Genomic DNA, 56101 nt, shown 5'->3' on the forward strand with positions numbered 1-56101 from the left:
CTGAACGGTTTGGTCATGTAGTCGTCCGCGCCCGCGTCCAGCGCACGGATCTTGTCCTCGGAGCCGCTGCGGGCGGAGAGCACGAGCACCGGTACCCCCGGACGCGCGGCCTCCTACTCGATCCGGGGCGAGCCGCGACGGCGTACCAGCCGCCGTGCCGGCAGCATGACCGCCGACATGCCGGCCAGACAGACCACGCCGAGGATGGCGGCGCAGACGGCGGTGGAGACCGACAGCGCGGGCAGTCCCGTCACCGCGAGCGCGAAGGTCAACAGGGTCAGGGCCGCCACCAGCGTGCCGACGATCGTGCCCGTCCCGAGGACGAGCAGTGTCTCCAGCCGCAGCATGGACAGGACCTGGCGGCGCGTCGCTCCGATCAGGCGGAGCAGGGCCAGCTCGCGCCGGCGGGACGCGGTGGCGACGGCCAGCGTGGTCACCACGCCGATCAGGGTGAACAGGGCGATGGCCGCGACCGCCATCAGGCCCGGAAGACCCTGGCTGCGCGCCTGCCCCGTCAGCGACGCGCCGTACTCGGACGCGGATGTGGCGTGCACCCCGGGGAGGCGTTCGGTCACCGGCCGGAGGTCGGCGTCCCCGCTCACCAGCAGGTAGTCGTCATGACCGCCGTCCGTGACGTGCGCGGCGACCAGGTCGTGCGGCAGCAGGACGTCGCCGAAGCCCATCCCGCGGTCGTAGACGGCGACGACCCGGGGGTGGATCACCGTGCCGTCGCCGAGCCAGAGGGACATGGTCTCGCCGAGGTCGTCGCTGTCGCCGATGTTCGAGCTGACCGCGACGGTGTCGTCGCCGCGCAGTGCGGCCAGCGAACCCGAGGTGACGCCCGGATCCAGGTTCGACAGAGCGCCCTTGAGGCCCTGCGCGGGCAGTGACTGGAGCTGGTCGCCGACCGACTTGACGACGGTGGTGCGCTTGACGGCCGTCACCGCGTCCGCCCCGGGCGTCCTGCGCACTTCCTCGTACGCCGCGCTCGGCACGCCCGGACCGTCCGCGACGAGCACGTGGTCCGCGAGCAGGCCGGCGGCCGACTGCATGCGGGTGGCGTTGACGGCCGTGGTCTGGACGAAGAGCTGGCCGGCACCGAAGGAGAGCGCCAGCGCGATCGGTGTGATCACCGACGCCAGCCGGACGGCGGCGACGGAGGCCGTCTCCGCGGCGAGTCGGCCCGGCACCGGGAAGAGCAGTCGCAGCGGGGGGCTCAGGACGCGGATGCCGGCCCGCGCGATCCAGGGCCCCAGGAGCGCGGCGGCCCAGATCAGCGTGAGCGCCAGTCCGCCCATGGCCGCCCTGGCGATCTGCCCGCCGAAGGCGAGCGCCGTGGAGGCCGCGCCCAGCCCGACAGCCAGGAAGAAGAGCCCGGTGACCATCCGCCAGCGCGGCAGCCGCGCCGGCTCCGTCGCCGCCTCGCCCAGGGCCTCGACCGGCCGGACGCGGGAGACGCGCCGGGCCGCGAGCCAGGCGGAGCCGACCGCGGTGAGCACGGTGAGCAGCATGGCTCCGGCGACGGGCAGCGGACCCAGCACGAGCGCCAGCTCCCGCGGGAGGACACCGTGATCGGCCATGAAGCGGTACAGGACGGCCCCGAGCCCAAGCGATCCCAGGCCGCCGAGGAGCGCGGCGGGCACGGCGACCTTCAGGGTGCCGCGGACGATCAGCCGCCGCACCTGCCGGGGGGTGGCACCGATGGCGCGCATCACCGCGAGTTCGCGGGTCCGGTCCCGTACGGAGATGTCCAGCAGCCCGGTCAGGATCAGCAGCACGACCAGCAAGGCGATGCCGCCGATGGACGCGCTCACCCCGATGAGGTCGAGCCGCGCCGCCGCCACGCCCGGGTTCTCGACGTCTCCGCGGGCGGCCCCCGTCGCGACCAGCAGCCCGGGGGCCGCCGCCGAGAGCTCCTCGGGGGACGTGCTCCCGTCGCCGAGGACCACCAGCGCGTCGGCGCGGCCGGGATGGCCGGCGAGCGTCCGCGCCGTCCGGTCGTCGAACCACACGCTCGCGCGGCCGGCGCCGTCCGCCCCCTCTCCACCCGACACCAGGCCGCTGACCCGGTACGGCTCCGGTGCCCGGCCGCCCGCCTGGAGGCGAACGGTCTCCCCGACCGTCGTGCCGCTCCCGGCCGCCATCGCCACCTCGTGCGGTGCCCGCGGGGCATGCCCCGACCGCAGTGCGACCGGTCCGAGCGCGGTCGACTCCCATCCGTGACCGGTGAGTACGGTGCCGTCGGCGGCGACGACGGGGACGGACACATCCGCGACGACCCGTACGACTCCCCGTACCTCCTCCAGCCGTTCGGCCGGGGCGATCGACACCCGTGCGCGTTCCAGCAGCGGTCTGACCTCCGTACGCTCGGACTCACCGGAGTCCACGGTCTTCTCGACCCGCTGGCTCGCGGCGACGACGGCCACGGCCGGGGCATAGCGGTCGACCGCCCCGTGCGCCCGCAGCGCCGATTCGAGGAGGACACCGAACGCGCCCGTCAGCGCGGCGGCGAAGAGCAGCGCCGCCGCCACGCCTGCGGCGATCCCGCGCCTCACAGCGAGTCCCAGCGGGCCAGGACGGCTTCCGCGGACGGAGCGGTCAGTTCGTCGACGATCCGGCCCCCTCCGAGGAAGACGACGCTGTCGGCCCACGCGGCCGCCACCGGGTCATGGGTGACGAGGACGACGGTCCGTCCCATCTCGTCGACCGCCTCCCGCAGCAGCTTCAGGACGTGCCCGGCCGACCTGGGGTCGAGCGCGGCCGTCGGCTCGTCCGCGAAGACGATCTCGGGGCGCGTCACCAGTGCCCTGGCGACCGCCACGCGCTGCTGCTGGCCACCCGACAGCCGCGCGGGAAGGTGCCCGAGCCGGCCCTCCATCCCGACCCGGTGGACGATCTCCGTCAGCCACTGCCGGTCGGCCTTCCGGCCGCCGAGGGACAGCGGGAGGGTGATGTTCCGCTCGACGTTCATCGACGGCATCAGGTTGTAGCCCTGGAAGACGAAACCGATCCGCTCGCGGCGCAGCCGGGTCAGCTCGGCCTCGCGCAGCCCGCCCATGTCCACGCCGCCCAGCCGGACCGATCCGTTCGTCGGCCGGTCGAGGCCGGACGCGCAGTGCAGGAACGTGCTCTTGCCCGAGCCGGACGGGCCCATGATCGCGGTGAAGCTGCCGGTACGGAACCCCCAGCTCACCTGCTCCAGCGCGGTCACCTCGCCGTACGACTTGGAAACCTGGTCCAGGGACACGGCGTACGGTGTCTCCCCGCTCGTCGTCTTCCGTCGCATGATGTGGCCCTTCGATGCCCTCGGTCGGTCAAGATCAGGCTTCGAAACTAGGCTCGGGAGCGGGCAGGCCGGCAGCGGTCACGCCCCCGCTCCGCAGGTGTAGCCCGCTCCACCATCACGGTGGAGCGGGGTAGGTATGACAAGGAATCAACCGTGACGTACCGTCGTGATCCATGGACCTGAAGGCACGCGCACGCCACAGCCTGCGTTCCACGTGGTATCTCCTCGGCGGCCTCACGACCGCGCTGCCGTCCCTGGCCGGCTACGTGCTGTTGCCGCTCGTCTGCCTCACACTGATCGTCGCGCCGGTGCTGCCGTGGGCGATCCGCCCCCTGCGGGCCCTCGCCGACGTCGAGCGCCGACGCGCGGAACACCGCGTCGGCCGTCCGGTGCGACGCGCGTACCCCGCACTCCAGGGCAGCGCCCGCCGGCAGACCCTGCAGCTGCTGCGATCCCCCGGGACCGGCAAGGACGTGGCGTGGATGCTGGTCCACGGCATGGTCGGCCTGATCCTGCCCGTCCTCGTCCTCGGCGTCCTGTTCAGCCTCCTGCTGACCCTCTCGATCCCGATCTGGTGGTGGACCGTCCCCAGCGGCACCCTCACCCTCCTCGCCGCCCCCCTGACGACCTGGCTGCAGGCGATCGTCCTGTCGGCGGTCTGCGTCTGGATCTTCACTCTCCTCTTCCTCTGGCTGGCCCCGGCCGCGGCGCGGCTGGAGACCCGCATCGCGGAAATGCTGTTGGGGAACTGGACCGGAGCCGGACGCCGGATCGAGGAGCTGACCGCCTCACGGGCCGGGGCGCTCCAGGCACACGAAGCGGAACTCCGCAGGATCGAAAGGGACTTGCACGACGGCACCCAGGCGCAGCTCGTCGCGGTCGCCATGCGGCTCGGCCTCGCCGACCGCAAGTTCGACAAGGACCCCGCGAGCGCCAGGAAACTCGTACTCGACGCGAGGACGACCGTGGACGAGGCACTCGTGCAGCTGCGTACGGTGATCCGCGGCATCCACCCGCCGATCCTCTCCGACCGCGGGCTGAACGGCGCCATCCGGTCCCTCGCCGCGGGACGTACGATCCCGGTCGCCCTCGACCTGCCCGACCCCGCCCGCCGGCCGCCGGCCGCCGTCGAGGCCGCTGCCTACTTCGTCGTCGCCGAGGCCCTCACCAACATCGCCCGGCACAGCGAAGCGCGGGAGGCGCGGGTCTCCCTCCGGTACGAGCGGACGGGGCTGCGCGTCCTCGTCCAGGACGACGGGCGCGGCGGCGCGGTGCAGGGGTCCGGCACGGGAAGCGGACTCGCAGGGGTGTGCCAGCGCGTCGCCGCCCTGGACGGTACGACGAGGATCGACAGCCCTGTCGGTCTCGGAACGACGATTGAGGTGGTACTGCCGTGCGGATCGTGATCGCGGAGGACAACGTCCTTCTCCGCGAGGGCCTGATTCTGTTGCTGGAGGACGTCGGCCACGAGATCGTCGCCGTCGTGGGGAGCGGGCCCGAGGTGGTGCCCACACTGCTCGAACACCGGCCCGACGCGGCCGTGCTCGACGTACGGCTGCCCCCCGGATTCCGCGACGAGGGCCTCCGAGCGGCCATCGAGGCCCGCAGGCTGATGCCGGGCCTGCCCATCCTGGTCCTGTCCCAGTACGTCGAGGAGAGCTACGCCGCCGAACTGCTGGGCCAGGGCGCCTCCGGCGTCGGCTACCTGCTCAAGGACCGGGTCTCCCACATCGAGGAGTTCCAGCAGGCCCTGGAGCGGGTCGCCGCCGGGGGCACCGCGCTCGACCCCGACGTGGTCTCCCAGCTCATGACCCGTCGCGACCCCCTGAACGCGCTGTCCCCGCGCGAACGCGAGGTCCTCAGCCTCATGGCCCAGGGCCTCGACAACCCGACGATCGCGACCACCCTGTTCATCACCGAGCGGTCGGTCAGCAAGCACATCGGCAACATCCTCGCCAAGCTGAACCTGCCCCCGAGCGACAGCGGCCACCGCCGGGTCCTGGCCGTCCTCGCCTACCTGAAGGCATGACCCCCTCACGGGCCGTGACGGCGGTCGCCGCCCCCACCCCGCGGGTGTAGCTGGCTACACCCGCGGTTCGGGAGCAGGACCCGATGTGCCGGTATGGGGCCGGCGGCGAGAGTGGATGACGTAAGCGACCCGCTCTCGCCGCCCCGCAGAGGGACGTCGGGGACACACCCAGGAGGAACCCCCCATGAGGCCCGCACTCTGGCTGCTGCTCGCCCTCTCCACCGCCGCCGCGGTCTACGTCAGCACCTTCGCCGACTACACCGGCTCCACCCGGGTCATGGCCTCGGTGGGCTCGGGCGTCGTCTTCGTCGGCTCGATACTCGGCCTGTGGCTGACGAGCAGCAAGGAGTGACCTGCGCTAACGGGTGACGAATGACGAGGCTGTCCGGCACGATCCGGACAGCCTCTTCTGTTTTCTTCGCCCCGCGTGCCGTGGGCATGCGGACCGCCGACGGCCGCCCCGAGGCGGCCTTGGTGACGTTGCGGGATGTGTGAACCCCGCACCTGTGCGGCCGCGCGGCGGAGAACACCTCGGCGAGTGCCGACCGAACGGCGGTGCCGAGGCGCTGCTCCGCCGCCGGGACGAAGTCCCCGGGCGACCCCCTACCGGCGCCCGCCTTGGTCCGCGAGGCTTCTCACGCCACCGGTCCCAGCCCATGATGGCGGAATGGCCATCGGCGAGGATCTCCTCTGGGACGCGGCGGACAAGGGAACGCGAACCCGCGCACGGCTACGGCGCTTGGCGGTCACGGCCGGCTGTGCCGGCCTGTTCGTCCTGGTGCTGTGGGCGTACTCCGACAGCACATGGGCGGCCTGCGCGGCCGCTGCCTACGTGCTCGCGGAGATCTCGTACCGGGTGTGGGACCGGCGGCGCCTGGTCGAAGTGCAGATCGTCACCGGAGACGCCGACAGCCGTGTCACGCTCCGGCTGCGGCAGGCCGATGGACGGACCACCGAACACGACCCCCACCACGTCACCCGGGTGCTCATCATCCACGACAACGTCGTCCACTCAGCGAAACTGCGCCTGCGCCTGCGCGGCAAGCGCGTCCTCCGCGGACGCCCGGGCCGTCCCCCGTCCCTCACCACATGGCGCAGTGCCTGCCCCACAGCCCACGTCCGGGAGAGAGGCGCCTGGTGGGGCATGCCCGGGATCCCCGACTAGGGGGTGTTTCGAAAGTCCTGTGCGGTGCCCGCGGTGTCCGGTGCGTGCCCTCGGCGTGCCGGACGAAGGCCCTCGTAGCGCGGGACTTCCGAAACACCCCCTAGGACCGCACGGTGCCGAAGGGTCGAGGCAGCCACTCGTCGAGGACCTCGTCGGGCCTCTTGGCCGGGACGAGTTCCAAGGGGGCGGGTGCGGTGCTCCGTCGCCCCTGTAGTCCCCCTGCAGTACACGGTTTCCGGCGCTCTTCCAGCCGAGGCGCTTGGGGAGCGGACGGTCGCCGGCGTCCGCCTGCCGGGGCGGAGGCGGAGCGGGAGCCTTGGCCGTCGCCCATTTCATCTGCCGTACATGGAAACGGAGTTACCGCTCCCCTACTGTCGTCGCCATGGCAGCAGGCTTCTTCACCTCGCGCCGCCACGTCGACCAGGGACGTGTGGCGAGCGCCCTGTGTCCGGTCCTCTCGGCGCGCTGACCGCGCCCTCTCTCCCCCACGGGATCCCCTCTGGCGTCTTGCCTGACTCCCGTCGTTTCCCCTTCTCTCCGCACCGCGGGCCGGCGGATCGTCGCGTCGTCCGTCTGTTCGCCGTGCCCCCTTGCGCAAAGGCATCCAGGAGGAATGGACATCATGAGCGAGAACCGACGTCCGCCGGTGAGCCGCAGAGGCTTCCTCGGCGGCGCCGCCGCCGTGGCGGCCGCGACCGCCGTACCCGGCCTGGCCCAGATCGGCGGCGCCGCCCCCGCCGCTGCCGCCGCCCGGCCGAACATCCTGCTGATCGTCACCGACGACCAGCCCAAGCAGACCGAGTGGGCCCTGCCCAAGACCGTCGCCTGGCTCGCCGACCAAGGCGTTCGCTTCACCCACGGACACGTCACCACCCCGCTGTGCGCGCCCTCTCGCTCCAGCGTCTTCTCCGGACGTCACGCCCACCACCACGGCGTGCGCAACAACAAGGCCTCGCACGCCCTGGACCAGAGCACCACGGTGCAGAAGTACCTCCACCAGGCGGGCTACCGCACCGGGCTGTTCGGCAAGTACCTCAACTCCTGGGCCCTGGAGGACAACCCGCCGCACTTCGAGGAGTTCGCCCTCCTCCAGCCCGGATACGTCGACGCCCGGTGGAACGTCGACGGCACCGTCCAGACGATCAACGGCTACACCACCACCGTCATCAAGAACCGCACGCTGAAGTTCCTCGACAAGGCCGCCACCGACACCAGGCCCTGGTTCGCCTACGTCACGCCCTACGCCTCCCACGGCCCGCGCACCCCCGAGGCGAAGTACGCCGACACCGTGGTCCCGGACTGGAACGGCCGCCCCTCCGTCCCCGAGAGCGACCGCAGCGACAAGCCGGGCTACATCAAGAACGCCACCGGCACCCTCGCCGACGGCCGGGCCATCCGCGCCGAGCAGCTGCGCACCCTGCTCTCCGTCGACGACGCGGTGCAGGCCTTCAAGGACAAGCTCCAGGCGCTCGGCCAGCTCGACAACACCCTCGTCGTCTACATCGGGGACAACGGCTTCAGCTGGGCGGACCACGGCTGGACCGCCAAGTCGGTGCCCTACCGGCCCGCGCACGAGGTGCCGTTCTACCTCTCCTGGCCCGCCGGCGGGCTGGGCGCGGGCACCGTGGACGACCGCATCGTGGCGAACATCGACATCGCACCGACCCTCCTCGATGCGGCGGGCATCACCCCGAGCGCCCCGCAGGACGGCAGGTCCCTGCTCAGCGGGTACAGCCGCGACCACCTCCTGGTGGAGTGGTGGAAGCAGGGCACCGGTGCCGGCGGCGCGCCCACCTGGTCGTCGTACGTCGCCAAGGACAAGCAGTACACGGAGTACTACGACCTGACGACCGACGCGAACGGCACGGTGACAGGCACCGGCCAGGTGACGTTCCGCGAGTACTACGACCTGGCGAACGACCCCCACCAGCTCGTCAACAAGCTGTACCAGGCCACGCCGGCCCAGGAACAGGCCCTCGGCGTCCCCGCCCTGGCCGCGCAGCTCGCCGCCGACCGCGTGGCCTGAGCCGCGTCACGACCGCCGTCGGCCGGCGCCCGTACTGCGCGGCACGGGCGCCGGCCGCCCCTCGTTCCCACGGAGCCCTCATGCCCGAATGCTGCACGCCCGGTCACGCCCACGCCCGGGTGCCGGTCCTCGCCCCGCCCCTCCCTTCGCCGCCACCCTCCCGAGTGGCCCGGCAGTTGCTCGCCCTGCCCGGCGGGCACTTCCTCATGGGCACCGACGATCCGGAGGGCTTCCCCGCGGATGCCGAGGGGCCGGTCCGCGACGTCGTCCTCGCACCCTTCCGGATCGCGGCGACGACCGTGACGAACGTCCAGTTCGCCACCTTCGCCAAGACCACCGGGTACGTCACCGACGCGGAGCGCTTCGGGTTCTCCTTCGTCTTCGGAGCCTTCCTCCGAGAGGAGGTGGCCGCCGTGTCCCCTTCCGTGGCGGCCGTCCCCTGGTGGCGGACGGTGGAGGGAGCCGACTGGCGGCATCCCGAGGGGCCCGGCTCCCACGTCACCGACCGGCAGAACCACCCCGTCGTCCACGTGTCCTGGCACGACGCCCAGGCCTACTGCGCATGGTCCGGCACCCGGCTGCCCACCGAGGCCGAATGGGAGTACGCGGCCCGCGGCGGCCTGGAACAGCGCCGCTACCCGTGGGGCGACGAACTCACGCCCGGCGGGCGCCACATGTGCAACATCTGGCAGGGCGACTTCCCGGGCCTCAACATCCTCGACGACGGCTACGCGGGCACGGCCCCCGTGAAGTCGTTCCGCCCCAACGGCTTCGGCCTCCACAACACGGTCGGCAACGTCTGGGAATGGTGCGCGGACGCCTTCACTCCCGGCGATGAGACCTCCCGGGCGATGCGCGGCGGCTCCTACCTGTGCCACGACTCCTACTGCAACCGCTACCGGGTGGCCGCCCGCAGCTCCAACACGCCCGACAGCTCGACCGGCAACATCGGCTTCCGCGTGGCTGCCGACGCCACCTGAGCCCGCGGTGTCCTCTGGCGACGGTCGGCATCGCACGCAGGTGGCCTGGGGCGAATCCTCGTCACCCACAGCGTGGCCGATGAGTTTCCTGCTCAGGATCGGTCCAAGCTTGTGGCACCTGAGGAAAGGACACCGCCATGTCGGAACTTCTCGTCGACTTCATCACCTCCCTCGACGGCTATGCATCGGGAGTGGGATGGCCCGGGTTCTGGGGCCTCGAGGGCCCGGAGTACCTTGCGTGGCTCGGCGAGCAGCCCGAGGCCACCTACCTGATGGGTGCGAACACCTACCGTCTGATGTCGGGCTTCGCCGCCGGCGAGGTCCCCAGCGGTCAGGAAGATTTCAGGCCTGAGGAAGAGGCGTCCGTCGACGCGCTCACGCGGGCTCCCAAGGTGGTGTTCTCCTCCTCCCTCGACGAGCCGCTGACGTGGGCCAACTCCACGCTCGTCCGCGACGACGCCGTCGAGACGGTCCGTGCCATGAAGTCGACCGGTTCAGGGCTCCTCACCACGATCGGCAGCCTCAGCCTGTGCCGGTCCCTGCTGCGTGCCGGACTCGTCGACCGCTTCCGGGTCGGGATGTTCCCGGTGATCACCGGGGCCACCGGCGAGGAACGCATCTACGACGGCTATCCGGACGTCGCCCTCGAAATGATCGAGCACCGAACCTTCGACCGGGGCATCCAGCTGGTCGAGTACAAGCCCCGCGTGCTCGAACACCCGCCGCTCGGCGTCCCTGCCTGACGTCGTCCCACCACCGCCGGTCTGGAGGCCACCGGCATGCCGCTCGCCGTCGCCCTGGCGTCGGCGGTCGTCGGGACGGTCTGTACTCCCTTCGGGGGACCATCGCGGGTGGCGCACGCGTCGAGACGTCGACGAGGCGCGACACTCGGCGGGTGCTCAGCAGCCTCCGCGACCGCGCGCTCCCCGAACACCAGCGAAGGACACTGGAGGAGCTGGAGGAGGATCTGGACCTGTCGGCCGGGGACAGCCGCGCGAAGCAGTCGGCGTTCTGGTCCATGCTGTTCCTGTCGACTGTCATCGCGGCCGGCGGAGTGCTGACGGACTCCACCGCCACCGTGATCGGCGCGATGATCATCGCCCCGCTGTCCACACCGATCATGGGAATCGCCCTCGGCGCCGTGCAACGCCGACGGTCGACGGCGGCCGTGTTCGTCGTCGCGGGCGGGCTGCTGGTCGTGGCGCTCGGAGCCCTGTTCTCGCTGGTGCTGCCCGCCTCGTACGACCTGCTGTCCAACAGCCAGATCTCCAGCCGTACCTCGCCCGGCCTGATGGACCTGGTGGCTGCGCTCGCCACCGGTTTCGCAGGGGCCCTGGCGCTCTCCCGCCGGGACGTCGCCGCGGTCCTGCCCGGAGTGGCGATCGCCATCTCGCTGGTACCGCCGCTGGTGGTGACCGGCGTCTGCCTCGGGCAGGCCGCGTGGTGGCTGGCCCTGGGATCGTCCGTCCTGTTCGTGTCGAACCTGCTGGCCCTCGTGTTCGCCGGCATGGTGGTGTTCGGCGGCCTTGGCTACGCGACGGCCGACCGCCGACAGCAGACGGGCGGCGCGCGCAGGACCTACCTGGCGCTCGGCCTGCTGTTCGGAGCGGTGGGCCTGCTGCTGGCGGCGAACACCGCGGCCACCGTTCTCGTGCAGCTGTGGACCACACGGGCCACGAACAGCGCCACGCGGTGGCTGGCAGCATCGCCCGGGGCGTCCGTCGTCAACGTCAGTGCGCAGTCGCGGACCCTTTACATCCAGGTCCGTACGCCAAGCGATCTGCCGCCGGTCGAGACGCTTCTCGCCGATCTCCAGGGTCAGATCCCCGACGGAGTGCCCGTCGTGGTCGTCACCAACGAAGGACGCCAGGTCCAGGCCGGACGCGTCGGAGACTGACGGGCCGTCCGGGGTCATGGCCGGGAAAGCCCGGCGGCGCATCACCCGAGTGAGACCGAACTAGATCGTCTACAACGAAACCATCTGCTACGGTCTCCTTGTCGACGCCTCAGTCCCCGCCCCCACACCATCGAGCGTTCGAAAGGCTGACCGCCATGAGCCAGTCCATCACCACCGAGACCGCGCCCGGCACCACCCAGAACGACGGCCCGGCCCCCCGAGCCCTCACCGACCAGGAGCTCTCCGAGCTTTTGAGCCAGCAGCAGTTCGGCGTACTCGCGAGCGTCAGGAGGACCGGCCACCCGCACCTGTCGACCGTCCTCTACGACTGGAACGCCGAGGAACGCGTCCTGCGGATCTCCTCCACCGCTGACCGACTCAAGGTCCGCCAGTTGCGCCGCGATCCGCACACCTCACTACACGTCAGCGGCCCGGACATCTGGTCGTTCGCCGTGGCGGAGGGAGAGGCGGAGATAGTGGACCCGGCCGACGGGAGGGCCCCCGGCGAGCACTCGCTGCCCGACCGGCGCGTGACGATCCTGGTCCGGGTCTCGCGTCTGTACGGCACCGCCTTGGACGTCCCCGCCCAGAACTGAGGAACCCGCGCCGAGGTGGAGCACCTCGATCCAGCACCACCCGCGGACGAAGCCCATCGGCACCGGTGGCCGCGCTGAGGCCTCAGCAGCCAGGGGGAAGGAGTCCCGCGACGAGACCCACGCGGGCGAGACGACCGTACAGGCGAAGCCGAAGACGACCGTGGCCATCGGTGGGCAGGCCCGGTCCTGCTGCTGCGGGCGGGGCCTGTCGGCCCCGCCCGCGTGTCGTCACCACAAGTGGCGTACTCCGTAGATGATGCTGCCGGCGAGGCTCAGACCGGAGCCGTAGGCGAGGCCGCGCAGGAAGTGGTCGAACGCGGCGCGGCACTGGAGCCGGACGTACTCACCGACCTGGCCGTAGCCAGTCTCGGCCGGCCTCCCGAGCGGCATGTCGGTCCTCCTGATGAAGGCCATCGCGGCCTTCCCGCTGCGGTCGATGTGCAGCGTTCGAGTGCGCCGAGGGAGCACGACGAGCCGGGGTATGCCTCCGGGCGCGGCTTCCGCCCCCCTCCCTTCGATCGCGGCCGACGAGGGCGTGGTCAGTATCCGACTGCTGACGGCGGTACTCATGCCTTCGACAACCGGACTCGGCAACCGGGCGGCACTGGCACTGACCTGAGTTCACCCTTGGTGACGGTCTCCTTCCCCGGCAGGAGGGAAGTTGCTCGTCCGTCCGGGGCGGAACGCATCCGCCCGATCCGGCCGCGGGCCCGAGGCGAACTTCGCTCGGTCCGTCTTGTGATCAGCGTGCATGCGCATCGGGTTCGCGGGCACAAGGACCTGGAGCGGAGGACATGGCCGCTCCTTCAGGGCCCGCGGCCTCCCCCGTCCGTAGGGCCCGGGCACGGTGGGGACCGGCCCGCGCCCGTGGACGGCGCGGGCCGGTCATCGCGCGTCTGCCGGCGGGGGCGTCTCACTCGGCGGTGGACCCAGGCCGTGAAGTCGTCGGAGAGTCCTGGCGGGTTGGCCGCCGCGGTGCGGCGCGCGGTTCCCTCGTAGTACTCCGGCTCGTGGAGAACCACGGGCACCGGCCTGCCCATGGCGCCCTCGATGACACCGTCGTCATGGAGGTCACGGGCGAGGTGGACGCAGGCCCGGTGGAACTGGGCCCCGATCAGCGCCGCGGTCGGCCCCACGATCGTCATCCACTCCTCGGGGCACGTGGGCTCGTCGTACCAGAGTCCGAGCTCGCTGATCCACTGCCGGCGTGCTGCGGCTCCGTCGGGGTCTCGGGTGAGGTCACCGATCACCGTGAGCTCGTTCTGGAGCCAGAAGGCGTGGTTCCACCGGGCTTCCGCTGCGTCGGAAGCGTCCGCGGTGGCGCGGCGGAGCTGCGTCCGGGTGTTGTACCCGATGGCCAGCGTGGGCTGTCGCGGATCGCCCCTCTCGTTGTCCATGAGGAACGAGAGGACATAGATGTCCTCAGCCTCGTCGGACCGGATCGAGCTGATCGCCCGCTCGGCGAGGGCCCGGAGATGGCCTGGGAAGGTCACGGTGTCGGAGCCTTTCGAGTGCGGTGGCCGGCCTGTGCCGCCGAGTCGCCGGCACGGAATGCCCACCTTCTCCGTCCGTACGGATACATGGTCCGGTCATCGGAGTGGGCGGTCCTGCACCGTCAGCCGAGCGGGCGCTCCAGGAACTTCGCCGGAGCCAGTTCGAGGAACCCGGCCGTCACGGTCGCCAGCCGTACGTCCTCGGGTCCGGCGGATTCGTCCACCAGGGTACGGAAGGTCAGTTCCAGGGCCCGGTCGCCTTCCCGCACGAGGAGGGTGGTGATCCGGGCCTGCTGCCCGGCGGGCCCCGCAAGCATGGTGCGCATCAGCGCTTCGTCCCCGTACCTCGGCTCCACCGCGAGCGGTTCGCTTGGGTCCCCCGCCGGATCCAGCACCTGGACGGTGATCTTCTGGCCACTGATGTCCATGGTCCAGGCGTCGCACTCCGCGTACACCCGTCGCATGTCGGCCATCCAGGCAGCCGCCGCCCCCGCCGGCCGCTCCGAGACGCCCAGGTCGACGACGATCGAGGAGTCGGCGTTCACGAAGGAGGTCCTCACCTCCCTCGCCGCCTTGTCGCAGAACGCCTGGTTCAGCAGGCCCGTGAGCTCCGGGGTGGCAGCGGTCATCGGCGGCGGGTCCTCGTCGGACGAGGGCGACTCAAGCTCGGTGAAGTCGCCGAGGCCCGTGCCGGCCAGGTCCGCCTCCGAGGCCAGCAGCCGCTCAAGGTCCACAAGTCCGGAGGCAGAATTCACGGCGTTCTCCTTTGCGGGCTGACGTGTCAGCCGTTCTTCCCGTCGGACAGAACACTGCCGGGCGCTCCCCTCGACAGCTATCCGCTTTCGACGGCCGTAGGGGCGCGTTTCCGGATGGCGCAGAGTCCGACAGTGTCGGTTCAGCTGAAGCGGTGGGCGTTTCGCAGCGTTTGCGAGGGCGTCTCCCCATAGGCTTCCCGGTAATGCCCGGTGAACCTGCCCAGGTGCGTGAATCCCCACCGCAGGGCCACATCGGTGACGTTGCCCGGCGCCCGTCCTTCGGCTATGGCCACCAGGTCGCGGCGCACATGGGTCAGCCGAACGCTGCGCAGATAGGCCAGTGGAGTGGTGTTCAGATGCTTCCGGAAGCCCTCTCTCAGTCGTGAGACGCTCACACCGGCCGCCCGCGCCATGTCACCCGGCGATATCGGCTCCTGGGCATGTGCGGCACAGAAGTCCCTGGCCCTGCGTACGGCAGGGGGCATGGCGACGCCCCCGCGGCCGCCCACAGCATCGCTGAACGCGTGGGACTGCAGATCCAGCAGGCCGTCCACCAGGAGGTTCTCGAAGTGCCCCAGCGCCAGGGGTGAACGGGCAGCCAATCCGGAATCCACGAACTCGGCGAACTGTCCCGCCAGCCCCAACCACACCCGTACCAGGTCCGTCCTCTCGTCCAGAACGGGTTCGAACGACAGCGGTCTGTCCGGCAGCTCGCCGAGCCTGACGGCGACGGCCGCGTCGGCAACCTGCCGCGGAATGAGCAGGATGCGGTTGAGGGTCTCCCGGCTCCAGCGCATCGACATGGTCTGACCAGGTCCCGCGATGGTGCGAGTGGAGGAGAGCGTCTTTCCGTCCAGGGTGACGACACCATCGCCGGCGAGGGGGATGTTGACGGTGTAGAAATCGAGGGGCTCTGCGGGCGTGACGGTGATCTCAGCGCCGTACCCGAGCTCGTAGAGCGCCACCGCTCCTTCGTGTGCGCACTCGAAACGGCCTTCGAGCCGCGCATCGTTGAGGACGTTCAGGCGGTGTGGCGCGAACCGCGTACTGACCAGCTCGTGCAACTCCTCGACATCGCTGCCGCGAAAGAGAACCTCCCGTCCCCGCCCCCCGCAACCAGTCGGCTCATCGTCCGCACCAGCACTTCTGCCGGACACCTGCATCTCCCCACGTCAGCAAGCCTTTTCACGCCGATCCTGGCATGCGCCAGGTGGACTCGTGCAACGCGCACGCGGGCGCGCGTGCCTCTCGGCGTGACCGCGTTCGCGGAGGGCGGGTGACCCGAAGCAGGTCCGCCGGCCTTACTACGCTGACCGCATGTCTCTTCTCTCTGAACTGACCGGGTACATAGAGCGGGGTTTGGACCAGGACCTGGCGCGGTGGTTCCCGGATGCGCCACCGGTCTCGATGCCCACCCCTCCCCGCCCGGTCGATCCGTTCCTCGCCCGGCTCCCGCGCGACGCCGCGACGGCGCTGGCCGCCTTCGACCGCAAGGTCCGCTCCGGGACGATGAGGCAGTGCCTCGACGTCTACGAGTGGACGTACGGATTCGACTTCGCGACCAACGACTGCACGGTCCTCGACAGCGACTACGCCACGGAACTCGGCGACGACGACGTCTGGTCCCTCGGAGCCGACGGTGGGGGCAACCTGTACGTGATGCGGACCGACGGGCGGGTCGCGGTGTGGTTCCACGAAGAGCAAGTCCTCGAAGACGGAACGGACTTCGACAACCTTGACGTGTTCGTGTGGTCGGCGGTGAGGTATCGGGCGGTCCGCGCGGGCGTCCTCGACCTCGCCGCCGTGGAGGCCGACTTCCGCTCTCTCGCCCAGCCGGGGGTCCTGGCTCCCGAGATCGGACTTCTCGCCTCGATGTCCTGAGAGAACCTCCGGACGCTGCTCGCCGTGGAGGCGGACGGCGGTGTGGTGGACACCGCAGCCGCCAACACGCTCAACGTGCTGGGGGTGCCGGCTGCCGACCTCGTCGGCGCGCACGTCACCCGGGTTCTGACCGTGGAGGACTGGGCGGAGGCCTGCCGGAGCGTCGGGGAGGACGGCGAGGCCTGTGCGCTGCAGGTGGAGGCGGGGCTCCAGGACGGGCGACGTGCCTTCGATCTGTCCGTACACCGGTCCGGATCACCGATCGTGCTGGAGTTCGAGCCGCGGGAGGCGGGGCAGGAGTTCCGCTTCTCCGGCTTCTACCAGGGGATCCGGCGCGCCCTGGCCCGCCTGCGGTCGACAGTCGACGTCGTGGACAGTTGCACGAGCCGGTCCCATGCGCCCCACGACCAGAGCGTCCGAATGCCGCGCCCCGGTATCCGTCGACGTACCCCCACAGCACCTGGACACCCACCACACCTGGCAGGAAGCGGTTCCCCCCCCCCCCCGGATCTCGCCGCCATGCGCAAGCGTTGCCGGACCACTCGTCCGTCCGCCTCTGTCGTCATGGAGGGGTGGCCGACCAGCCCATCGAAACGCGACCGCTCACCGTGCAGTCGTGCTGGGCTGTCCGTCCCCCACCGCCTTCGCCCGGTCTCGTACCTCCTTCGGGGTGAGGTACTGGTCCGTGTATTCGAAGTCGCGCAGCGTCCCCTGTTTGTACGTCTGGAAGCCGGTACGGACGAAATCGTCGCCGGCCACGGCGTTCAGGAGCCAGTTCGTCATCACCCGGGTCTTCGCGGCGCCGGTGGGCAGAGCCGCCCAGTGGTAGCCGCGGGCGACGGCTTGGGCCGGCATCCCGCGCAGGTCGATGCCGAGCGGGCGCGAGACGCCGTCGCGGCCGCCGAGGTCCACGACCAGACCGAGGTCCTTGTGGACGTATCGACGCAAGGGTGTCCCCCGCAGCGTGGCGACCACGTTGTCGGCCGCGACTCGGCCTTGGCGCGCGGCGTGCTGAGCGGTCGGAGGACACACCGCACCGTCCCTGCTGTCGGAGAGGTCGGGCACGGCTGCCGCGTCACCCAGCGCGAACAGGCCGTCCGCCCCCGGTACCCGCAAGTCAGCGGCGACGACGAGCCGACCGCCCTTGGCCGTCTCGGCGTCCAGCGTGGCGACGAGCGGGCTCGCGGCGACACCGGCCGTCCAGATGAGCGTGCGGCAGGGCAGGACCCGGCCGTCGGTGAGGGTGACGGCCTCGGCGTCCGCCTTGGCCACCGAGCTGCCGAGCGAGACCTCGATGCCGCGGCGGCGCAGCACCTCGAGGGCGGCTTGGCCCAGCCGGTCCCCGAGTTCGGGCATCAGCTTCGGGGCCACGTCCACCAGGTGCCAGCTGATCTCGCGGCGGTCCAGGCGGGGGTACCGGGTGACGGCGTTGGCGGTGAGCCGCTCCAGGGAGGCAGCCGTCTCGGTTCCGGCGTAGCCGCCGCCCACCACGACGAAGCCGAGGCGGGATGCCCGTTCCGGCGAGCCGGGTGGGGCAGCGTCGGCCAGGTCGAGCTGAGCGATCACGTGGTCGCGCAGATGAGCCGCCTCGGCCAGTGTCTTCATCCCGCGTCCGTGTTCCGACAGGCCGGGGATGTCGAACGTGCGCGTCACGCTGCCCGGCGCGAGCACCAGGTGGTCGTACGGCTGATCCACCGTCTCCCCGGTGATCTTCCGGATGACGCAGACCTTGGCCGCGGTGTCGATGCCCACGGCCCCACCGGGCACGATCCGGGTCCGGTGGCGGCTGCTGCGGCGCAACGACACCGCGACGGACTGGGGGGTGAGCACCCCGGAGGCCACCTGCGGCAGCAAGGGCAGGTACAGCTGATAGGAGGACGGGGTGACCAGCAAGATCTCCGCCTCCCCGGGTGACAGCGTCCGCTCCAGCCGGCGTACGCAGGCGACGCCCGCGAAACCCGCGCCGACGACCAGGATCCTCGGTCGCACCATGATGTCCGTCCCTTCTCGCGCGTACGAGTCCCCGTACGCCTTCCCCAGGAGCCGCGCCATGCACAAGGAATGCGGTGGGGACGGCTCCAGCGGGCTTGGACGGGACTGAAGGGGCAGCTTCGTCGTGCCTGGAGTGATCCTGCGCGTCCTCAACGCCACGGACGACGTCGAACACGGGCGAGGCTGCCGCAGCGATCAGGTACAGGGTCCGCGTGTCCACGCGGCGAGCCGGCCCGGAACTCACTCTCCTGCGCCAGAGTTCGGGCCTTCCCGCTCGCCACGATGTATCCGGAGTTGTCTAGGACGGTGTGGCCCCGCTGCGACGGCGTCGTCTGGCCCCAGCTGAGCAACGGATTGGAGTGGCCCCACCTTGGGCGTGAAGACGGCAACGCCCCTCCTGGACAAGCTGTCTGACCACCTTGATACAACCTCGTCATGACGTACCGATTCACCGCTCGCGTCGCCACCACGGAGATCGATCCTGACGGCTACTTCACCGAGGCCGCCCTCGCGGAGGGCGAGGACGGCAGCGGCTTCATCCTGATGTTCATGGCAGGCGAGGAAGAGCCCGACGACCAGGAGGTCGCGCTGGGAATGGACACGCACTGCCTGGTCACCGCTGGCCAGGGGACCGCTTACGGATGTGTGCGCGAAGCCGTCCTGGAGGGCAACGTCCTCCGCATCTCGCTGGACCCCGAGGCACTGGAGAGCCTTCGGTTGGGCGAGGGCGAGATCGAGGCTGTCATCGAGGCGCCGGCCGAGGACGTCACCCGGTTCCGCGAGGTCCTCGCGGAGGTGCTCACCTACGGGCGGCCGGACGCCGTGCCCACGCGGCTGGCAGTCTGACGAGAGGGGTGGGGCCAGCCCAAACCGTTGCTCCCCGACACTGCTTGAGTCGATCACCCGCATAGCCCAAAAGTGGGGCCTCGTCCACCGGGCACTGACCGCGGGCATCCCCGCGCCCCGCATCGCGCGCCTGACCGGCCTCGACCCGCCCGCGCCCCGTTCCTGGCCGCGAGCGCCGCGTCATCGGGAGGCCGGGCGGCTCGCCGGCTCCGGGGTGTCCGTCACGATTTCGGGCTCCAGGCCTTCGACGGGGGTGGTGCGGGAGCGGCCGATGTCGCCGCGCCACGCCTCGAAGGCGAGCGTGGTCGCGGTCACCACGGCCAGTCCCAGCAGCCAGCCCCCGACCACGTCGCTGACCCAGTGCACCCCCAGTGCGACGCGCGTGTAGCCCACGCCGAGTACCGCCACCGCCGCCAGGAGCCAGGGCAGCGGCCGCCAGGGGCGCGGGACCAGGGGGAGCAGGACCAGCAGCAGGACGGCGCAGGACGTGGTGGCCGTCATGGCGTGCCCGGAGGGGAAGGAGAAGCCGGGCGCGTGGGCGACGGGATCCGGCAGGTGCGGTCGGGCTCGCTCGACGGCGTTCTTGACCAGCAGCCCCACCAGCCCGCTGGTCGTCGCGGTGACGGCCGCCCAGGCGGCGAGACGGAACGCTCGCCGCCGCAGGAGCCACACCACGACCCCTGCCACCAGGAGCCGCATCGTCAGCGGCCCCCAGGCGACGTGCGTGAGGAAGTCGAGGAGTCGTACCCAGGTCGGACTGCCGAGTGCGGAGCGGTGCAGCCGCTCCGCCACGTCCTGGTCGAAGCGGTAGAGCGGGGCCCAGCGCGACTCCACCAGCACCAGGGCCAAGGAGAACGGGACGGCCGCCAGGGCGGTGAGCGACGCGCCCACCACCAGCCGGGTCCCGAACCTCGTGTCGGGTCCGCCGTGCCCGCTCGCCAGCCGTCCGAGGCGTCGCCGCCAGGTCCGGGTGGAACGCTCAGTCATGGTCGGTGCGGTTCCTTTCCGTCGGGGAGGTTCTTGAGGGCCGGTGCAGATCAGACCCCCGGGTCCTTCGTGATCGGCGTCGCCACCCCCGCCCGTACGGCCTCCAGCTGGGCGGCGAAGGACAGGCCGAGGAACAGCGCGAGCGAGGTGAGGTACGACCACAACAGCAGGGCCACGAACGCGCTCAGCGGCCCGTACACGGTGGTGAAGGAGCCTGCGGAGCCGACGTACAGGCTCAGCGCCCACGTCGCTCCCAGCCACAGCAGCAGATGGACCGAGGCTCCGAAGGCGAGCCAGGTGTAGCCCGGTTGGGCGCGCCGGGGCGAGCGGCGGAAGACGGCACTGGTGGCGATCACCGCCAGCAGGATGCCGACAGGCCAGCGCAGGACGTCCCACGCGCGGGACGTGGCCGGCTCCAGGTGGTAGACCTCCATCAGGGCCCGGTTCAGGTCGGATCCGAGGACGGTGAGGCAGAAACTCAGCCCGAGAGGCACCCCGGCCAGCACGGACATCACCAGCCCGCGGGTGTACTTGTGGAGGAACGGCCGGTCGCGCTCCACTCCGTATATGCGGTTGGCGCCGCGCTCCACCTGGCACATGCCCGTGGTGACGTTCGCGAGGGAGAACAGCAGGCCGAGCCACAGGGCCACCGCGCCGCCCTCCCCGGCGTGTCGCCGGCTCTCCTGCAGGGCGTCGCCGACCACACCCTGGCTCGGACCGCTGATCCGTCGGATCGTCAGCTCGGCGATCCGCCCGACGTCCTCGGTGTGCAGCACCCCGGACAGGCCGATGACGGCGATGCCCAGGGGAAGAAGCGCCAGGACGGTCTGCAGGGCGAGGGCTCGGGAGTGGCTGAAACCGTCGGCGTAGCGGAAGCGTACGAAGGAATCTCGTACGAGGGCCCAGCCGCCGTAGTGGCGGAGCGCTGCCCAGGCCTCCTCGCCGGACAGGGAGTCCCCCCGCAGACGCAGTTCGGCCTCCACGGTTCTGACCTCACTGCGCTGCGGTACGCGTGTCGCGGTGCCCATGTGCTCCTCCGTCTCCTCTCGCCCCTGCGGGGACGCCCGACCCGGCCGGGGTGCCTGCCCGTGTCCGGACGCCCGGTCCCACTCGGTTGTCCGTTCTCGACGGGGTGTGCACCCGGTCCGGGGTGTGTGTTCCTGCCGAGGGGTCTGTGCGCACGGAGGGCGGCAGGAACACCCACAGCGCCGCGGGCTCGACGTCCGCGATCAGCCGGTTGCCCGGGGGGGGAAGGCATCACCGTCGATCTCGCGCGGCTGGGGCAGGGCGAAGCGGAGGTCGATCCGGCTCGCCGCGAAGTACTCCAGGGCGCCGTGCGCGAGGGATCGCCGGCCCACGGCCGACGCGCGCCGCCGCCGTGCGCCCGGTGCGCGTGAGGCGAGGTACCCGGCTGCCGCGAGCCAGCCGGTCACCCCGCGGGGGTCCAGGAGGACGACGTCCAGTCTGCCGCTGTCGGGCCGGGCCTCCGGCAGCAGCGGCAGCCCGCCCTGGAGGGTTCCGACGTTGCCGATGACGACCATGCGGGCCCGCCGCTCCATCGGCGCGCCCCCGTCCAGCGCGATCGACAGGGACATCCGGGCGTCGCTCAGATGCCGCACCGCCGAGATGGCGTACGCGGCCCAGCCGAGGCGCTGCTTGAGCCGCGCCGAGGTGTCCCGGACCATGGCGGCGTCGAAGCCCGCACCCGCCATGACCGCGAACCGGGTCGGCTCGATCCCGTCGCCCCGTATCCGTCCCACGTCGAGTCCGACGGCCCGTCCGCGGAGGGCTTCCCGCAGGGCCGACACGGGCTCGGTCGGCAGCCGAAGGTTGCGGGCGAGGAGGTTCCCCGTGCCGCAAGGGACGATGGCCAGGGGGATCCCGGTGCCGGCGGCCGCGTCCGCGCAGGCGCGTACGGTGCCGTCCCCGCCGCAGACGACGACCAGATCGGTGTCCCTCCTCCGGAGGCACGAGGTCAGGGCACCGGACGGATCCTCGGCCGTCGTCTCCGTCCACCGCTGCTCCGCGTAGCCGTGTTCGCGCAGCAGGGTCCGTACCCGCGCCGCGGTCCCGTCGTCACATCCGCGCGGGTGGCGCACCACCACGGCACGCCGCGCGTCCTGGGTGGGCGGACCCGGAGGAGGCTGAGCCGGAAGAGGCTGAGCCGGAACGGGCTGAGCCGGAACGGGCGGAGCCGCCTCCTTCCGGGGGTGCGGCAGCAGGGCGGCCGCCGCGAGGGCCAGGGTGCAGGCTCCGTTCAGCAGCCCCACCACCACGTCGGAGGTGTGGTGCATGCCGCGGTACACCCGGGAGTACGCCACGAGCAGCGGGATCACGAGGAGCAGTCCCACCACGAGCCGGCTACGGATGCCGTGCAGCCGCCGGGACGCGAGGACGGCCAGTCCTCCGAAGAGGGCGACGGCGGCCCCGACATGGCCGGAGGGGAAGCTGGACGTCGGCGGCGCCGGGTCCAGGTGGGGAACGTCGGGACGTTCGCGGTCGACGACGAGGGTGACGAGCAGGAAGACGGCGGACTGGGCTGCCACCGCCACGGCGAGGAAGGCCGCCTCTCGCCATCTGGGCACCCGGGGCACCAGGAGCAGGACCGCCGTGGACACCAGGGCGAGGGCGATCACGCACCCCGTGCCGGCCAGGAGGGACGCCCCGTCGGTGAGCGCGGTGGCGAAAGGAGTGCGACGTGCGGCGAGGAAGCGGTTGACCCCGCCCTCCGCCGACACTGGCCAGTGGTGCGAGAGGGGCCCGGTCAGGAGCAGCCCCAGCACGGCGACCACGGCCGCCTGCACGGGCAGCAGCAGGAGCGGGCGGAGTGACCCGGCTCCCGCCTCATGTGTGTTCGTCATTGAGGCCGTGTTACCTGCCGGCCGTAGGTCATGCGTCTGACGGGCCGTTCAGAGCGTGGCCATCGCTAACCGGTCTGTTCCTGGGGAGCCGGGGTGCCCGGTCCGGCGACCGGACGATCCGCGTCCACTTCGTCGGCGTCCTCATGCCGCCTCCCGTCCTGGTCGGCCTCCTCGGCCCGAGGGCGCTCGCGTCTGTCGATCCGGATGTCCGGTGCGTCCGGGCCCGGCACGGGCAGGTCCGGGGTGACGGCGTCAGGCGTGGCCGGGACGGGATCGGGAAGTTCGGGTTCTGCGCCGCTGTGCATGTCACTCTCCTCGTTCGATTCCGTACGGGTCCCGTGCATCGCCTACCCGTGTGCCCGGTCCGCACGCGCCGCCGGGGCCCCGGAGCGCTCGCCAGGACGCAGCAAGCCCCGCCGGCGGCGGGAAGCCGCGGATGAGAGCGGTGCCACCGGGCAGAAAGGCTCCGTGACATCGAACACTCTGCGCACGCACCAGAAGACTCCGGGGCACCGGGTCGCCGACCTGCTGGGACGGGCACGCACGAACCTGCGGACAACTGCCGTACGCCTCTGGGGCGACAACATCGCGGACTACGCGGCGGCACTCACCTACTACGCCGTGCTGGCGCTCGTCCCCGCCCTGCTCGTCTCGGTCTCCCTGGTGGGACTCGCCGGGACCGGCACCCGGGAGCGCCTGATCCGCGACCTCACCTCCTACGTCCCTCCCCAGTCGGCCCAGGTGCTGCGGGAAACCCTGGAAGGCCTCACCTCGGCACCCTCGTCCCTGTGGGCGCTGCTCGTCAGCGGCGTACTGAGCGCACTGTGGTCGGCCTCCAGCTACCTGGCGGTCTTCCGCCGTGCCCTGCACACGATGCACCGGCTGCCCGACACGCGACCTCCACTGCGCGCGGCGCACGTCCTCGTCGTCACCGCCGGCGCGCTGCTGGCCCTGCTCGTCGCGGGCGCCGCGAGCCTCGTCGCGACCGGCCCCGTGGCCCGTCAGCTCGCCGCGGCGGCCGGCCACTCGAGCACGGCCGCCATGGCCGCCCTGCGCTGGCCCGTCCTCCTCGTGATCGTCACGGCACTGATCCTCGTCCTCTACCGGACCGGTCCCGTCCAAGCCCGCGGCGCACGCCGGGGGTTCCCTGGCGGCGCACTGGCGGCCTTCCTCTGGCTCGGCGCTTCGGCGCTCTTCACCCTCTACACGCAGTTCGGTACGTACAGCCGTCTGTACGGTTCGCTGGCGGGGACCGTCGTCTTCCTGGTGTGGCTCTGGTTCGGCAACCTGTCTCTGCTCGCCGGCGCACAGTTCAACGCGGTACGCGCACGGGCCGCGGTACGGACCGGTGAGGCGCCGGCGAACGCCGAGACCGCTTCTTCCTACAGATAGCGGCGTATGGGGAGCACCGCGGTCTCGCGTGCGCGCTGCAGCAGCGAACGCCGCTTCCAGCGCTCCGGGCGGATCAGTTCGCTGACCTGGAGGTCCTCGTCGTAGTGCGCGTCGAGCGTGGCGGTGAACGGGGAGTCCATGACGGCGAGCATGACCTCCTCGTCATGGTCGAGGGAGCGGCGGTTGAAGTTCGTGGAGCCGATCAGCGACACCACGCCGTCCATGGTGATGACCTTCGCGTGCATCATGGTCGGCTGGTACTGGTGGATGCGCACGCCGCTGGCGGTCAACGCCTCGTAGTGGTGCTGTCCCGCCAGTTGGCACACCCTCTTGTCCGTGTGAGGGCCGGGCAGCAGGATCTCCACTTGCACGCCGCGGCGGGCCGTGGCGCAGAGCAGGTCGATGAAGTAGTCATCGGGGGCGAAGTAGGCGGTCGCCAGACGAATCCGGTCCTCGGCCGACTCGAGGATGACACGTATGAGGGTCTGCATGTCCTGCCAGCCGAAGCTGGCCGAGCCTCGGACCACCTGCACGATGGCGCTCCCGCTCGGGCGGTGGCTCACGAAACGGTCGCGCTCGTCGAAGAGCTCGGTGTGGCATTCGGCCCAGTTCTGGGCGAAGGCTGCGGCGATGCCGTCGACGGCGGGGCCTCGGACCTCGACGTGCGTGTCCCGCCACTCGTGGGAGTTGCGCGCGTCACCGCACCATTCCTCGGCGATTCCGACACCTCCGGTGAAGGCGGTCTGCTCGTCGACCACGAGGACCTTGCGGTGGCAGCGGTGGTTCTGCTTGAGCGGCGAGAGGTAGAGGGGCTTGCGGAACCATGCGACCTCGACTCCGGCGGCGCTCATCCGGTCCAGCAGGTCCTGCTCGATCAGGCGGCTGCCGAAACCGTCCAGCAGCAGCCTCACCCGCACACCTGCGCGCGCCCGGTCGGACAGGGCCTCGGCGAAACGCCGCGCGATGTCGCCCCGCCAGTAGACGAAGGTCATCATGTCGACGGTGTGACGTGCACTGCCGATCGCGTCCAGCATCGCTGCGAAGATCTCGTCGCCGTTACGCAGGGCACGGAGGGCGTTGCCTTCGGTGGCTGCGACGCCGATGAGCCGTTCCAGGCGCCGGCGTATGCGGTGGATCCGTTCGTCCACCGGCACGCCGGCGGCGGTCACGGTCGTCTCACCGCTCGGCGGCGGCTGTCTGTCAGGCATACCGGCACTCCTCGGTCGGGCCAACGGCGATCAGGACCCTATCCCGACGGCCTCAAAAGCCCGGCGCCGGATTCCCGGTTCGCCCGGGAGAGGGCCGTGATCTGTCCGTAAGAGATCGGTGCTCAGGCTTGCCGTCCTCGGGGCGGCTTGCCGCCTCCCACGACAGACGCGACCGGGCGTGCACGGCGGCTGCGTGGTCAGTGCCGGCCGCGCCTGATCGGCGCGGCTGATTCACCCGATCACGTCGTCGGCCGCGCCGGGGCGGTCTCGGTGCGGCTGTGCGAGCGGGTTGCGGCGGAACAACTGGTCACGGGTTGCGACGGGTAAGGGACACGTTCAAGGCCGTGGCAAAGGCGCACCAGGCGGCGTAGGGCAGCAGGGTGCGGGCTGCGACCGGGTCTGTCCGTGCGAGCTGACGGATGAGGCCGGCGTTGCTGAGGTCGAGCAGGAGCGTGCCGGCGAGCGCGGCCCGCGGGTTTCGGCGGCGGAAGAAGAGCCAGGTCCATCCGGTGTTGAGTGCGAGGTTCGCCCCGAGACGGACAGCGGTACGAACTCGCTCGCGTCCTCGGGTGCGGCCGAGGGCGTGGCCTGCGGCGAAGGCGATCGAGGCGTAGAGCGGTGTCCAGACCACGCCGAAGGCCCATGCCGGGGGTTGCCACACGAGCTTGCTCAGACCGCGATACCAGTCGCTGCCGGGATCGACGGCCGCTGAACCGGCTGCCGCGGATGCTGCCACGACGACAGCGCTCAGCGAGTACCGCTTCCACGGGTGGGAAAGTACGTCGGGCCCCGTGCCCCCGCTCGTCAGTCGCATGGAAGACCTTTCTCCTGCATCGGTCGTTGCTCGCCGCACCACCCGGACCGCCGGCCAGGTCGCGCAGCCCACATGCCTTGTACTCCGCGAGCCGGGGGACGACTCACGCATCGTCTTCGATGGGGCCGACACGCAGGGTGGAAGTCGATGTCTCGCTCTCGGATCCGAACGTGTCGCCGGACCACTCAGCCCTTCGTGTCCGCCGTGGCGGCCGCGAGGACGCCCAGGACCGCCAGGACAAGAAGGACACAGAGGAGCACGACCACGACGACCGCGGGAGTGGGGTAGCTCCAGAGCAGGAGGGTCAGGACTCCGGCCAGGGCCACCACGACCGTGGTGAAGCGGCGGTGCGTGCGCAGCCATGCACCGACACCGTCGGTGTCCCCTCCTTTGCGGACCAGCGCACCGCCGACGGCACCGACGGCCCGACCGGTGGCCGACCGCACGGCTTCGGCACCGCGGCCGGGGCCGTACAGGTAGCCGGCGAGCGCGACGACCACGGCGATCACCAGCGCGGTCGCGGTGGCCTGCCGCAGGAATCTGACGAGGGTGTCGTAGACGGCCGCCACGGCGTCCCGCGAGGTGACGGAAGGGGGCACCGCATCGAGGCACAGCTGCCGCAGGACGGAGAGCCCGACGAGGAGACCGCACATCATCACACCCGTACCGATCGCCACGCCCATCACCGCTCTTCTCCGCGACGGCGCGGCCCAGACACCGGCTCCGGCGAGGACGACGACCAGGGGCGGCAGCCATGGACCGAGGACGCCGAGCCAGCGAACCGTGTCCCGCACGTCACTCACCTGGTCGTTGCGCAGGAGCACGATCGAGGTGTCCGCGCCGGGAATCCGGTCCGCGTCCACCAGCGTCGTTCCGATGACCCGTTGCTGCATCTCCTCCACCACGACCCCGACGTTCAGGGCGACGGTGTCGCCCTTGATCTCGATCGCACCGCCGCCTTCGCCCGTCAGCACGTTCAGCGTGGCGGTGTGGGCACCGCGGTTGGCCAGGTCCCAGGCCTGGGCGAAGACTTCACTGGTGACCGTCTTGTTCACCACGTAGCGCACAGCCGTGGTGAGCACGCTCTTGAGCTCCTCGTCAGAGGAGCCGGCCGCATCCACGAGGAAGCGGGGTGCGTCGCGGTCCGAGAGGAAGCGGGCGAGGTAGTCGCTCAGCTTGTGCACGTCGACGCGCGCGACCACTTCGTCGGTGACACGGTCGGTGACAGCGTCCTGGACCGCGGGATCACGGGCCAGCGGCGCGACGGTCTGGACATAGCGGTCGACGTCGTTGATCTGGGAACTCGCCCAGGCCGCGGCCACGCTGACAGGGGCCAGGAGGACGGCCAGCGTCAGGAGCAGCGTCGCCACGCACGTACGGAGTCGGCGGTGCCGGACGTCGGAGGACTCACGCGGTGCCTCGTTCGCCGAGTGCCGCGAGGGGTCCGGAGGACTGGCCTGTTCCTGGGGCCGCGGCTGCCGAGGACCGGAGTCGGGGAATGGATCCATCGGCCCTCCTCTTCCTCGCGCCTCAGCCGTGGACCTTGGCCGGGCGACTCCCGCGCCCACCGCGTGGCGGACCCGACGTCGCGACGCCTGTGCTCCACGGCGGGCGCACGCCGACCAGCGGCGCTCTGGACGGGGGCAGAGTCGCCGACGGCTCCGGTCCGCAGGCGCCTCGTCCCGGACGAGCACGCGGTCGTCACGGCCGGCGGACGTGGTTGCCCGTCGCCGATCCGGTGCGCAGTCGCGGCATACGCCCCGCGGGTGCTTCCTCGTGAGGGTTCGGCTGACGGGCACGTCCGCCCGTCGCTCCGCCTCTGCCCGTGTTTCGGCCCTCCAACCGCAGCGACAGCGGCGTGGGACGGTTCGCCCTGCCAGGGCGGGATCGTCGAGCGCCGTGTACCCGGGACGCCTCCCGCGAGGTTGCCCTCACCGCAGGATCCACAAGCCCCGGGCGTTCATGAACTGTCGCGCGACCCTCCCCCCGCCGCCCTCGCCGCCTGTACGTCTCCCGCGTCGTCCGGCGCTGGAACGACGCGGGAGGACACAGCCCCAAGGGCTCGCGTCGAGCGCGACCGGTATCCGCCGGTCAGGGGGCCCAGGGCGCGAGCATCTCCTTCATCGCGTCCGTCATCGCGAACTGCAGCAGGGGGCCGTACGTGATCCGTCCGACGCCGAGGCGGCGGAACCGCTCAACATCGTGCCTGACCGGGTGGGCCGTGGTGTTCACCGGAATGGCCACGGCTCCGATCACGGCGGTGAGCAGGTCGTCGTCGTCCTGGATGCTCACCGGGTAGACGCTGTCGGCGCCGGCCCGCTCCATCGCCTTCAGTCGCTCGATCGCCTCGTCCAGCACGGCGGCGGCGTCGTCGGCGCGCTGGAACAGGTCGGTCCGTCCGTTGACCCAGATGGGGATTCCCGCGTCATCGGCCGCCGCGCGCAGTCCCGCGATGAAGTCGGCGTGCTCCCGCGTGCTGCGCATGCGGCCGCCGTCCGAGTGGACGGTGTCCTCCAGGTTGAGACCCACGCCGCCGGCTTCGGTGAGTCCGGCGACGAGATCCGCGGGCAGCTGCCCGTAGCCGGCTTCCAGGTCCACGGACACGGGGACGTCGACCGAGGCGGTGATGGCGCGGACGGCGGCGAGCACGTCCTCGAAGGTCTGCCCTTCGTGATCGTCGGCCCCGCGGGATTCGGCGAGCGGATGACTGCCCACCGTCAGCGCCGGGAACCCGGCGGCGACTGCCGTACGCGCGGACCAGACGTCCCAGACGGTCGGGAGTACGAGCGGCTTGAACTCGGCGTGCAGCTTCTTGAGGAGCCGGGCGCGCTCCACGGTCGTGCGAAAGTCCATACGAGGACGCTACCCCCGTATCGCCATGAAACGGTGCCGACGGGGCGCCGGCGCGTGCGGAGAGTCCCGGCACTGCTCTCTGCGCAGTCGGTCCGGAATGGCTGGGCCGGCGACAGAGCGCCCCTCCGGGCGGAGGGGCGCTCTGGGTGGGTGTTCAGCCGGGTTGGTCAGGTGCGCTGCACCAGGTGGTCGACCGAGAAGAGGAGATGGTCCCTGCCGTACTGGAAATGGCTACCGAGGCGGCCATAGCGGCTGTACTGCTCCTCGGTGACCGGCAGCTGGAGGACCTCCAGTGTGCGCAGGAACAGGCGGAACCCGAGGTCGGGGTCGACTCGGGTGACGACCTGTTCCAGTGCGTCGATGACCGTAGTGCCTTCCAGGGGGCGGAAGGCGGGGCTGATCACCCTGCCGGCGGCGAGCGGCGCGATGTCCCGGATCTCCCCCAGGACCGCGTCGCGTTCTTCCCTGGATGCGGCCGAGGCGGAGGGGACGTAGGCCGGTGCGACGCGAGTCAGGTGTTCTTCGCACACGTCCACGACCTGTTCCAGCCACTCCCGTCCGCCGATGCCGCACGCGTCGATGTTGTAGCCCCGGTCCGTCGCCGCCAGCCACAGCACGGTGATCGTGTCGTCGGGCAGACCGGAGTCGAGTACGCGCCGCGTGTCCTCCCACGTGATGGCCGCCTCGGAACCGGGAGGGCGCTCGTACCCGTCGCCGATCATCGCGTTCTCGACGGCCGCGCGGGGAGTGCGGTGGTGCCATCCCGCAGTGAACAGCCTGGCGAGTCTGGAGAGTCCGAAGTCCTGGACCACCCCCTGCCGGTTGGCGCCGACCGGTGGCCAGGCGATGTCGAGGCCGTCGTGCACCACGGCTGCGGGAAAGCCGAACTCCTCGGCCAGTGATTGCAAGCGGCGGTACTGCCCATAAGGGACGGGAACGGAATGCGTCTTGAGCGCACGGAGGAACAGCCGCATTCCGAGGTCGCCGTCGGCACCCGTCACCACCTTCTCCAGCGCGTCGACCAGCTGGGGCAGTTCCGACGCGCGGACGAGAGCCGCGGCCGTGGCCTGGATCTCCGCCACGACCGCCCCGCACAGCCGCACGTCCCGTACCGGCCGTACGGGCGGCGGACCATAAGAACGCTTGTTCTCCCGGAGTCGTTCGGTGGAGAGCTCAGAGATCTTCTCCAGCCATCCACGGCAGCTCATTCCGTAGTGGCCTGGAGCGAAGGCGTACCCAGCGGAGGCCAGCCACACCGCGGAAAGGACACGTTCCGGGAGGTCAGCAGCCAACAGCCGGCGAGCATCCTCGCCCAGCTCCACGGCCCCGTCCCCCTCGGCCCCGTCCGCGAGCTCTTTCGCGTACCCGAGTGCGGCAGCCGGGTCGGTGCCGGAGCCGGCCATGGCGAGACGCTCGGAGAGGCCGCTCAGTCCGAAGTCCTTTCCGTACCCGAGTTCGTGGTACGCGGGACGTTCCCGGGTCACGGAGCCACTCCTGTCGGGAAAGAGGTCATGACGGTGAATCCTTCACGGCCTTTGCCCGAGTGAGCCGCCACCCGCATCAGTTTCACCGTGACGGTATTGCCCGCGTTGGTCACTGTTACGCCGTCAGGATGATAGGTCTTCCCCAGGGACGGATAGGCGTTCCAGCGCCCCCTGATCTCCAGGATCATCTCACCGTCCGTCGCTCGGGCGACCTTCAGCTTGAAGCTCGCCCACTTCTTTTCGTCAAAGACCTTCTGGCCCTTGACCACTGTGGTGAAGTATTCGCCGACGACGCGGTCGGTGGCCTGCTGGGCGATCTCCAGGCTGGTCCACACCGAGTTCGGCATGCCCTTCCTCTGGGCGTGACCGAATGCTTCTGCCGGAGTCGGGGTCACATGTTCCGCGAGCGTATGGATCAGGCCTCTGGCCCTGTAATCGGCGAGGCGCGGCAGGAGCTCGTCATTGAGGTTCAGGCAGTTGTGCACGAGCACGTCCGACGCACGTGCCCCTTCGGCACGGACGTAGAAGGTGTGCAGGCCGTCGACCGTGAGGTCGTAGACCCGCTGGGAGGCCGCATCCGTCCCGTCGCGCACGCCCTTCACCGCGAGCAGCTCACCGCCCGGGCGCAGCAGCCGGTCCCCCGTGTGCAGCTCCGAGGCCAGGATCCAGCCGCGCTTCCCGGCGTAGACCCTGTGGCCGGGGGTGGTGTCCAGGCTGCTGCCGTCGGCGAGGTAGATGGTGACCAGCCGCTCGGCCATGTGCTGGAAGGTGTCGCTGACCGGCTGGGAACGAACGGTCCCGGTGACCGGGTCACCGGCCAGTACCGCGTCGCCCACCCGGAGCGAGCTGATCGGGCGGTGGGATCCGTCCGCCATGAGGACGGGTGTGGTGGCGGGGAAGCTGTTTCTCTCGCACGATACGAAGATGGCTTCGGCCATGCCGGCCTCGTGCTCGATGGCTGCCAGGGCCTGCGGATTGAGCCTCAGCGACCTCAGTGCCCGCAGGGCGTCGGCGATGCCGATTCCGGTACGGATCGAGGCGTCGAAAGCGGTGATGGCCTCGGCGATGGGCCTGAGGATCTTGCCCGAGAAGAGCAGGGCGACGTCCAGGGCCGCCCAGGCGCATCCGCCCCAGCTTCCGCTCTCACCTCCGGGCCACTGCTTCGCGCACTTGATCCAGTGCCCGAAGAGAATGTCCACCGGGTCGACGCCCGCCTGGAATTCGGCGATCGTGATGGTGTGGGTGATGTCCTGGGACTGCTCGTCCGACGGGTACTGACCCAGGTACCGAGTGTTTTCGGAGGGACACGTGGGATTCGACGGGTCCAAGGCCTCTGCGGTGCACATGTACAGGTCGAGGTAGGCCTTGTAGCGGATCCTGATCGTCATCGTGCAGTCGCCCTTGTAGAAGAGCGAGTCGAACCAGCCGTCGCAGCCGGCCGTCTTCTTCAGCGTCTGGGGATCGCCGATCTGCTCGGTGTGGTCGATCAGGTAGTACATCTTGCCGATGAACCCGCCGGATCCGTCGGGCACGGTCCCGTCGTCGATCTGCTGCACCTTGCCGGCCTTCTCGGCCCGGTCAGCGGCTTCCTGGGCTTCGTTGGCGTACCTCTCGGCGTCCTTCGCGGCCTGCTCGGCCTCGGTCGCCGCGACGGCGGCGCGGTCGGCGGCCTCCCGGGCGGTCTTGGCGTCCTCCTCGGCCCGGGTCGCCGCCGCGCGAGCCGCGGCCGCGTCGAGCGCCGCCTGGTCCGCGGATTCGCGGGCCGTCTTGGCGTAACCCTCGGAGCGCGCGGCTGCCTGGTCGGCGGCCACGGCGTCCGCTGCCGCCTGACTGGCGTACCCGACACTGCGAGCCAGCGACGCGGTGGCCAGGGATGCGGACTTCGCGGCGTCGGCCGAGTAGCCGAGCGCCTCCTTGGCGTAGCCGCGGGCATCCGAGGCGTACCCGGCAGCGGCCGCCGCGTGCTCGTACGCGGCCTTGGCGTCGCCTTGTGCCTGTTCGGCGATGGACTTGGCCGCTGCGGCCTCCTCCTGCGCGTTCCTGGCGTGGACGTCCGCGACCGCCTGCTGCTGCTCGGCGATGGTCTTCGAGGCCTGCCCGGTCAGCACGACCAGGCCGGCCGCCGCGTCGGTGGTGACGTAGGGCGAGCCGAGCTGGACGGCGTCGTTCGCGGGCTTGGCCACCTGTGCGGCCGCCTGACCCGCGTCCACCGCGGCCTGCGCGGTCACGTGTGCGTAACCCGCCGCCTTCGCGGACGTGAGCTGGGCCTTGCCCGCCTCCACGCTTGCCGCGTCGGCCTCGCTCTTGGCGTTCCTCGCCTGTGCGTCCGCCTCGTCGGCCTGTGCGACGGCCATCCGGGCCTCGGACGCGGCGTGCTGGGAGGCGGCGATCGCGTCCGCGGCGGCACTGGTCGCGGTCCTCACCGCGGCATCCGCTTTCAGCTTCGCCGCCTGGGCCCCGTCGGCCTCGGCGCGCGAGCGCTTGGCCGCCGCTTCGGCTCGGGTCGCCGCCGCATCGGCGTCGGCCGCGGCCTTCGTCGCCGCGTCGGCCTCGCCGCGAGCCCTCACGGCCGCCGTCTCCGCGTCGGTCGCGTGCCCATCCGCCGCGTCGGCCGCCGCGCGTGCGGCGGTCGCCTCGTCACCGGCATCGAGGGAAGCGGCGTACGAGGCTTTGGCATCCGCCTTGGCGCGCTCGGCGTCGGCCTTCTGTTCCGCGACCCAGGCGTCATCGCGCTTGGCCTTGGCGTCGTCGCGGGCCTTGACGGCGCCGTTCCTCCGATCGACCGCGGTCGCCTCGGCGGACTCGGCCGCGTCCTTGGCGTTCTTGGCCTTCGTCGCCTCCGCTTCCGCGTTGTTCTTGTGCTGGGCGGCTTCGGCCTGCCTGGCGGCGGCGTTCTCCTTCTCCTTCTTCGCTGTCGCTTCCTCCGCCTCGGCCTTGAGCCTCTTGGCGTGGGCGTCGGCGGCGGCCGCCTTCGCTTGGGCCTCAGCCTTCAGCGCGTCACCGAGCTTCGCTCTGGCGGTGTCGGCGTCCGTCTTCGCGTTGTCGCGGTGCAGCTTGGCCGCGTCGGCGGCGGCCTTCGCCTGCAGCTCGGCCGTACGCGCGGCCTCCTTGCGGAACTCGGCCTTCGACTGGGCGGCCTGCGTGAGCGCGCGCTGCGTGATCGTCTCGCTGTCCCCGGCGGCGGCCCTGGTCGCGGCCTCGGCGGTCTCGCCCGCCTTCACCATCGCGTCCAGCGCGGCGGCGGCACCCTTGGTGACCTGTGCCTTCTGCAGGCCGACGAGGAGACCGCGGCCGCGAGGCGCGCCGTTCTTGTCGGCGATGGCGTAGGCGGCCTGCACCGCGGCCTCTGAGGTGGTGGCCGCCGTGCGCGCCGCCGTGGCCTGCGCCTTGAGTACGGCAAGCTGCTGCTTCGCACCCGCCTGGGCGCCCGCGAGGCCGTTCGCCGCCTGCGTGAAGTGGGCCTGCGGCTGCACCGGGCCGGTGTGACCGGAAGGCTTGATCTCCACCTGCTGTCGCGTGCTGCCGTCGCACCTCCGCAGCACCGCGGCCACGCCGGGGACGAGCGTCGGGATGTTCAGGCACTGACCCGAGGCGACGTGCTTCAGCGCCGTGACGCCGCGGGGAGAGAACGTCCATGTCTGTGCCGGCCCGCTGTTGCACGGCGCGGCCTTGATCTCCGTGCCGAACGCGGAGCTGGTCCCGGCCACTTCCAGGCACTTGGTCGAGCCCGCGTTGCGCAGGTGCAGACCGCGGTCGTCGCCCTGCAGCTGCCAGCTCTGCGATGCGGTGCGGTTGCAGAGGTTGAGCTGGACGGGGTTGTCGCCGGCCGTCGCACCGCCTTGCGAGTCCAGGCACTTGCCGTCGGCTCCGGTGAGCTCGATGTTGGAGCCCGCGTCACCGATCCAGCCGACGCCGCCCGCGGACCAGTAGTCGTTCCAGCGGGTGAGGTGGTCGGCGACCCAGGAGTGGCCCAGCATCTGCCCCAGGGCCTCGGCGCCGGCCGTGAGCGCCCGGGTGGCGTCCTTGCCCGCGTCCATGACCTGATTGCGCTGGACCGCCTGGGAGGCGATCTCCTGCTGCCACTCGGCGGCGGCGGTGCCGGTGATCTGGCCGAGGACCTTGTCCGGATCCATCGGGTCACGCCAGGCACAGGTCGCGAACCGGGTCTTCAGTTCCTCGACCGCGATGCGGTACTCGGCCGTTCCGGCCTTCGGTGCCGTACGGGCGAAGCCTCCGGAAGCGAGGAACATGCGGGCGTTGTCGGCGCCCGTGGGCTCCGCCGACCAGTCGGTGAGGTGCTTGAACGCGTCGCGCTCCGCGATCGCGCGGAGCCAGGCGTCCCCGGTGACCTGCTGAGGGTCGGGGTCCTTCCCGTACAGGGGTGCGCCCAGGTCCTTCACGGCCGTGACGGCGGACCCGGACGCCTTGGGCGTGGGGTCGTTGTAGAAGTCGCTCTCGGACGCCCAGAACCGGTCGGCGGTCCACTTGACGAGTCCGGTCTGGGTGTGGAAGTCCTGCTTGCCGTCACCGGGTGAGCCCGGAGGCCAGTGGAAGTCGGCGTTGTTGATGCCGCCCGGAGTGGACAGCCCCTCCAACGGCTTCTTCCACGTGTCCCTCAGGGCGTTGAGCGCCGTCAGGGAGCTGCTCGCCGCGTTCCTGTCCTTCTGGTACGCGGTCGCGAGCGGCGTCTGCTCCCAGTGCTTCCGGTCAGCCAGGACGTGCAGCTTGTCCTGCGGCTGGTTGAGACCGTCCTGGGCGACCTGCGCCATGGCCGTCCCGCCCAGGCGCAGGACGTCGGCCATCAGGCACTGGTCCTGCCGCCACTGCTCGGCGGCGGTGTCTTCGAGCCAGTCCTCCGAGCTGCCGGCCGCAGCAGCGCTGAGTGCTATGGCGGAATCGAGCGGTCCGGGCTGGACCGCCACGCTGCTCAGGACGGCGAGGGAAACGAGCGATGCCAATGCCGAAGGCAGTAGCGCGGATCTCCCCGGTCGGTGGGAGAACAACTGTGGTCTTGGGCTCAAGGGAGCGTTCCTCCGTGGCTGACGAAGGCGACCAGGGGCATTCGTCCGAGGAAGGAGAGCCGGCGCAGCGCCCGAACGGCCTCTGCCCCTACACCGGGGCAGCAGGAAGCGGGCGCTGCGGACCTATGAGATGCGTCTTGTGTGCCGATGTCGTGGCACGACGGAACCATCCCTCCCCCATGGGCGGCAATGATCCCCCGACCGCCGGATGGTGTGCGCGGCACGGTGGACCGGTCAGATCCTCAGCACGCGCGCCGCTCACTATAGGCACAGGCCCAGGTATTGGATCAAGGAAGTCGGCGCCGCGTTCCGTGGTCACGCCTGCGGAGCGACTTCACAGTGGGCCGGGCCGCGTCGGCCTCGTGGTTGCTACGGGCGTTTGACCACGACCACCGCGTTGCTCATCGCGCGCTCGGTCGGTGTGGTGTCCGTCCACTGGTCCCAGGGCCGGTTGTAGAGGGTGTTGTCCACCATCAGGGTCGTGTCGCCGCCGCTGCCGAGCCCGACGGCGTCGCGCGCGCCCAGCCACTCCATCACCCGGGCGGCCTCCGGCAGCGTCACGCCGACGCTGCCCGCGGGGTTGCGGCCGTCGATGGTGACGAGCATGAGGTGGCCCTGCGGGGAGATTCCGGCGAGGGTGCGCGGGTGGCGGGACGTCAGCGCGCCGCTGGGGCGGCAGCCGGTCGCCGGGGCGGGCAGGACGCAGGCGACGTGCGCCATGCCGTTGGCGGCCGGGTTGAGCCACACCTGGCCGTCGCGCATCAGCGCCGGCGTACCGCCCCCGAACGCGGAGAGGGCCAACGAGGTGACCGGGGTACCGGCCATGTCGGTGACGCTGGTGTGGGAAACGACCCGGTCCCCGGACTTGAGGGTCCGCAGCCATTCGCGGCCCTTGCCGATGCCCTGGAGGACCCGGCCGCCCGGCGGTATCGGTCCGGGTGCGTCGCGGAGTTCGAGCACGTCCCAGTTCCCGTTCATGACGACCTCGGTGACGGGCGCGCCGGTCCACTCCTTCGCGGGCGCGGGTGTGCGGGCTCCCCACTCGGGCCTGAAGACCACGATCTCGTTCGGGTCGTAGCAGGTCCCGTTGCGCCAGGGGTCCAGGCGTGGCACGTTGCCCGTGGTCGCCGTCTTGCGGAAGTCGTCGCCCACGCCTCCGCAACCGAGGATCTGGCCTGCGACCCGGTTGATGCCGTCCACCTCCCGCGAGCTCCCGTCCGGCGCGGTGATCCACGTCCGTGACTTGACCTCGGTGATGCGGTGCCCGCCGGCGGCGTTCAACAGCAGTGCGGTGCGCCCGTTGTTGGCGGCTCCGAGCAGCACGTTGTTCTTCATGTAGAGGCCCTGGGGGACGCCCTCGTGGCCCATGAAGTGGGTGTTGTTGATGGAATTGATGTCGAACTCGGTGCCGTTGACGGCGGCGAGCGCACCGGCGGTCGCGGAGAGCTGCCGTACGGTCTCGGATCCTGAGACCGTCGCGCCGTGCTCCGCGCGCAGATCGACCTGAGCGTCCGGCCTGACGGTGATCACGCGGATCTGCCAGGGGCCCCGGCTCTCGGGGTCGGTCTCGGCCGTGTACAGCACACGGGTGTCGGCGAACCCCTTGCCCTTCAGGTCCGCCTGGAGGGCCTGGGCCTCCGTCGCGGTGGTGTACGAGCCGACGTGCACGCCGTAGAAGGTCTGGGCGTACGTGTCCGCGGTGGCGGGCGAGTTCAGCGGGACGACCCGGGCGTCCGCGTACCCGGCGGTCCGCAGCTTCTCCGCGTGGGCCGTGGCGGTGCTCTGCGCCGACGTCATCTCCTGCCCGTCGTCGAACCGCACCCACACCGTCCACACGTCACCGGCGGCGACGCCCTGGGTGAACACCCGGTACGTCACACCGGGAGCGAGCTCCTTGTACCCGGCCTTCGGGGCCGAGTGGTCGCCCAGCGGGAAGACCGCGCCGAGCGCCGGATAGTCGGGCACTGGTTCGGCGGTGGCCGTGGTGGCGAGCAGCGGGGAAGCGGAGACCATCAGGGCGGCGCTCACGCGCGCGGCTCTCCGGGACAGGGAGGAGGAAGATCGAATCACCTGGAGTAGACACACGGCGGTGGTTCCAGGTTGCCCCGGGCGTGGAAATTTCTCACGGCCCGACGACGGGTACGGTCCCGGCACTCGGGAGCAAGCCCCCCCCCGAGTGGCGGACGGCCGGCGCGAGCGGCTCAGCGCGCACGTCGGCGCAGCAGGATCGTGAGGGTCTGGCGGGCGTCTCGGCGGCGGCCCGGGCTGCGTGAGAAGACCGAGGCGGCCGCCGTGACGGTCACGCTCGCGGTGTAGAGGACGCCGGCGGCTGCGGCGAGTTCGGTGGTGGAGTTCAACAGGGCGGGGAGCACGGACATGGCTGGTGTACCTCCTGGGCAGTCCTCCCGCGCTCGTTCGAGCCGGGGTGTGGCGTCCGTTCTCCACCGTCCGGAGGGTTTCCGGCGATCTCCTGCGGCACTCGGTCATGCCAAGTAGCCTGGTCGGTCCGCGTGGACGAGTCCTCCGGAGGGTTTCCGGCCCCGGTCGTCCGGACATCGGAGGGGGGCGAGGTGTGACCGCCGCCCGTTCGGACGTGCAGGAGTTCAGCGATGCGCTGCTCCGCCTGTGGGAGGCCGCGGGCAAGCCCCCGTACAGCGCGCTTGTGCGCCTCGACGACCGGGAGTCCGGAGTCCAGACGGTCAGCGTCCAGACTCTGAGCGACTGGTTCACCGGCAAGAGCGCACCCTCCCGGGCGAAGACGCCCTACGTGCTCGCTCTGGTCCGCCGCCTGGTCACCCGCGCATCCGAAGGGTCCGCCGACCGCGGGCGTCTGACGACGCGCCGGATGGAGGCGCTGCTGGCGAAGGCCCAGGCCGAGAGCAGGCGCCACCGCGGCGGGCGGCCGAGCGGGTCCGCGTCACGGAGTCCGGCTGCCACGGGGCCCGACCGGATGGACCGGCGGTACGCCGCGCCGTCGCGGCGCCTGGCCGCGGCGGGGCTGGGCGTGGGCCACGCCGGTGAGCCCGGCGACTACTTCGTCGGCCGTACCGCCGCCCTCACCGCGCTCGCCGCCTGGATGCGCGGGGAGCACGACCGTAAGGCCAGGGTCGTCACCGGCGCTCCCGGTGCGGGCAAGTCCGCACTGCTGGGGCGGCTGCTCGCCCTCGCCGACCCGGACACCGCCGCTGCCGGCGCCGACCCCGCCACCGTACCCCCGCCCGGTTGCGTCACGGTCGCGCTCGACGCTCACCACACCACCCTGGAGGCGATCACCGGCGACCTGACCGAGGCGCTGACGGGGCGGCGCGAGGCACGCCCTGACGTCCTCCTCGGACATCTGCGCGACCGCGCCGAGCCGGTCACGGTCCTGGTCGACGCCCTCGACGAGGCGGGCCCCGTCGGTGACAGCCGGGAGGCCGCACGCATCGCGGACGAACTCCTCCAGCCGCTGTCGGCGATGCGCGCGGTGCGCCTCGTCGTCGGCACCCGTCGCCCCTTCGTCGACGCCCTGGGGCCCGCCGTGACCGTGCTCGACCTGGACGAGGAACGGTGGGCGGACCCGCAGGACGTCGCCGAGTACGCCGAGCGGCTGCTCCTCGACCGTGCCGACCCCGACAGCCGCTCGCCCTACCGCGACCGGCCCGGGCTCGCGCGCACGGCCTCCAGGGCGATCGCCGCACGCGCCGGCAGCTGCTTCCTGGTGGCCAGGATGGCCGCCCGGCACCTCGTCGAGGGCCAGATCACCATCGCACCCGAATCGCCCGGCTGGCAGGACGAACTGCCGTCGAACGTCGGCCAGGCGTTCGCCGCCTACCTGCGTCGCTTCGGGGACGACGAACAGCGTGTGCGACGCGTCCTCACTCCCCTCGCCTACGCCCAGGGCCCGGGCCTGCCCGAGCCCCTGTGGGCGCCCCTCGCCGAGGAACTGTCCGGCAGGCCCTGCGCGCACGAAGAGCTCGACCGGGTTCGCCGGGAGCACGCGGGCGCGTACATCCACCTCACCACCACGGAGAAGGGGCCCGTCTTCCGCCTCTTCCACGAAGCCCTCGCGGAATACCTCCGCGGCTCCCGGGACGACCGGGCGGCTCACGCACGGATCGCCCAGGCCCTGCGGTGCCGCGTGCCCGCGTCGGTCACGGGCGCCCCCGGCTCCCGTGACTGGTCCGGCGCCGACTTCTACACCCGGAGGTACCTCGCCGCACACGCCACTGCGGCCGGGACACTGGACGACGTCCTCGGTGACGCGGACTACCTCGTCCACGCCGACCCCCGCGGTCTCACCCCGCATCTGCACCACGCCCGTACCGAACCCGCCCGACAGGCGGCGGCGGTCTACCGCACCTCCCTCCATCTGCACACGACCGCGACGCCGGACGTGCGCCGCCAGGTCCTCGCGCTCGACGCGACGCGCGCCGGCGCCACCTCCTTGCGGCAGCGGCTGATCCGCCTCGTCCCCGAGGGCGACTGGGTCCCCCGGTGGGCCACCGGGGCCGACATCTCCCCGACGCTCCGCCACACCCTGACGGTTCGCTCCGGCAGGGCGGAAGCGGTCGCCTGCACCGTCCTCGACGGCCGTCCCGTGGCGGTGGCCGGAGGCCGCGGCGGGGCGGTTCACGTGTGGGACCTGGTCACCGGCACGTCGGTCCACCCTCCCCTGACCGGGCACACCGATCGCGTGCAGGCGGTGGCGTGCACGACGCTCGACGGCACTCCCGTCGCCGTGACCGGCGGACGTGACCTGACGCTGCGCGTCTGGGACCTCGCCGCCGGCCGCCCGCTCGGCAGGCCCCTGACCGGTCACAGGGACTGGATCCAGGCGGTGGCGTGCGTCGACTGGGACGGCAGCCCGTTGGCGGTGACCGGGGGGTACGACGGGACGGTACTGGTGTGGGACCTGGCCGCCGGCACGCAGATCGCCCCACCCCTGACCGGGCACACGGGCCGGGTGCACACGGTGGCCTGTACGACGCTCGACGGCACTCCCGTCGCCGTGACCGGTGCCGACGACATGACGGTACGGGCCTGGAACCTGACCACGGGCGCGCCGCTGGGGCATCCCATGCAAGGCAAGGGCGAGATCGTTCAGGCCGTGTCCTGCGCGATCCTCGACGGCAGACCCGTCGCCGTGTCCTGCGCCGGCGACACCGTGCAGGTGTGGGACCTGGCCACCAGCGCGCCTGTCGGCCGGCCCATGAAGGTGGACCAGTACGAGGTGCACGCGATGGCGTGCGCGACGCTGGACGACACCCCCGTCGCGGTGGTGGCCAGCGCAGACGACGGGACCGTCGGGGTGTGGGACCTCGCCACCGGCACCCCGCTCGACCGGCCGGTCACCGGGCACACGGGCCGCATGCACGCGCTGGCGTGCACGATGCTCGACGGCAGGTCCGTCGGCGTGAGCAGCGGCAGCGACCTGACGGTTCGGGTGTGGGACCTCGGGAGCACGAGCTCGCTCGGCCCGTCCGGGACCGGGAGCACCGGCAGAGTGGAGTCGATCGCCTGCACCGTCCTGGACGGCAGGCACGTCGCGGTGACCGGTGACGACCACGGGACCGCCCGGGCGTGGGACGTGGCCACGGGGCGCCCGGTCGGAGCTCCCCTGACCGGAACGTTCAAGGGGTTGGGGGCGGTTGCGTGCACGACCCTGGGCGGGCGGCCGGTCCTCGTGACCGGCGGGCGGGAGAGGTTCACGGAAGGGGTCATACGGGTCTGGGACCTGGCCACGGGCGCCGCTCTCGGCGAGCCGATCGCCGCGCACCCCTTCGACGTCACCGAGCTCGCGTGCACGACCCTGGACGGCGCGCCCCTCGTCGTGAGCCGCCAGTCCCATGAGGTACGTGTCTTCGACCTGCTCTCCGGTACGCCCGTGGGCCGGCGCATCGCCAGGTACACGCGGAGCTCCGAGCGGTTCGACACCTTGCTGGCGATGGCGTGCACGGACCTCGGCGGACGGCCGGTCGTCGTGACCGGCGGGCATGACGGCGCCGTCCGGGTGTGGGACGCGGCCTCCGGCACCGCGCTCGGCCCGCCGATCACCGCCGCCGACGGGCCCGTGTCCGCCGTGGCCTGCACCGTGCGCGGCGGCAGGCCCGTGGTTGTCGCCGGGACTCGGGAGGGGGTCGTCCGGACGTGGGATCTGATGACCCGTAGCCCCGTGGGTGAAGCGATGGGCACGGACGCCGGCGGAGTGCGGGCGGTGACGTGCGCCGTGGTCGACGGCACGCCCCTCGCCGCGGTCATGAGCGAGCACGAGAGGGTACACCTCTGGGACGTGTGCAGCGGCGAACGCGTAGGGCTCGTCGTCGCGAAGGGCGTCCGGTCCCTCGCCATCACGACGGGTGGGCATCTCGTCGTCGGCATGGGTCGTGATCTCGCGGTGTTCGAGATCAGGTCCCGGACGGTCGCGGCTCAGCGGCTGCCTACGCGTACCGGATCAGGGCATGGGTCGAGGTCGAGACGGCCCCGGTGGGGGTGAGGTCGCCCGGGACCTCGCTCGGACCCGAGACGGTGATCTCGCCGACCGGAACGCGCCGCGTCGAGGTGCGGCCCGGCGCCGTGCCGGACTTGAGGACTCCACGGCCCCGGCCGCGTCACCACAGGTGCTGCCTGCGCGATCCTCCCGCCGTGGCGGGGCGCCGTCTCCTCGTGAGCCCATCCGCGCGGGCCATACCGGCCGAGCGGCCCTCGACGTCTCGGTCAGCCGACGAACGACGATGCCCCCGAGAGGGCCACGAGGATCAAGGCGCCCACACTCAATGCCAGACGGTCTCCCAGTCCTGCGTTGAGGAACCGCTGTCGTTCATGTCCAGGTTCGACAGAATGCCGACCAGGACGAGCACCACAATGATCACCACGAGAACGGCCACCCAGATATGGTCCGCGGCCGATGGTTCGTGTGTGCCCTGCGGGTGATCCGGCCGGGCGTCGTGCTCCTCGGCACTCCCGCTCTCGTCGTCATCCGGTGCGTCGGCCATTGGCGCCCCCTCCCCCACGCCTCATGGCACCGCTCCGAGCAAGCTGTGTCAAGCTTTTCGGGGCCGGGATCCGGACCTCGGCCGGGGAGTGCGTGAACCGGGGCTGTTCGCCACACTCTCTACGACCGGGCGAACGCCCTGCCGGCAAGGACATTCGCGATCACTACGTAGACGACTGCGGCGATGCCGTAGTCGAGGAGCACCTGGAGGGTGCGTCCGGCGACGTCGAAGAGCCCGATCGACCAGCCGGCGGCGGAGTGGAACCAGCCGACCACGGTGTTGCCCCGGTTGGCGTCGAGCAGGTCCATGAGGATCCAGACGACCAGGATGCCCGCGAGTACGTGGGCCACGGTTCTTATGACGGAGTCGATGCCTCTCATGGGCTCCGTCTTGCCCCGTACCGCCGCGACAAACTGCCCCGACGGGTCCCCCGCGTTCGGCTCGCGGGAGCCCGGTCGGCCGAGGATGGACAGCCGGATGTACCCAAGCCTGCACGCACCTCACGCCGGGGCAGGAAGCCGGACACGCAGCGCCGGGCGATGATGGAGTCATGTCCGATCGTGACGACTTCCTGGTCTGGGTCAGGACCGCGTTGTACGAGGCGGAGGTCGCCCTGCACGATGGCGATCCCTCTCCGCGACGTGCGCTCTGGTCGCGCACCGAGCCGGTGAGCGTCCTCGGAGCGTGGCGCAACGCCGTGGGCCTGGAGGAGGTCGATGCCCTCTTCACCAGCCTTGCGGAGTCCTTTTCCGACTGCACCTCGTACGCGTTCGAACTGCAGGCCTACGACGTCATCGGCGACATGGCCTATACCGTCGGTCTGGAGCACACCTCCGCCTCCGTGGACGGCCGGCCCCACTCGTACACGCTGCGTGCCACCCAGGTGTACCGCAGGGAGGACGGCGCCTGGCGGGTCGCCCACCGGCACGGTGACACCGTGACCGACTGACGAGCCGGAGAACGGGGCCGAGGAGGCGCTGTGACGGACTTCGATCCCTTCACCGACAGGCTCGACGGGCCGATGTACGTGGTGACGGCCGCCTCCGGCGGCGAGCGGGCCGGCTGTCTGGTGGGCTTCGCCTCGCAGTGCTCCATCGACCCGCCGAGGTTCGTCGTCTGCCTGTCGGTCGCCAACCGCACCTACCGCATCGCGCGCGCGTCCGAGCACCTGACCGTGCACCTGCTCAGCGAGAAGGACCGCGCGCTTGCGGAGCTCTTCGGCGGGGAGACGACCGACCAGGTGGACAAGTTCGCCAGGGTCGCCTGGAGCGCTGGCCGAGCGGGCAGCCCGGTCCTGGACCAGGTCTCCACATGGTTCACCGGCAGGATCGAGGGGCGTATCGAGGGCGGCGACCACGTGGGGTTCCTCTTGACCCCCGAGGAGGTGTGCCCGCCGCTCCAGGGACCGCGCCCCGCACTGCTCCGTTACCGCGACATGCAGGACCTGGATCCCGGCCACCCGGCCTGACGCGTACCTGTCCCGGCGGACCGAGGTACGAGTGTCGTTCTCCTCGCCACACTCGTACCCGCCGCCCGAGCGTCCTACCGCTTCCGCCTCCGCCGGCCAGTCTGCACTTCCTGCTCTCCACCCCGGACACTCATCACCGGGGGCGGAGGCCTGCGCCGCTCTCCAACGGGAGGACGCTCATCGCCCTCGATGTCCCGGTCACCAACCCAGCCCGCGCCCAAGCCAACCGCATCGACCGCGACCGGCTGATCGCCGAGGATGCGGCTCAGAACGCCCGCCGCCTTGGCATTTGATGAAGCGATCGCCTTCCCGGCAGACGCCGCTACGGGGTCACCGACGGGGGCTCCTGCTCCGGCACAGCTTTGACGAGACCCGAGCTCACAGGGCGCTCGTCGTTGACGAGTACGAGCCGGTTCCTGGCCCAGGTATCGAGCCGGTCGCATGCCCAGGCCGGGTCGTACGCTGCCGTGGGCAGCTGCGGTATGCGCCTTCGACCGGTGTCGTCGAGCCGATAGGGGACGTCGAAGGCCGTGTTCCAGCCGTCCAGGCTCGCGGCGAACCGCTCCTCCGCCTCCGCCGGACCTACGCCCAGGTACTGGGCGATCTCTCTCCCTTCCCCGAAGCACCGACGGGCGGCGCTGACGTGTTCGCCCGTGGTCGCGGGCCTGACGAACCGCCCCTGACTGTCGCGCCCGCCGCAGTCGCTCCCTGAGAGAGCGCACGGGTTCCGCCCACCGCACCTGATCCATACTCTGGAGTAACTTGCCTTGCCCGTAACGCATCGCCATCGACGAGAGACGAGACATGACCGCTTCTTCGACGTCCGCCCGGCTGCTCAGCGGCCTGCTCATCGGTGCTGGGGTGGCGCACTTCGCCGCTCCCCGTCAGTTCGACGCCATCGTCCCCCAGAGCCTGCCCGGCTCACCCCGGACATGGACTCACCTGAGCGGCGTCGCGGAGATCGCCGTCGGCGCGGCGATTGCCGCCCCCCGCACCCGACGCGCGGGCGCACTGGCCGCGGCCGGACTGTTCGCCGCCGTGTTCCCCGCGAACGTGAAGATGGCGTACGACTGGCGCCACCGCCCCGCCCCTCTCCAGGCCGTGGCACTGGCCCGGCTCCCTCTCCAGGTCCCCCTCGTCCTCTGGGCCCTGCGCGTCCGCCGGGGCGGGCGACCCGACAGCTGACGACACCGGCAGCCGTGCGACGCCGCCCCGCACCTGTCGGCCGGCGCTCCGCTCCGCCAGATGATCAACGCCGGTTGATCCGTACCGCCCGGGGTAACGGAGGGTCATGGAACACGAGGACGCATCCGCGGCGACAGGCCGCTCCGCACAGCCGGTGATCGACGTCGCGGCCCTGGCGGCCCTTCTCGACGGTGAGTACGCCGGGATCCGCACCCTTGTCCGGACCAACCTGGCGACCCACTCTTCCGTGCTGGAGGACGCCGAGCGGCTGGACATGGACGCGTTCCGCGAGCGGGTGCGCGACATCGTGGTCGAGATGGCGGGGACGGGTCAGACCGGCATGGGCTTCCCGGCGGCGTACGGCGGAGGCGACGACGTCGGCGCCTCCGTCGCCGCCTTCGAGACCCTCGCCTTCGGTGATCTCTCGGTACTGGTCAAGGTGGGCGTGCAGTTCGGGCTGTTCGGCGGCGCGATCCTGCATCTGGGGACCGCGCGTCATCACGACGCCTATCTGCCGGACCTGGTCGCCGGGCGGCTTCTGGGCTGCTTCGCGATGACCGAGACGGGGCACGGCTCGAACGTCCAGGCACTCGGGACGGTGGCCCGGTACGACGCCGAGGCCCAGGAGTTCGTCGTCACCACCGAAGGCGACGCCGCCCGCAAGGACTACATCGGGAACGCGGCCCGCCACGCCGAGCTGGCCGTCGTCTTCGCACAGCTGGAGGTGGGCGGAGAGTCCCGAGGCGTCCACGCGCTCGTCGTACCGCTCCGCGCCGGAGGCAAGGTCCTGCCGGGCATCGAGATCGAGGACGACGGCCGCAAGATGGGCCTCAACGGCGTCGACAACGGCCGGATCCGCTTCGACGGGGCCCGGGTGTCGCGTGAAGCGCTGTTGAACCGATTCGCCGACGTCACGCCCGAAGGCGCGTACGTCAGCTCGATCGACAACCCCAACCGTCGCTTCTTCACCATGCTGGGCACACTCGTCCAGGGCCGCGTCTGTGTCGGCGGCGCCGGGGTGTCCGTCGCCAAGGTCGCCCTCGCTCTCGCCGTCAGGTACAGCGTGCGCCGGCGGCAGTTCGAAGCCTCGCCGGGCACCGAGGAGCAACTCCTCCTGGACTACGGACTGCATCAGCGCCGGCTCCTGCCCCTGCTCGCCCGCACCTACGCACTGCACTTCGCCCAGGACGTCGTCCGTCAGCAGCTGCACGACGTGTTCTCCGGTGACGAGGACGAGCCGCAGGCACGGCGGCGGCTGGAGTCACGCGCCGCGGGCACCAAGGCGCTCGCCACCTGGCATGCCACCCGTACGGTGCAGGAATGCCGCGAGGCATGCGGAGGCGCCGGGTATCTCGCGGTCAACCGCTTCGCCGCGCTCAAGGCCGACAGTGATGTCTTCACCACCTTCGAAGGCGACAACCACGTGCTGCTCCAGCTCGTGGCGAAGGGCCTGCTCACCGACCACGCGAGCGAGTTCGAGGACCTCGACCAGCTCGGCATGGTCCGCTACGTCACCGGACTCGCCGTCGAGACCGTCATCGAGAAGGCGTCCGTCCACAAACTCCTGGAACGGGTCCGCGACCTGCTGCCCGGCGGTGAGGAATGGGACCGGGAGGCCGGGCTGCTCGACTCGGAGTACCACCTGGCCATGCTGCGCTATCGCGAGGAGCACATGCTCGCCGGTCTCGCCCGCCGGCTCAAGCGCGGGATCGACCGCAAGGGTGATCCCGGTGGTGTGTTCTCGCAGGTGCAGGACCATGTGATCGCGCTCGCTCACGCACACGTCGAACGGCTGGTGCTGGAGGCCTTCGTCGACGCCTCGCGGAGCCTGCCCGACAGCGGCAACAAGGTCGCGCTGGGACTGCTCTGCGACCTCTTCGCCCTGTCCACGATCGAAGCGGACCGGGCCTGGTTCATGGAGCACGGCAGGCTGACCGTCCAGCGGTCCAAGGCCATCAGCCGCGAGGTGAACGACCTGTGTCGCAAGATCCGTCCGCTGGCCGTCGACCTGGTCGACGCCTGGGGGATCCCTTCGGCGATGCTGCGGGCGCCGGACCTACTGGGCTGAGATCGGTACGTCTCCACGGCCCCCGGACCGCGGGCGCATGGCCCAGGCGCGCGAAGGACCGCACGGCACCCCACGTACACCTCGATCCGGGATTCCGAGCGTCCTCGCGCCAGGCACTCACGCCGCCTCGTAGGCGTGCGCCCTGCCGCCACGCCACTCCACCCACTGAGGATCGTCGAGGACCCTCCCCGCGTCCGGCAGTCCGCTGCGACGCAGGAACTCGATGAGGTCCCGGTCCTCGTAGGCGAGGCCGAGGATCTCCCCGCGCGCGGTGACGCGGCGGCCTCCGGTCGGAGACGGAGGATGAACGATGATCGGTGCTCCCATGCCCGGCGAGTGCCCCGCCCTGCCCGGCGTACACAGAGTGGCGCGACACGCCGTACCGGCCGCAACACGTGGGCTCTGTTGCCCGGCAGGGGCGGCGCCACCCGCGGGAAGGGGGGAACCGCGGGTGGCGCACGCACCGACCGTCGCCGCCGTCCACGGACCGGGGGGTGACCGCAGACGACGGCGTCACCCTCCGCCTGCCCACGGCACCGCACCTCACACCTGTCTTGTGCGGTGCTGATCGGGATGTGTGGGTTCCGGTATCGGGGGCATGCGGACGGGGAGCGGATGGGACCCGCTCACTCGCCGGACCGCGGACATCCCCTGCCGCGAGGTCCGGCAGAGTGAACACCGGCTCGCATCTGTGGTGGGTGCGGGCCCCCGAGGAGCCCCGGCCGGACACGGCCGGGGCTCCTCGGCTTCTCAACACCCCCGTGCCGGCCGGATCCAGCCGGGTTGCGGTCGCCGGCCCCCGCTCCTCCCGGCAGGGCCCTCACGCCCTTCACGCCCGGAGCAGTGCGGCGAGGGTGGCGGCGATCTCCACCGGGTCCGGAGGGACGGTGACCACGGCGTCCGCGTGGCTCCAGGTGGCCAGCCAGGCGTCCTGCGGCCGCCCCATCAGGACCAGAACGGGTGGGCATCGGAAGACCTCGTTCTTGATCTGCCGGCACACGCCCATGCCACCTGCCGGAGTGGACTCGCCGTCCAGCACGCAGGCGTCGATGCGGCTCGCGTCCAGGGTCAGCAGAACGGCGGGGAGGGTCGCGCACTCGACGAACGAGACCGGTGGGATGTCGGGCGCGGGCCTGCGACCGACAGCCGTACGGACCTGCTCGCGGGTGCCGGCGTTGCTGCTGTACAGGAGGACCGAGACGGATGACGGCATCTTCTCCTCCGCTGTACGACTGGCCGAGGGGGCAGAGGCCCACCTGCCCGACGTCCGGCGAATTCCAGATGTTCAAAATTGCATGAATGGGGTATTCACGCATTTTCAGGATAAGACGGGCGCCTGTCCCGTCCGCACGGCAGACACACGACGTCCCTGTACGCCAGACACACGACGTCGCACGGCGGTGAGAAGCGATGACCTCATGCAAGTCTCCCGACTATCGCACCGGCCATCGCGGCCGGCATTGGACCCATGCGCTGCGCTGCGCTCAGAAGACCGGAGCCGTCATCGTCACCGACGAGACCGGGGAGCCGGTGACCTACGCGCACGACGACTCCGGCCCCGGCCGGTTCCGGCCCTGGGTCACCTCGGGTGGCTCCCGGTTCGACAGCCACGACGTGCACCCCGAATGGTGACGGCCACCGGCTCGCATCTCCTTGCGGCGATGCACCTCCCCCTGCCGGTCGTCGAGGCAGGGCGCGGACGGCCTGCGGGCGGAATGTCGCGGCCGGCCACATGATGGAGTCACGACACGGAGCGGAGGCTGATGGATGATCCAGATCGCCGACATTCGGGAATGGCGCGAGCACGACGTCGTGGATGCGGACGGAAAGAAGATCGGCACGCTCGAGTCGGTCTACGTGGACACCGCGACCGACGAACCGTCGTTCGCGACGGTCACCGTCGGTCTTCCCACCCGACACCGGCTGGTCTTCGTCCCCATCGACGAGGCAATCGTCGGGCCCGGCTACCTCAAGGTTCCCTACGACAAGTCCTTGGTCAAGGACGCACCGGCCATCGACACGGACGGTGTGCTGCCGGCGGAGCAGGAACCGGAGGTCTTCGCGCACTACAAGCTGGACCACCAGCCCGGCGCCGGCGGCGAGCGACGTCTGGCCCGGCGGTGAACAGCGGGGAGAAGCTCTGATGGCCTGGGTCCTGCTGCTCGTGATCGCGGCGATCGTCCTCGGCATCGTCGGAGCGGTCGCCGACGGGCTCTTCTATCTCCTGATCATCGGCGTGGGAGTGTTCGCCGCCGCGCTGGCCCTGGGGGCCGCGCGCTTCCGGCGCAGCGGGCGACGCCCCGTGCGATGACGCCCGCCCGGACGTGCGTCCCGACTGGTCGGCCCGCCGCTCTCGACCGAGCGGTTCACTCAGTGTCGAACTGGTGGTCGGCCCAGACGTAGCTTTCGGGCATCAGGTCCGTGATGGGGACGGTTCGGATGCGGTCCCCTTCGCCGACGATGACCTTGAGGGCCGGGAAGTAGTCGAGGAGGACCTGACGACACCGGCCGCATGGGGGAACCACCCCGCGGTCGCGGTCGCCCACGGCGACGATCGTGTCGAGGTCGTAGGCGCCCTGGGCGGCTGCGGTGCCGATGAGGACCAGCTCGGCGCAGGGCCCTCCGGTGAAGTGGTAGGCGTTCACAGCGGTGACGATCCGGCCGTCCTGGGCGCGGGCCGCAGCTGCCATGGTGTGGTTGTCGCCCCGGCAGCGCGTGCGAGCGACGTGTGCCGCCGCCTGGATGAGTTCGCGGTCGACGGGGTGGGTCTGCCTGGTCATCTTCCTCTGCCTTCGTTAGGTGTCAGGCGACGGTGACCCGTGTGACCAGGGTGCGCAAGCGCATACGGCGGTGTGCTCGTTCCGCCAGATGACGTCACCGCTTCGTGGTCAGGTGCGGTGGCTTGGTCCACGAGAACGGACGGCACTTCGACACCGGTTCGGGAGGCATCCCGTCGAGAGGTCCGGGGCGAATCGTTCACGAGTGTCGACAACATCGCCTCCCGGCTCGAGAGCGCGGGCGACCTGACAATGATCCATGGGTTCCTGAATTCAGGATGTCGTGTACTCTCATGGGGTGCTGACTGTTGCCTCCGACATCGAGGTGCTGGCCCGGTTCGGCCGCGCGCTTGCCGACCCGATCCGCTGCCGCATCCTGCTCGCCCTGCGCGACGCCCCCGCCTACCCGGCCGACCTCGCCGACGCCCTCGGCGTCTCCCGTACGCGGCTGTCGAACCATCTCGCGTGCCTGCGGGACTGCGGTCTGGTCGTCACCGCGCCTGACGGCCGCCGCACCCGTTACGAGCTCGCCGACGCACGCCTCGGCCACGCGCTGGACGCCCTGCACACCGCCGTGGTCGCCGTCGAGACCGACCGCACCTGCGTGGACGCCGACGAGAAGGGCTGCTGCTGATGACCACGGACATCTCCATGTCCCTCGGCCCCAGCCCGGCACGCCGTGACGTACTCGCCCGCCGAATACGGCTGCTGGTCGCCGCGACGATCACCTACAACGTCATCGAGGCGGCCGTCGCCCTCACCGCCGGCACGATCGCCTCCTCCACCGCCCTGATCGGCTTCGGCCTCGACTCGATCATCGAGGTCTCTTCCGCCGCGGCCGTCGCCTGGCAGTTCTCCGCCCGCGACCACGCCGTACGCGAAGCCCGAGAACAGCGCACCCTGCGGATCATCGCCGTCTCCTTCTTCGCCCTCGCCGCCTACGTAACCGTCGACGCCGTCCGCGCCCTGGCCGGCACCGGCGAGGCGGAGCAGTCGATCCCGGGCATCGTCATCGCCACCCTCTCCCTGGCCGTGATGCCGTTCCTGTCCGCCGCCCAGCGCAAGGCCGGCGGAGAACTCGGCTCCGCCAGCGCGGTCGCCGACTCCAAGCAGACGCTGCTGTGCACGTACCTCTCCGCCGTCCTCCTTCTCGGCCTGATCCTCAACGCCACGCTCGGCTGGTCCTGGGCCGACCCCATCGCCGCCCTCGTCATCGCGTCCATCGCGGTCAAGGAGGGCCGCGACGCCTGGCAGGGCAAGGGCTGCTGCGCACCCGCCGCCACGGCGGCGCCGTCGGCCGGCGCCAAGGCGGACGCCTGCGGCTGCCGCCCCGGCTGCGACTGCTGCTGACCTCACCCACCCACCGAGAGGACCCCGGTCGATACCGGGGTCCTCTCCACGTTCAACCCGGACGGCGCGTCACACGGGGCGAACGTTGCTTGCCGCGGCGCTAGCTCCGGCGGCCCGCGAGTCGTACGTCCACCCGGTACAGGCGGGTGATCTGCTGCGGGAACTCGTTGTCGTCGCTGGCGAGCAGCAGTCGGACGTGGCCTCCGGCGTCCTGGCCCGTCACGACCATGGCCTCGATGTTGTCGACCAAGGGGTGGTTCTGCGGCAGTTTCGACGGAGCTCCCAGCGTCGGGCAGGTGTCGAAGTCCCCGATCGGCGTCTTGCGGGCAAGCCGCAGCCCCGGTCCCTCGGTCAGGGATTCCACGGCCGCCGTGTCGCTCGCGCCCAGCGGATCGGCCGCGTACAACCGCGCCGTGATCTTGAACTCCCGTGTGAAGCCCCGCTCCAGGACGATCAGCCGTCCGTCCCGGGTCGCCGCGAGCTCGGCGACGCCGTGGTCCGCGTCCACGGGGTAGGCGTACTGTCGGCCCAGGACGAAGCGACCGTCCCGACGCCGCTCCCAGGTCTGGATCCGCTGGAGGCCACGGCCCAGCCTGTCCTTGCCGTCCCCCGCCAGCGGGCCCTCCAGCGCCGCGACGAGCGTGTGGCCTCCGGGCAGCAGGGTCAGGGACTCGAAGGTCTGGTTGACCGTGGCCCGGCCCTGCGGGGCGATGCGGCACGCGGGCGGTACCGGCAGGACCGCCCGTACCTGACCGTCCCGGGAGTACCGGCGGATGGCCGGTGCCGTTTCGTCGGTGACGAGATAGGTGCCGTCCCGGTCGACGACCACGCCTTCCGAGTCGGTGATCTTGCCCGTGCCGTCGGTCAGTGGCAGCCGAGCCGTCGCCCTCGCCACGGGGGTACGGCCCGGGGCCACCTGCAACCGGTACAGCGCCGACTTGTCGGACACCGCGGCGACCGTGCCGTCCCGGTCGAGCGCGAGGCCGGAGATCCCGCCGACCAGCTTCCCGTCGAGGGTGGCCTTGTCGAGCGAGTCCGAGAAACCGGCGACGGACATGGAGGGCGAGCAGGCGTGGTTCCCGAGGGCGGCCACGGCCGCCGGGGCGGGCAGCGTGCAGAGCGCGGCGGTGGCCACCGTGGCGGGCAGGAGCATGCGAAGGCGCATGAAGTCTGTTCCTTCTGGTTCGGCGGTTCGAGCGGTTCGGGAGCTGGGTGCGGATGACTGCCGAATAGTCATATGACGAATCGAAAGAGACGGGAAGGAGGCCGGCCATACGGTTACGAACCTGCCAACTCCCGTTCACGCGGGGGAAGTCCCCCGCAGGGGCCCGGTCCGCGTCCGAGTCGAGGGCCACAGGGCGGCGCTCCGGCGTGTGCGGCCGGGGCGCCGCCCGTGGTGGCGACGCCGGTCAGGGGCGGTGGCGCAGGGCACCCGGCCACCACACCGTGGGGCCGATGTCCCGGACGAGGGCCGGCACCAGGAGCGTTCTGACGACGAGTGTGTCGAGCAGGACGCCGAAGGCGACGATGAAGGCGATCTGGACGAGGAACGCCAGCGGGATCACGCCCAGCGCCGCGAAGGTCGCGGCCAGGACGACGCCGGCCGAGGTGATGACGCCGCCCGTGGCCACGAGACCTCGGCGCAGGCCCTCGCGGGTGCCGTGCAGCAGCGTCTCCTCGCGCACCCGGGACATCAGGAAGATGTTGTAGTCGACGCCGAGGGCGACCAGGAAGACGAAGCCGTAGAGCGGCACGGCCGGGTCGGTGCCCGTGAACCCGAGGACCTTTTCGAAGACGAGGGCCGAGACGCCCAGCGTCGCCAGGAAGTTGAGCGCGACCGTCGCCACCAGCAGCACGGGCAGCAGCAGCGAGCGCAGCAGTCCGACGAGGATGACCAGGATGATCGCCAGCACGACGGGGACGATGAGCTTTCTGTCGTGCTCGGCCGTCACCTGGGTGTCGTACTGCTGCGCCGTCGTGCCGCCGACGAGGGCGTCGGCCCCGGGGACCGCGTGCAGGGCGGTACGCAGCGCGGCGACGGTCTCCTTGGCCGCGTCGGAGTCCGCGGCGGCCGCGAGGGTGACGTCGACCCGGACGCGGCCGTCGGCGACGAGCGGCCGCGCGGTGCCGGGGATGGCGAAGACGGTCGCGGAGTCGACCCCGCCGACCCCCTCGGCGGCCGAGCGCACCCGGTTGGCGGCCCCCGCGTCGGCGATGACGACGACGGGGTTGCCGGCGCCGCCGGGGAAGTGGTCGCTCAGGCGCTGCTGCGCGGTGACGGAAGGAGCGTCGTTGACGAAGATCTCGTCGAGGGGCACGCCCTTGGAGTCGAGCGTGAAGGAGAACGCGGCGCAGGCGAGGAGTGCCGCGAGTGAGGCGGCCCAGACCTTGCGGGGTGCGCGGTCGACGAGCCCTGCGATCGTGCGCCAGGCGGGATGGGGGGCCTCGCCCTCCGCGGTGACCCGGGGACGGGCCGGCCAGTAGGCGGCGCGGCCGAGCAGGACGAGGGCGGCGGGGAGGAACGTCACCGCGCTCAGGACGGCACAGGCGATGCCGATGGCGCCGACGGGGCCGAGGGCGCGGTTGTTGGTGAGATCGCTGAAGAGCAGGGCCAGCAGGCCGAGCGCCACCGTGGCGGCACTGGCCACGATCGGGCCGAAGGACTGCTTGAGGGCGGCGCGCGCGGCCGGTACCCGATCGCCGTCGCGCGCGCCCAGTTCCTCTCGGTAGCGGGCGGCGAGGAGCAGGGCGTAGTCGGTGGCGGCGCCGATGACGAGGATGGACAGGATGCCCTGGACCTGGCCGTCGACCCGGACGATGCCGTGGTCCGCCAGGACGTAGACGATGGCGCAGGCCAGCCCGAGGGCGAACACCGCGCCGATGATGATCAGCAGCGGGAGCAGGACGCTCCGGTAGACCAGGAGCAGGATGACGAGGACGGTCACCAGCGCGACGACCAGCAGGAGGCCGTCGATGCCCGCGAACGCGTCGCCGAGGTCCGCCCGGGTGGCCGCGGGGCCGCCCAGCCACACCTCGGTGCCGGGTACGGCGGACGCCGCCGTGTCGACGTCCTCCAGGACGGTGGCCAGGTCGTCGCCGAGGTCGGGCCGCAGCTGCACGACGCCGCGCAGCGCCTCGCCGTCCTCGGAGGGGAAGGCCGGGGAGGGTGCGCCGACCACCCCCTCGGTCCCCTTGAGGGAGGCCAGGGCCCGGGTGGCGTCGGCCTGGGCGGACGGGGCGACGGGTCCGCCTCCCTCGGCGGTCCAGATGACCAGGACGGGGAGGGTCTCCTCCTGGCGGAACGCCTCCTGGGCCCGCAGGACCTGGGTCGACTCGGCACCGCGGGGCAGGAAGGCGGCCTGGTCGTTGGTGGCCACCTCGCCGAGCTTGCCCGCGTAGGGACCGAGCCCTCCGCCGATGGCGAGCCAGACGACGAGCACCAGCAGGGGCAGCAGTCTGCTCGCCCAGCGCGCGGGTGTGGACATGGAAGACTCCCCGACAATCTCTTGATGGTCGACTATCTCGATGATCGAGATATAGTGCCACGTAGTCCACGCCGACGGTGAAGCCGCCCCCTCCGGAAGGGATGCGGGACTGCTCCGAGGGACCCGGCACCCCTCCCTCCACGGTCCGCTACGGACTTCCGCAGTCCCGTACGGAGTGGATGCAGCGGGCGTCCCCTTCCCGGCAGCCCGCCGCATCCGTCGCAAGCCCGCGGGGCGAAGTGCCAGCAGAGCGCATCCGCACCCCACCGGCACGGACGGACACGTCATGACGGACCCCCAATGGCTCTTCGGCGATCAGCTCGGGCCCGCCTTCCTCGCGGCGGGCGGCGACGGACCCGCCCGTGACGCGCCCGTCGTGATGATCGAGGCGCGGTCCGTCTTCCGGCGCCGCCGGTTCCACCGGGCGAAGGCCCATCTGGTCCTCTCCGCGATGCGCCACCGGGCCGCCGAGCTCGGCGACCGGGTCACGTACGTGCGGGCGGACACGTACCGGGAGGGGCTCCGTCGGGCCGTGGGACGGGGGCCGGTGACGGTGCGCCACCCGACCTCCCGGGCCGCCCTGCGTCTCGTACGGTCGCTCGACGGCGTCACGGTGCTGCCGCCCCGGGGCTTCCTGGTCCCGCCGGAGGACTTCGCCGCGTGGGCGGACGGGCAGCGCACGCTCCGCATGGAGGGCTTCTACCGGCAGGTGCGCCGTGACCACGCCCTCCTCATGGAGGGCGGGGAACCGGTCGGCGGCACCTGGAACCTCGACCGGGAGAACCGCCGCCCGCCGCCGCCCGGGGCCGGCACGCTCGGCGCTCCCGCGCCGTACCGCCCCCGCCAGGACGCCGTCGACGAGGAGGTCCGGCGCGACCTGGACCGGTGGGAGCGGGACGGCGACGTCTCCTTCGTCGGCCGCGACGGTCCCCGGTCGTTCCCGGCGGACCGCCGGGAGGCCCTGGCCGCGCTGCGACGCTTCCTGAGCCACCGCCTCGCGGGGTTCGGCGCGCACGAGGACGCCGTGCTCGCCGACGACGGCACCATGAGCCACAGCCTGCTGTCCTCGTCCCTGAACCTCGGGCTGCTCGACCCCGCCGAGTGCGTGGAGGGAGCGGAGGCCGCGTGGCGGGCGGGCGAGGCGCCGCTCAACTCGGTGGAGGGGTTCGTCCGCCAGATCGCCGGCTGGCGCGAGTACGTCTGGCACCTCTACTGGTACTTCGGCGAG

The 56101-nt window shown here is 71.3% G+C and carries 49 protein-coding genes and 3 pseudogenes (1 of these 52 cut by a window edge); 25 read left to right on the forward strand and 27 right to left on the reverse strand.

Annotated features, from left to right (window positions below; genetic code table 11):
* The 3 genes and pseudogenes from ABTY59_RS23405 to ABTY59_RS23415 all read right to left on the reverse strand — a co-directional run.
* Window positions 1–95: pseudogene (locus ABTY59_RS23405) on the reverse strand (DNA-binding response regulator); the annotation flags it as partial.
* 18 nt (window positions 96–113) lie between these two features.
* Complete coding sequence (locus tag ABTY59_RS23410) at window positions 114–2555, reverse strand: ABC transporter permease (protein ID WP_352020950.1); 2442 nt, start codon at window positions 2553–2555, stop codon at window positions 114–116.
* Window positions 2552–3286: an ABC transporter ATP-binding protein gene (locus ABTY59_RS23415; protein WP_352020951.1), complete on the reverse strand. Its 735-nt coding sequence runs from the start codon at window positions 3284–3286 to the stop codon at window positions 2552–2554. Before ABTY59_RS23415 ends, ABTY59_RS23410 begins: the two co-directional genes overlap by 4 nt.
* Window positions 3287–3459: 173 nt before the next feature.
* Here ABTY59_RS23415 and ABTY59_RS23420 point away from each other — a divergent pair, with 173 nt between their 5' ends.
* The 9 genes from ABTY59_RS23420 (at window position 3460) to ABTY59_RS23460 (ending at window position 11979) form a co-directional block, all read left to right on the forward strand.
* Window positions 3460–4692, forward strand: a complete 1233-nt coding sequence (locus tag ABTY59_RS23420) for a sensor histidine kinase (protein WP_352020952.1) — start codon at window positions 3460–3462, stop codon at window positions 4690–4692.
* The gene (locus ABTY59_RS23425; protein ID WP_352020953.1) at window positions 4680–5315 is read left to right on the forward strand and encodes a LuxR C-terminal-related transcriptional regulator; all 636 of its coding nucleotides are present in this window, start codon (window positions 4680–4682) and stop codon (window positions 5313–5315) included. The genes ABTY59_RS23420 and ABTY59_RS23425 overlap by 13 nt, the downstream gene beginning before the upstream one ends.
* Before the next feature lie 184 nt (window positions 5316–5499).
* Window positions 5500–5667, forward strand: coding sequence for a hypothetical protein (locus tag ABTY59_RS23430; protein ID WP_352020954.1), 168 nt, complete (start codon window positions 5500–5502; stop codon window positions 5665–5667).
* 315 nt (window positions 5668–5982) lie between these two features.
* On the forward strand, window positions 5983–6480 hold the full coding sequence (locus ABTY59_RS23435) for a hypothetical protein (protein ID WP_352020955.1): 498 nt from the start codon (window positions 5983–5985) through the stop codon (window positions 6478–6480).
* Between the two features lie 622 nt (window positions 6481–7102).
* A complete protein-coding gene (locus tag ABTY59_RS23440) occupies window positions 7103–8506 on the forward strand; it encodes a sulfatase family protein (RefSeq protein WP_352020956.1) in 1404 nt (467 codons plus the stop codon).
* Window positions 8507–8586: 80 nt separating this feature from the next.
* Window positions 8587–9486 (forward strand): formylglycine-generating enzyme family protein, encoded by a 900-nt coding sequence (locus ABTY59_RS23445; RefSeq protein WP_352020957.1) that lies wholly within the window; start codon window positions 8587–8589, stop codon window positions 9484–9486.
* A 137-nt stretch (window positions 9487–9623) separates the two neighbouring features.
* Window positions 9624–10229 (forward strand): dihydrofolate reductase family protein, encoded by a 606-nt coding sequence (locus ABTY59_RS23450; RefSeq protein WP_352020958.1) that lies wholly within the window; start codon window positions 9624–9626, stop codon window positions 10227–10229.
* A 152-nt stretch (window positions 10230–10381) separates the two neighbouring features.
* On the forward strand, window positions 10382–11383 hold the full coding sequence (locus tag ABTY59_RS23455) for a DUF389 domain-containing protein (RefSeq protein WP_352020959.1): 1002 nt from the start codon (window positions 10382–10384) through the stop codon (window positions 11381–11383).
* 155 nt (window positions 11384–11538) lie between these two features.
* Window positions 11539–11979, forward strand: coding sequence for a pyridoxamine 5'-phosphate oxidase family protein (locus tag ABTY59_RS23460; protein WP_352020960.1), 441 nt, complete (start codon window positions 11539–11541; stop codon window positions 11977–11979).
* A gap of 228 nt (window positions 11980–12207) precedes the next feature.
* On the opposite strand, the gene ABTY59_RS23465 is transcribed toward ABTY59_RS23460, so the two are convergent.
* The 4 genes from ABTY59_RS23465 to ABTY59_RS23480 form a co-directional block, all read right to left on the reverse strand.
* A complete protein-coding gene (locus tag ABTY59_RS23465; RefSeq protein WP_352020961.1) occupies window positions 12208–12369 on the reverse strand; it encodes a hypothetical protein in 162 nt (53 codons plus the stop codon).
* Window positions 12370–12785: 416 nt separating this feature from the next.
* A complete protein-coding gene (locus ABTY59_RS23470) occupies window positions 12786–13472 on the reverse strand; it encodes a hypothetical protein (RefSeq protein WP_352020962.1) in 687 nt (228 codons plus the stop codon).
* A 122-nt stretch (window positions 13473–13594) separates the two neighbouring features.
* Window positions 13595–14227, reverse strand: a complete 633-nt coding sequence (locus tag ABTY59_RS23475; protein WP_352020963.1) for a hypothetical protein — start codon at window positions 14225–14227, stop codon at window positions 13595–13597.
* Window positions 14228–14367: 140 nt separating this feature from the next.
* Window positions 14368–15384 carry an AraC family transcriptional regulator gene (locus tag ABTY59_RS23480; protein WP_352020964.1) on the reverse strand — a complete coding sequence of 339 codons (1017 nt, stop codon included), beginning with the start codon at window positions 15382–15384 and terminating at the stop codon, window positions 14368–14370.
* A 160-nt stretch (window positions 15385–15544) separates the two neighbouring features.
* Here ABTY59_RS23480 and ABTY59_RS23485 point away from each other — a divergent pair, with 160 nt between their 5' ends.
* Window positions 15545–16108 (forward strand): hypothetical protein, encoded by a 564-nt coding sequence (locus ABTY59_RS23485; protein WP_352020965.1) that lies wholly within the window; start codon window positions 15545–15547, stop codon window positions 16106–16108.
* A gap of 24 nt (window positions 16109–16132) precedes the next feature.
* A pseudogene (locus ABTY59_RS23490) lies at window positions 16133–16378 on the forward strand (ATP-binding protein); the annotation flags it as partial.
* Between the two features lie 333 nt (window positions 16379–16711).
* Here the strand turns inward: ABTY59_RS23490 and ABTY59_RS23495 are convergent.
* Window positions 16712–18100, reverse strand: a complete 1389-nt coding sequence (locus tag ABTY59_RS23495) for an NAD(P)/FAD-dependent oxidoreductase (protein ID WP_352020966.1) — start codon at window positions 18098–18100, stop codon at window positions 16712–16714.
* Window positions 18101–18535: 435 nt separating this feature from the next.
* On the opposite strand from ABTY59_RS23495, the gene ABTY59_RS23500 reads away from it, so the two are divergent.
* Together ABTY59_RS23500 and ABTY59_RS37680 are read left to right on the forward strand one after the other, a co-directional pair.
* Window positions 18536–18946, forward strand: a complete 411-nt coding sequence (locus ABTY59_RS23500; RefSeq protein ID WP_352020967.1) for an Imm10 family immunity protein — start codon at window positions 18536–18538, stop codon at window positions 18944–18946.
* 61 nt (window positions 18947–19007) lie between these two features.
* Window positions 19008–19085, forward strand: a pseudogene (locus tag ABTY59_RS37680) (DUF6003 family protein); the annotation flags it as partial.
* Between the two features lie 41 nt (window positions 19086–19126).
* Here the strand turns inward: ABTY59_RS37680 and ABTY59_RS23505 are convergent.
* From ABTY59_RS23505 to ABTY59_RS23520, 4 genes are all read right to left on the reverse strand, one after another.
* Window positions 19127–19933, reverse strand: coding sequence for a phosphatase PAP2 family protein (locus ABTY59_RS23505; protein WP_352020968.1), 807 nt, complete (start codon window positions 19931–19933; stop codon window positions 19127–19129).
* 50 nt (window positions 19934–19983) lie between these two features.
* Window positions 19984–20961: a YihY/virulence factor BrkB family protein gene (locus ABTY59_RS23510; protein WP_352020969.1), complete on the reverse strand. Its 978-nt coding sequence runs from the start codon at window positions 20959–20961 to the stop codon at window positions 19984–19986.
* Window positions 20962–21162: 201 nt separating this feature from the next.
* On the reverse strand, window positions 21163–22794 hold the full coding sequence (locus tag ABTY59_RS23515; RefSeq protein WP_352020970.1) for a bifunctional phosphatase PAP2/diacylglycerol kinase family protein: 1632 nt from the start codon (window positions 22792–22794) through the stop codon (window positions 21163–21165).
* A gap of 65 nt (window positions 22795–22859) precedes the next feature.
* Entirely contained in the window at window positions 22860–23099 is a 240-nt protein-coding gene (locus ABTY59_RS23520; protein ID WP_352020971.1) for a hypothetical protein, read from the reverse strand.
* A gap of 163 nt (window positions 23100–23262) precedes the next feature.
* Here ABTY59_RS23520 and ABTY59_RS23525 point away from each other — a divergent pair, with 163 nt between their 5' ends.
* Entirely contained in the window at window positions 23263–24186 is a 924-nt protein-coding gene (locus tag ABTY59_RS23525) for a YihY/virulence factor BrkB family protein (RefSeq protein ID WP_352020972.1), read from the forward strand.
* On the opposite strand, the gene ABTY59_RS23530 is transcribed toward ABTY59_RS23525, so the two are convergent.
* The 8 genes from ABTY59_RS23530 to ABTY59_RS23565 all read right to left on the reverse strand — a co-directional run bounded on the left by ABTY59_RS23530 (window position 24177) and on the right by ABTY59_RS23565 (window position 37944).
* Entirely contained in the window at window positions 24177–25394 is a 1218-nt protein-coding gene (locus ABTY59_RS23530) for a phospholipase D-like domain-containing protein (RefSeq protein ID WP_352020973.1), read from the reverse strand. The genes ABTY59_RS23525 and ABTY59_RS23530 overlap by 10 nt on opposite strands.
* Window positions 25395–25701: 307 nt before the next feature.
* Window positions 25702–26208 (reverse strand): TspO/MBR family protein, encoded by a 507-nt coding sequence (locus ABTY59_RS23535; protein ID WP_352020974.1) that lies wholly within the window; start codon window positions 26206–26208, stop codon window positions 25702–25704.
* A gap of 185 nt (window positions 26209–26393) precedes the next feature.
* A complete protein-coding gene (locus tag ABTY59_RS23540) occupies window positions 26394–27578 on the reverse strand; it encodes a hypothetical protein (RefSeq protein ID WP_352020975.1) in 1185 nt (394 codons plus the stop codon).
* 721 nt (window positions 27579–28299) lie between these two features.
* The gene (locus tag ABTY59_RS23545; protein WP_352020976.1) at window positions 28300–29061 is read right to left on the reverse strand and encodes an isocitrate lyase/PEP mutase family protein; all 762 of its coding nucleotides are present in this window, start codon (window positions 29059–29061) and stop codon (window positions 28300–28302) included.
* 167 nt (window positions 29062–29228) lie between these two features.
* Window positions 29229–30545: a hypothetical protein gene (locus ABTY59_RS23550; RefSeq protein ID WP_352020977.1), complete on the reverse strand. Its 1317-nt coding sequence runs from the start codon at window positions 30543–30545 to the stop codon at window positions 29229–29231.
* Window positions 30542–35347: a ricin-type beta-trefoil lectin domain protein gene (locus ABTY59_RS23555; RefSeq protein ID WP_502995420.1), complete on the reverse strand. Its 4806-nt coding sequence runs from the start codon at window positions 35345–35347 to the stop codon at window positions 30542–30544. The genes ABTY59_RS23550 and ABTY59_RS23555 overlap by 4 nt, the downstream gene beginning before the upstream one ends.
* A 588-nt stretch (window positions 35348–35935) precedes the next feature.
* Complete coding sequence (locus tag ABTY59_RS23560) at window positions 35936–37594, reverse strand: phosphodiester glycosidase family protein (protein WP_352020979.1); 1659 nt, start codon at window positions 37592–37594, stop codon at window positions 35936–35938.
* A 173-nt stretch (window positions 37595–37767) separates the two neighbouring features.
* Window positions 37768–37944: a hypothetical protein gene (locus tag ABTY59_RS23565; RefSeq protein WP_352020980.1), complete on the reverse strand. Its 177-nt coding sequence runs from the start codon at window positions 37942–37944 to the stop codon at window positions 37768–37770.
* 194 nt (window positions 37945–38138) lie between these two features.
* Here ABTY59_RS23565 and ABTY59_RS23570 point away from each other — a divergent pair, with 194 nt between their 5' ends.
* Window positions 38139–42041: an nSTAND1 domain-containing NTPase gene (locus ABTY59_RS23570; RefSeq protein WP_352020981.1), complete on the forward strand. Its 3903-nt coding sequence runs from the start codon at window positions 38139–38141 to the stop codon at window positions 42039–42041.
* 277 nt (window positions 42042–42318) lie between these two features.
* Here ABTY59_RS23570 and ABTY59_RS23575 read toward each other — a convergent pair whose 3' ends face one another.
* Both ABTY59_RS23575 and ABTY59_RS23580 read right to left on the reverse strand, forming a co-directional pair.
* The gene (locus ABTY59_RS23575; RefSeq protein WP_352020982.1) at window positions 42319–42540 is read right to left on the reverse strand and encodes a hypothetical protein; all 222 of its coding nucleotides are present in this window, start codon (window positions 42538–42540) and stop codon (window positions 42319–42321) included.
* 119 nt (window positions 42541–42659) lie between these two features.
* A complete protein-coding gene (locus ABTY59_RS23580; RefSeq protein WP_352020983.1) occupies window positions 42660–42920 on the reverse strand; it encodes a hypothetical protein in 261 nt (86 codons plus the stop codon).
* A 170-nt stretch (window positions 42921–43090) separates the two neighbouring features.
* Between ABTY59_RS23580 and ABTY59_RS23585 the strand changes: the two genes are divergently transcribed.
* The 4 genes from ABTY59_RS23585 (at window position 43091) to ABTY59_RS23600 (ending at window position 47261) form a co-directional block, all read left to right on the forward strand.
* Window positions 43091–43489 carry a nuclear transport factor 2 family protein gene (locus ABTY59_RS23585; protein ID WP_352020984.1) on the forward strand — a complete coding sequence of 133 codons (399 nt, stop codon included), beginning with the start codon at window positions 43091–43093 and terminating at the stop codon, window positions 43487–43489.
* A gap of 30 nt (window positions 43490–43519) precedes the next feature.
* Window positions 43520–44008 (forward strand): flavin reductase family protein, encoded by a 489-nt coding sequence (locus tag ABTY59_RS23590; protein WP_352020985.1) that lies wholly within the window; start codon window positions 43520–43522, stop codon window positions 44006–44008.
* Window positions 44009–44812: 804 nt separating this feature from the next.
* Entirely contained in the window at window positions 44813–45193 is a 381-nt protein-coding gene (locus ABTY59_RS23595) for a DoxX family protein (protein WP_352020986.1), read from the forward strand.
* Between the two features lie 106 nt (window positions 45194–45299).
* Window positions 45300–47261 carry an acyl-CoA dehydrogenase family protein gene (locus ABTY59_RS23600; protein ID WP_352020987.1) on the forward strand — a complete coding sequence of 654 codons (1962 nt, stop codon included), beginning with the start codon at window positions 45300–45302 and terminating at the stop codon, window positions 47259–47261.
* A 117-nt stretch (window positions 47262–47378) separates the two neighbouring features.
* Here the strand turns inward: ABTY59_RS23600 and ABTY59_RS23605 are convergent, their stop codons facing one another.
* Together ABTY59_RS23605 and ABTY59_RS23610 are read right to left on the reverse strand one after the other, a co-directional pair.
* Window positions 47379–47588, reverse strand: coding sequence for a hypothetical protein (locus ABTY59_RS23605; protein ID WP_352020988.1), 210 nt, complete (start codon window positions 47586–47588; stop codon window positions 47379–47381).
* A gap of 502 nt (window positions 47589–48090) precedes the next feature.
* Window positions 48091–48474 carry a hypothetical protein gene (locus ABTY59_RS23610; protein WP_352020989.1) on the reverse strand — a complete coding sequence of 128 codons (384 nt, stop codon included), beginning with the start codon at window positions 48472–48474 and terminating at the stop codon, window positions 48091–48093.
* A gap of 197 nt (window positions 48475–48671) precedes the next feature.
* On the opposite strand from ABTY59_RS23610, the gene ABTY59_RS23615 reads away from it, so the two are divergent.
* The 3 genes from ABTY59_RS23615 (at window position 48672) to ABTY59_RS23625 (ending at window position 49572) form a co-directional block, all read left to right on the forward strand.
* Window positions 48672–48893 carry a hypothetical protein gene (locus tag ABTY59_RS23615; RefSeq protein ID WP_352020990.1) on the forward strand — a complete coding sequence of 74 codons (222 nt, stop codon included), beginning with the start codon at window positions 48672–48674 and terminating at the stop codon, window positions 48891–48893.
* Between the two features lie 135 nt (window positions 48894–49028).
* Window positions 49029–49385, forward strand: a complete 357-nt coding sequence (locus tag ABTY59_RS23620; protein WP_352020991.1) for a PRC-barrel domain-containing protein — start codon at window positions 49029–49031, stop codon at window positions 49383–49385.
* Between the two features lie 19 nt (window positions 49386–49404).
* Entirely contained in the window at window positions 49405–49572 is a 168-nt protein-coding gene (locus tag ABTY59_RS23625) for a hypothetical protein (RefSeq protein WP_352020992.1), read from the forward strand.
* Between the two features lie 55 nt (window positions 49573–49627).
* Here ABTY59_RS23625 and ABTY59_RS23630 read toward each other — a convergent pair whose 3' ends face one another.
* Entirely contained in the window at window positions 49628–50041 is a 414-nt protein-coding gene (locus tag ABTY59_RS23630) for a cytidine deaminase family protein (RefSeq protein WP_352020993.1), read from the reverse strand.
* A 295-nt stretch (window positions 50042–50336) separates the two neighbouring features.
* Here ABTY59_RS23630 and ABTY59_RS23635 point away from each other — a divergent pair, with 295 nt between their 5' ends.
* Window positions 50337–50672 carry an ArsR/SmtB family transcription factor gene (locus tag ABTY59_RS23635; protein WP_352020994.1) on the forward strand — a complete coding sequence of 112 codons (336 nt, stop codon included), beginning with the start codon at window positions 50337–50339 and terminating at the stop codon, window positions 50670–50672.
* A complete protein-coding gene (locus ABTY59_RS23640) occupies window positions 50672–51388 on the forward strand; it encodes a cation efflux transmembrane domain-containing protein (RefSeq protein WP_352020995.1) in 717 nt (238 codons plus the stop codon). The genes ABTY59_RS23635 and ABTY59_RS23640 overlap by 1 nt, the downstream gene beginning before the upstream one ends.
* A gap of 100 nt (window positions 51389–51488) precedes the next feature.
* Here ABTY59_RS23640 and ABTY59_RS23645 read toward each other — a convergent pair whose 3' ends face one another.
* Entirely contained in the window at window positions 51489–52553 is a 1065-nt protein-coding gene (locus tag ABTY59_RS23645; protein ID WP_352020996.1) for an esterase-like activity of phytase family protein, read from the reverse strand.
* Between the two features lie 244 nt (window positions 52554–52797).
* A complete protein-coding gene (locus ABTY59_RS23650; protein WP_352020997.1) occupies window positions 52798–54873 on the reverse strand; it encodes an MMPL family transporter in 2076 nt (691 codons plus the stop codon).
* Between the two features lie 286 nt (window positions 54874–55159).
* Between ABTY59_RS23650 and ABTY59_RS23655 the strand changes: the two genes are divergently transcribed.
* Window positions 55160–56101, forward strand: the 5' portion of a protein-coding gene (locus ABTY59_RS23655; protein WP_352020998.1) for a cryptochrome/photolyase family protein. The gene runs 570 nt beyond the window's last position; the window shows 942 of its 1512 coding nt (coding positions 1–942); it begins with the start codon at window positions 55160–55162; its stop codon lies beyond the right edge, outside the window.

Origin of the sequence: Streptomyces sp. NPDC096079, from assembly GCF_040303145.1 — a bacterium.
Classification (GTDB): Bacteria; Actinomycetota; Actinomycetes; order Streptomycetales; family Streptomycetaceae; genus Streptomyces.

Excerpts from the sequence above, each read along its gene's own strand:
- ABTY59_RS23415 (WP_352020951.1), bottom strand. The coding sequence starts at position 3,286 with ATGCGACGGAAGACGACGAGCGGGGAGACACCGTACGCCGTGTCCCTG.
- ABTY59_RS23420 (WP_352020952.1), top strand. The coding sequence starts at position 3,460 with ATGGACCTGAAGGCACGCGCACGCCACAGCCTGCGTTCCACGTGGTAT.
- ABTY59_RS23430 (WP_352020954.1), top strand. The coding sequence starts at position 5,500 with ATGAGGCCCGCACTCTGGCTGCTGCTCGCCCTCTCCACCGCCGCCGCG.
- ABTY59_RS23435 (WP_352020955.1), top strand. The coding sequence starts at position 5,983 with ATGGCCATCGGCGAGGATCTCCTCTGGGACGCGGCGGACAAGGGAACG.
- ABTY59_RS23440 (WP_352020956.1), top strand. The coding sequence starts at position 7,103 with ATGAGCGAGAACCGACGTCCGCCGGTGAGCCGCAGAGGCTTCCTCGGC.
- ABTY59_RS23445 (WP_352020957.1), top strand. The coding sequence starts at position 8,587 with ATGCCCGAATGCTGCACGCCCGGTCACGCCCACGCCCGGGTGCCGGTC.
- ABTY59_RS23450 (WP_352020958.1), top strand. The coding sequence starts at position 9,624 with ATGTCGGAACTTCTCGTCGACTTCATCACCTCCCTCGACGGCTATGCA.
- ABTY59_RS23460 (WP_352020960.1), top strand. The coding sequence starts at position 11,539 with ATGAGCCAGTCCATCACCACCGAGACCGCGCCCGGCACCACCCAGAAC.
- ABTY59_RS23465 (WP_352020961.1), bottom strand. The coding sequence starts at position 12,369 with ATGCCGCTCGGGAGGCCGGCCGAGACTGGCTACGGCCAGGTCGGTGAG.
- ABTY59_RS23485 (WP_352020965.1), top strand. The coding sequence starts at position 15,545 with ATGTCTCTTCTCTCTGAACTGACCGGGTACATAGAGCGGGGTTTGGAC.
- ABTY59_RS23495 (WP_352020966.1), bottom strand. The coding sequence starts at position 18,100 with ATGGTGCGACCGAGGATCCTGGTCGTCGGCGCGGGTTTCGCGGGCGTC.
- ABTY59_RS23500 (WP_352020967.1), top strand. The coding sequence starts at position 18,536 with ATGACGTACCGATTCACCGCTCGCGTCGCCACCACGGAGATCGATCCT.
- ABTY59_RS23505 (WP_352020968.1), bottom strand. The coding sequence starts at position 19,933 with ATGACTGAGCGTTCCACCCGGACCTGGCGGCGACGCCTCGGACGGCTG.
- ABTY59_RS23510 (WP_352020969.1), bottom strand. The coding sequence starts at position 20,961 with ATGGGCACCGCGACACGCGTACCGCAGCGCAGTGAGGTCAGAACCGTG.
- ABTY59_RS23515 (WP_352020970.1), bottom strand. The coding sequence starts at position 22,794 with ATGACGAACACACATGAGGCGGGAGCCGGGTCACTCCGCCCGCTCCTG.
- ABTY59_RS23520 (WP_352020971.1), bottom strand. The coding sequence starts at position 23,099 with ATGCACAGCGGCGCAGAACCCGAACTTCCCGATCCCGTCCCGGCCACG.
- ABTY59_RS23530 (WP_352020973.1), bottom strand. The coding sequence starts at position 25,394 with ATGCCTGACAGACAGCCGCCGCCGAGCGGTGAGACGACCGTGACCGCC.
- ABTY59_RS23535 (WP_352020974.1), bottom strand. The coding sequence starts at position 26,208 with ATGCGACTGACGAGCGGGGGCACGGGGCCCGACGTACTTTCCCACCCG.
- ABTY59_RS23545 (WP_352020976.1), bottom strand. The coding sequence starts at position 29,061 with ATGGACTTTCGCACGACCGTGGAGCGCGCCCGGCTCCTCAAGAAGCTG.
- ABTY59_RS23555 (WP_502995420.1), bottom strand. The coding sequence starts at position 35,347 with ATGGCCGACGTCCTGCGCCTGGGCGGGACGGCCATGGCGCAGGTCGCC.
- ABTY59_RS23565 (WP_352020980.1), bottom strand. The coding sequence starts at position 37,944 with ATGTCCGTGCTCCCCGCCCTGTTGAACTCCACCACCGAACTCGCCGCA.
- ABTY59_RS23575 (WP_352020982.1), bottom strand. The coding sequence starts at position 42,540 with ATGGCCGACGCACCGGATGACGACGAGAGCGGGAGTGCCGAGGAGCAC.
- ABTY59_RS23580 (WP_352020983.1), bottom strand. The coding sequence starts at position 42,920 with ATGAGAGGCATCGACTCCGTCATAAGAACCGTGGCCCACGTACTCGCG.
- ABTY59_RS23585 (WP_352020984.1), top strand. The coding sequence starts at position 43,091 with ATGTCCGATCGTGACGACTTCCTGGTCTGGGTCAGGACCGCGTTGTAC.
- ABTY59_RS23595 (WP_352020986.1), top strand. The coding sequence starts at position 44,813 with ATGACCGCTTCTTCGACGTCCGCCCGGCTGCTCAGCGGCCTGCTCATC.
- ABTY59_RS23600 (WP_352020987.1), top strand. The coding sequence starts at position 45,300 with ATGGAACACGAGGACGCATCCGCGGCGACAGGCCGCTCCGCACAGCCG.
- ABTY59_RS23605 (WP_352020988.1), bottom strand. The coding sequence starts at position 47,588 with ATGGGAGCACCGATCATCGTTCATCCTCCGTCTCCGACCGGAGGCCGC.
- ABTY59_RS23610 (WP_352020989.1), bottom strand. The coding sequence starts at position 48,474 with ATGCCGTCATCCGTCTCGGTCCTCCTGTACAGCAGCAACGCCGGCACC.
- ABTY59_RS23615 (WP_352020990.1), top strand. The coding sequence starts at position 48,672 with ATGACCTCATGCAAGTCTCCCGACTATCGCACCGGCCATCGCGGCCGG.
- ABTY59_RS23620 (WP_352020991.1), top strand. The coding sequence starts at position 49,029 with ATGATCCAGATCGCCGACATTCGGGAATGGCGCGAGCACGACGTCGTG.
- ABTY59_RS23625 (WP_352020992.1), top strand. The coding sequence starts at position 49,405 with ATGGCCTGGGTCCTGCTGCTCGTGATCGCGGCGATCGTCCTCGGCATC.
- ABTY59_RS23630 (WP_352020993.1), bottom strand. The coding sequence starts at position 50,041 with ATGACCAGGCAGACCCACCCCGTCGACCGCGAACTCATCCAGGCGGCG.
- ABTY59_RS23640 (WP_352020995.1), top strand. The coding sequence starts at position 50,672 with ATGACCACGGACATCTCCATGTCCCTCGGCCCCAGCCCGGCACGCCGT.
- ABTY59_RS23645 (WP_352020996.1), bottom strand. The coding sequence starts at position 52,553 with ATGCGCCTTCGCATGCTCCTGCCCGCCACGGTGGCCACCGCCGCGCTC.
- ABTY59_RS23650 (WP_352020997.1), bottom strand. The coding sequence starts at position 54,873 with ATGTCCACACCCGCGCGCTGGGCGAGCAGACTGCTGCCCCTGCTGGTG.